This is a genomic window from Lysinibacillus phoenicis, assembly GCF_047238325.1.
In the GTDB taxonomy this organism is placed as follows: Bacteria; Bacillota; Bacilli; order Bacillales_A; family Planococcaceae; genus Lysinibacillus; species Lysinibacillus irui.
The window spans coordinates 1,035,454-1,092,852 of record NZ_JBDFMP010000002.1 but is presented as its reverse complement, the minus strand read 5'-3'; the positions used below and the strand labels follow the sequence as shown (position 1 = coordinate 1,092,852).

Sequence of the window (57,399 nt, the reverse complement as noted above, 5' to 3'; positions counted from 1 at the left end):
GGCGCATGGAGCAATTTCGTGGAGCGGCATAAATCCGAACTGGCGGATGGCACGTTTGATCGTAGAGCTTGAAAAACTGGAAAAAGAGGAGCAAGCGAGGTTAGGGCGTGATCCAATGTTGAATTGGCCGTCGATTACGCCAACGATTTTACGTGCGCCTGTAAAGGGGGATGCACAGATCAATGTTATTCCGGATCATTGTATGACGACACTTGATATTCGTACGGTTCCAGCGCAAGACCATAATGAACTGCTTGGCAAAATTGAAGCGATCATTAAACGTTTACAAGCGGATGATCCTGATTTTAAAGTCGAGCTAACGGTCCTTGATAATCGACCAGCAACAGCAACAGCAAAGGAAGATCCTGTTGTACAGGCTATTTATGAGGCAGTGGCAGAGGTGACAGAGAAGGAGCCAAAATACAATGGTGTTCCTGGAGCAACAGATGGTACGTTTCTTCATGTGCATGGAATTCCGATTGTGACAGTTGGCGCAGGAGATCGTGAAATTCCACATCAAATCAATGAATATGTAGATATTGAAGAATTGGCAGAAACAACTGCTATTTATCGTTTAGCAGCATTAAAATTTTTGGCTGGTGATGCACAATGACAGTGATCAAAATAGCGGTAATACCTGGAGATGGCATAGGGAAAGAAGTAATGCAGGAAGCGTTAAAAGTGTTAAATTGCTTGCAAGAACAAGATAGCTCCTTACAAATTGAAACAACGATCTTTCCTTGGAGCTCTGATTACTACGTGCAGCATGGCTGTATGATGCCTGATCATGCACTTGAAACACTTCAAGCGTATGATGCGATTTTATTTGGTGCAATTGGCGATGCCCGTGTGCCTGATGATGTAACGGTGTGGGAATTGATTATGCCGATTCGGAAACAGTTCCAGCAATATGTGAATTTCCGTCCTATTAAATCACTGCCTGGGATTACGTCCCCTTTGGCTCGTGGCAATGACATAGATTTTGTCATCTTCCGTGAAAATGCAGAGGGCGAGTATTCAGATAGTGGTGGGCGATTGTATCAACAGCAGCCACAGGAAATGACCATTCAAAATACGATTATGACGCGCATTGGCATTGAAAAAATTGTCCAAGCTGCCTGTGATTATGCGAAGCAACACGGGAAAACCAAATTAACAAGTGCCACAAAATCGAATGCGATTATTCATTCCATGAAATTTTGGGATGAGCATACAAGAAAAACGGTGGCAGAAAGCGCTCCAGCACTACAGCTCGAATCCATTTACATTGATGCATTAGTTGCTTATTTTGTCGAACGACCACAGGACTTTGAGGTGGTTGTAGCATCCAATTTATTCGGTGATATTTTATCTGATTTAGGCTCTGCGATTGTTGGAGGTCTTGGTTTATCTCCGTCGGCCAATCTGAATCCCGAGAAGGATTTTCCTTCCATGTTTGAGCCTGTACATGGTTCGGCACCTGATATTGCTGGAAAGGGCATTGCTAATCCAATCGCTCAAATTTGGTCGCTTGCCTTACTTCTTGGGCATCAAGGGAGAACGGATTTAGAGCAGCTTATAGTCAATGCTATTACAACGGTACTACAACAGGGTCTTGTGAAAACAGCAGATATTGGTGGACAAGCGACAACTGAACAAATGGGCGACGCTATTTGTCAGGAAATCATAAATAGGACGATAACAGCTGGAGGTGTTTAGGATGACAGTTGAGCAACAGGTCATTGTTGTAACAGGCGCAGGTGGCGGTATGGGAAAAGCCATTATTGAAGAACAGCTAAAGCAAGGCAATATTGTGGTAGCGCTCGATTTATCAGTAGAGCCTCTAAAAGAAATTGCACATGATTCTTTGCAATGCTTTGAAGTCAATGTTTTGCATGAGGAGCGTGTTCATGCAATCTGCCAGCAGGTTTTTGATAACTATGGTAGGATTGATGGCCTTGTCAATGCGCTTGGGGTTGCACAATCAGCCACACCAATTGAACAGGTAACGATGGATGAGTGGAATCGTTTAATGGATGTCAACGTGAAAAGCTTATTTATCACGACAAAAGCTATTGTCCCTTTTATGAAACAGCAGCAAAAGGGTTCCATTATTACGATTGCCTCTATTTCTGCAGTACGTCCGAGACCGGGCCTCCAGGCTTATATTGCGTCAAAGGGCGCAGCGGAAAGCTTTACGAGAGGGCTTGCTATTGAACTAGCATCAAGTCAAATTCGTGTTAATACGATTCATCCAGGACCAGCTGATACACAAATGCTTGGTCAATTTGCTGCACTGGGAGCAGATATAGAGCAAACAAAGCAAAGTGTATTTGTACAATCTGTCCCACTAGGTCGATTAGTGATGCCTTCTGATATTGCAGGAGCTGTTAGTTATTTACTATCAGATGCAGCAAGCATGGTTACAGGGACGACATTACATGTAGATGGTGGTCGTGGATTATAGGAGGGGTACAATGAAAAAAATTCCTATGTTAATCAATGGGGAGTGGGTTCATGGTGCGGCATTAGTGGATGTTCGAAATCCATCAACTGGAGAAGTGATTGCGCAAATTAGCAATGCTAGTAAAGCGCAGGTTGATGAAGCAGTACGTGCAGCTCGTGTAGCATTTGAAAGTGACGATTGGCGTCAATGGAAGGCGTATGAACGAGGGCAGTTATTGATTGAACTTGCCCATTATATTCGCATGCATGCAGAGGAATGGAGTTTACTAGAATGTCGCGATGTAGGAAAACCTTTATCACAGGCAAGAGCAGATATTGAAGCCGCCGCTCGCTATTTTGAATTTTACGGCGGGGCTGCAGATAAAGTGATGGGGGATACCATTCCGATTGAGGATGGACTATTAAATGCGGTAGTGCTAGAGCCAGTCGGCATTACGGTACATATTGTGCCATGGAATTATCCGATTCAAATTACAGCGAGAAGTGTTGCAGCGGCTATTGCTACAGGCAATGCCGTTATAGTGAAGAGTGCCGAGGATACACCGCTTACAACGCATGCGATCGCTGAATGGTTGGCCGATAAATTGCCTAAGGGGATTTTTCAGCATATTACCGGTCTGGGACGAGATGTTGGTCCGTATTTAACATCACATCCTGATATTAACCATATTACGTTTACGGGCTCAGTTCCTACTGGTATCGCAGTGATGAAGGCTGCTGCGGAAAATATTATTCCTGTGACATTAGAGCTTGGAGGGAAATCGCCTAATATTGTTTTTGCCGATGCGAATATAGAGCAAGCACTGGAAGGTGTTATGCGTGCCATTATTCAAAATGCAGGTCAAACTTGTTCTGCAGGGGCCCGTTTAATCATTGAAGAAACGGTCAAAGATTCATTCGTTTCGCAATTAGTGGAAAAATTCCAAGCGCTACAAGTAGGACCTGGTGAGGCAGATTTGGATATGGGCCCACTATTAAATGAACGGCAATTTACGAAAATTACTGGATTACTACAGCAAGCAAAGGCAGATGGCTATGTCATCACGGGTGGGGAGCCATTACTAATAGAAGGCTATGACAAAGGGTACTATATACAGCCAACTATACTGGATGGTGTCGATTCAAAGGATCCATTAGCACAGGAAGAAATTTTTGGTCCCGTGTTGACGGTTTTGACATTTTCAAGTGTGGAGGAAGCCATTGCCTTAGCCAATAGCACCGACTATGGCCTAGTGGCTGGCGTTTGGTCACAAAATATTGATACTGCTCATTTTGTGGCAAGCCGCGTGCAGGCTGGACAAGTATTTATCAATAATTACGGGGCAGCCGGTGGGATTCAAATGCCATTTGGAGGCTATAAAAAAAGTGGGATTGGTCGAGAAAAGGGCTTTGTTGCACTGCGAAACTATACGCAAATGAAAAATATCGCTATACGCTATGCACCACCTAATCAACGCTGAGATGGAGGGACGCATATGGAACAGCCAAAAGAAAAAGAAGTCCTTTTAGAGGTCAAGCAATTATCGATTAAATTCCATTTGAAAAATGGTAAAGAGGCGAAAGTTGTTGAAGATGTAAACTTTACTATTCATAAAAGCGAAACGGTTGCACTTGTAGGCGAATCAGGAAGTGGCAAAAGTATTACATCGTTAGCGATTATGCGTTTACTTCCTATACCGCCAGGTGAAATTACAGCAGGTTCCATCGCCTTAAACGGGAGGAATCTACTAGATTATAAAAATAAAGAAATGAGCCGTATTCGTGGCAATGAAATTAGTATGATTTTCCAAGAGCCAATGACCTCTTTAGATCCTGTCTTTACCATTGGAAATCAAATGATAGAAGGCATTCGCAGGCATCAAAAGGTATCCAAAAAAGAAGCGTGGAATCAAGCGTTACATTTATTAAAGGAAGTTGGGATTGCGAATGCAGAAAAGGTGATTGCAGAATACCCCCACCAATTATCAGGGGGGATGCGGCAACGTGTGATGATTGCCATCGCCATGTCCAATCATCCGCAGCTCTTGATTGCGGATGAGCCAACCACTGCACTGGATGTTACAGTGCAGGCACAAATTTTAAAGCTGATGATGAAAATGAAGGAAGAGCATCAATCAGCAATTTTATTTATTACCCATGATATGAGTGTTGTGGCTGAAACGGCTGACCGTGTCATGGTGATGTATGCAGGGCAAATTGTCGAGGAAGCCCCTGTGAGAGAGCTATTTTTAAATCCGCAGCATCCTTATACAACAGCTCTCTTAAAAACGATGCCTAGTCTTGAAACAGATGTGAAAAGGCTACCTTCGATTCCAGGTAGCGTGCCACCTGCATATGCATTACCGAATGGTTGTCGTTTTGCCCCTCGTTGTCCGCATGTAATGGCACATTGTCATCAGGAGCAACCAGCCATCCATCATATTCAGGAGGCACATAAAGTACGCTGTCATTTATTCACAGAGAAAGGAGAGCTGGCTCATGACGGAGAAAGAAGTTTTGCTGGAAATTAACCATTTAAAAGCCTACTTTCCTGTGAAGCGCAAGTCCATGAAGGAGGAAAAAAAGGTCATTAAAGCAGTGGATGATATTTCGATTGAGATTTATAGAGGAGAAACACTTGGGATTGTGGGCGAATCAGGCTCTGGAAAATCAACATTTGGGCGAACGATTTTAAAGCTTGTTGAACCAACTGGTGGAGAAGTTTTGTATAAGGGACAACCGATCCAGCATTTAAAGGGCAACAAGCTGCAAAGCTATCGCAATCAAATGCAAATGATTTTTCAGGATCCCTTCGCTTCCCTTAATCCTCGCAAGCGGATTAGCTCTATTATTGAAGAACCGATGAAGCTGCAATTAACGTTGACAAAGGAACAACGAAAAGAGCGTGTTAAGGAGCTATTGCAAAAGGTAGGTCTACCAGAGGATGCCATGCATAAGTTTCCGCATGAATTTTCTGGTGGTCAGCGCCAACGTATTGGTATTGCAAGGGCACTAGCCATCCATCCAGAGTTTATTATTGCGGATGAGCCTGTGTCGGCACTCGATGTATCGGTTCAGTCACAAGTACTAAACTTAATGATGGATTTACAGGATGAATTTCATTTAACCTATTTATTTATCTCCCATGATTTAAGCGTTGTGAAGCATATTAGTGACCGAGTGGCAGTGTTGTATTTAGGTAGAGTGGTGGAAATAGGCACAAAAAAAGAGCTTTATGCCAATCCATTGCATCCATACACTCAAGCATTGCTCTCTGCCATTCCTGTTGTTAATTTTGATGAGCCAAAACAGGAAATACTTTTACAAGGTGAATTACCAAGTCCAATGAATCCGCCTGTTGGCTGTGTCTTTCATACACGTTGTCCGTTTGTTATGGAAAAGTGTCATCAGGAAAGACCGATGCTTCAGCAAGAAAATGCCAATCAGCGAGTTGCCTGCTTTTTATATAATAAATAATCTGAATATTAAAACTATTTAAGGTTGAGGTGTTGGTGATGTTTGGCAATATAACTGATGTTCCTGGAATTAAGGTGGGACATAGGGAAAACAAGGAAGGAATTACTGGCTGCACGGCACTTTTAGTGGAGCACGGAGCAGTATGTGGGGTGGATGTCCGAGGCTCTGCACCAGGTACTCGTGAAACGGATGCATTAGACCCAATCAATGAGATTGACCGTGTACATGGTATTTGTTTATCTGGGGGGAGTGCTTTTGGTTTAGATGCGGCGACAGGAGTTATGCAGTTTCTAGAGGAGCAAGGGATTGGAGTAGATGCAGGTGTGGCAAAAATTCCTATTGTTCCAAGTGCTGTATTGTTCGATTTATTTATTGGAGATCCTCAAGCTCGACCAACTGCACTTATGGGCTATGAAGCAGCAAAAGCAGCACAAGTTGGATCATTTCCAAACGGCAATGTCGGCGCTGGCTATGGCGCAACGGTTGGAAAACTAGCAGGACCTGACTTTGCGATGAAGGGTGGACTTGGTAGTGCTTCCTATGCTGGTAAAGATGGTCTAGTAGCGGGTGCTATCGTAGCTGTCAATGCAGTGGGTGATATCAAGGATCCTGCTACAAGGGAAATTTTAGCAGGAGCAAGAGATGCTCAATCAGGACAGTGGCTAGACTGCTGTACCTATTTAGAGCAGCATGCTCAATCGGAGGCATTAGCTGGCACGAATACAACCATTGGCGTTGTGGCAGTGAATGCGAAGCTTACGAAAGCGGAGGCTAAAAAGATTGCCCAGCTTACACAAAATGCTTTAGCACGAACGATTTATCCTGTCCACACGATGCTCGATGGCGATACAATTTTTGTGCTCGGTACAGGAGATCAATGCTATGCGCTTGATTATTTAGGGCATTTAGCAACAAAGGTCATGGAGGAAGCCATTCTCGCTGGTATTAAAGCTGCAGAAAAATTAGCAGATGTTGAAAGCTATACGAGCATTCAAAATAGAAGCACTTAGGAAAAGGGGGAACGACCATGAAATTGAAAAACAGAGGGTTTATGCTAATAACTTTCATCATGGCATTGGTGATGAGTGCGTGTTCAAGTGATGGAGAGAAAAATGCTGCAAGCACAGGGACTTCAGATGGTCAAACGACTACAGATGTTCCACAGGAAATCGTTGTACGTGTCAATGATGATCCTGATTTTTTAGATCCACATAAAGCAACAGCGTCCATTTCCTATCAAATGATTTTGAATATTTTTGAGGGACTGATGGCACCCGAAACGGATGGCTCGCTAAAAGAAGGGCTGGCAGAGAGCTACGAAATTTCTGAGGATGGTTTAACGTATACGTTTAAAATTCGTCAAGGCGTGAAGTTTCATAATGGCGATGATGTAACGATGGAGGATATTCAATATTCCTTTGACCGTTTAATGGGGAAAAACGGAGGGGAAAAAATGTCCAATAACTTTGATAATGTAGCATCTACAGAGGCACCAGATGCCAATACATTTGTTATAAAGCTAAAAGAGCCAAATTCAAATTTCCTGTATTCATTAACAGCAAGACAGTCAGCCATTATTCCTAAAAGTAATGATGGGAAGCATAATGAAAATCCAATCGGCACAGGCCCATTTGCCTTTGTGAAATACGCACCTGGTACCAACTTAGAGCTCAAGAAAAATGAGCACTACTGGCAGGAAGGATTGCCTTACCTAAATAAAGTTACCTTTGCCTTTCAATCGGATGATCAGGCTGCGATTATGAGCTTGATGGCCAATGAAGTAGATTTAACGAGCGTACCTTGGCACCGGGTTAGCGAGGTGGAGGCTAGCTATAATTTATCACATCAAAATAATAACTCCTCCTTAATCGTTACGTTTAATGAAACAAAGGCACCATTTGATAATGTCAAGGTACGTCAAGCAATCAACTACGCGATTAGTAAAGCCGATATCATTGATTCTGTATTTGCAGGCTATGCTGTACCACTTGGCTCTAATATGAGTCCAGCAATGGGCGATTTCCAAAAGAAGGGCTTAGAAAGTATGTATGAACGAGACGTGGAAAAAGCGAAAGCATTATTAGCAGAAGCTGGTTATCCGGATGGCTTTAAAACAAAGATTACGGTATCTTCGCATAATGATATTTACTCAAATATTGCACAAATTGTCGTGGCGAATTTACAAGAAATCGGCATTGATGTCGAAATTGAAGTAGTGGAATGGGGCATTTGGCTAGATCGCGTTTACTTTGGTCGCGATTATGAAATGACAACGATTGATTTAACAGGTCGTGCATCTGCCTACGAAATTTTGAATGATTACATTTCTACCAATGATAGCGAAAACTTCTTCTTATTTAAAAATGAGGAATACGACAAAATTATGGCTGATGTGTTAAAGGAAACAGATCAGGCAAAACAAATAGACTATTATCATCGAGCACAGGAAATTTTAGCAGAGCAAGCCACAGCAGTTTATATTGCTGATTACCAAATCGTTTGGGGTTCTGACAAACAAGTGACGGGGCTTAAGAGCTATCCATTCTGGTTCCATGATATGTCAGAGGTTAAGTTTTCAAACTAGAAAGGGATGAATGCTGATGATGTATATCCTACGCCGAATCATCCTGTTAATAACAACCATCCTTCTAGTATCCATTATTACATTTGGTGTTTTTCAAATATTACCTGGTGATCCGGTTCGAACAATGTTGGGAACTGAGGCGGATTCCACACAAATTGAAAATTTACGATCTGAGCTTGGCTTGGATCGTCCTCTTTATGAACAATATGTGGATTGGATGAAGGGCTTATTGACAGGGCAATTAGGGGATTCCATTCGATTTTCCATGCCTGTAAAAGAGTTATTATTTGATCGGCTTCCTGTCACCATGTCTTTAGCAGGGCTCACGCTCATCATTGTCTTAATCATTTCCTTACCCTTAGGAATGTTTGCTGCAAGAAGACAAAATAAATTAAGTGATGTGTCATTATCGACCGTTACACAAATTGGTATGGCCGTACCATCCTTTTGGCTAGGGATGATGCTTATTCTTTACATTGGCCTACAGTTCAGCTTCTTTAAAATTAGTGGCTATATTCCTTGGACGCAAAGTGTAACAGGGGCGCTAAGTACACTAATCCTGCCAGCTTTAACGATAGCGATCCCACAAATTGCTGTTAATTTCCGTTATGTCCGAACAGCTATTTTGGAGCAGGTCCAGCTCGATTATGTCCGCACCATTCGCAGTAAGGGTATGTCTGAACAAAATGTGATGTATAAGCATGTATTGAAAAATTCAATGATACCGATTTTAACGGTTTTTGGTTTGATAATGGCAGAGGTTGTAGCGGGCACAATTATCGTGGAGCAAGTGTTTTCATTACCAGGAATCGGTCAGCTTCTTATTACGGCTATTAGTAATCGTGATTTCCCTCTTGTACAGGGAATTGTCATGTATATTACAGTAGCTGTCGTTATGATTAATTTTATCGTTGATGTTTTATATTCTGTGTTGGACCCTAGAATTCGATTACGTTAAGAGGTGGCTACAATGAAACAACTACAGCGCTATACTAAAAAAATCAATTTAGTCATTGGTCTCCTCGTGATTGTTGGCTTTCTACTCATCATGATTGTTAGCTTTTTTTATACACCCCATGATGTCAACGCGATGAATATACCAGAAAAATTGCGTGGGCCTGGTGGTGCATATATGTTTGGCACAGATGAGTTCGGGCGTGATATTTTTAGCCGCATTATGAAGGGGACACAAACAGCCTTTGCAGTGGGTCTATTAACCGTAGCAATTGGCACGGTGTTTGGCATCCTGATCGGAGGGATTGCAGGCTATGTTGGGGGCTGGATCGATGAAATTTTTATGCGGACGATGGATGCGTTAATGGCCTTTCCAGGCATTATATTAGCATTAATGCTTGTGGCAGTATTTGGTCCAGGTATTACGAATACCGCCATAGCACTTGGCATTATCGCAATACCTGCTATTGCGAGGATTGCACGAAGTGGCTTTGTGCAGCAACGGGATTCGGAATATGTGCTAGCAGCAAAATTAATTGGTGTTAAGCCTCATAGCATTATGTTCCGTCATATTTTGCCGAACATTTCGTCGCAAATTATTGTTGCAGCAACTGTGACATTTGCAACTGCGATGCTAGCTGAGGCAGCCCTAAGCTATTTAGGGCTTGGGGTACAGCCACCAAACCCTAGCTGGGGCAGAATGTTAAAAGATTCACAAGCTTATCTAATAGGTGCCCCTTGGTATACGTATGCCCCTGGAGGAGCCATTACAATTCTTGTTCTCGGTTTATATATGCTTAGTAACGCTTTACGAGATTTTATGGACCCACGTTCAAAATCGTAATAAATCAGGTGCTGTTTTTTGCAAGAGCGCATATGCCTTAACGGCCATTTCAATATTTAGGCGGTGCGGAGCTTGTAAAAAATCAGCACCTAATATACCTTCTAGCCGTTCGATTCGTTTATAAAGAGTTTGACGAACGATATACAGTTGTTCCGCCGTATCATTTTTAGCCCCATTACATGTTAAATATACTGCCAATGTTTGAAATAAATCATGGCTACTTTTCTGATCTAGCAGCAAAATCTCTTGTAAATAATCTTTCACATATTGCAGGAGGGTAGTTTGATCCTGCTGTAATAATAATCGATAAACACCTAAATCCTTATAATAGATAGAGCTTGTCAATTGATGATGCTGCATTTGGATGACCGATTTAGCCTCCTTATAGCCAAGATGAACACTCTCGATTGCTTGATAGACATGACTTATGCCACAGCTGAGGGTGAGCTGCTCAAAAAACTGTGCAGCTCGTCTAGCAGTAATCTGTGAAATTGCTTGATCGAAGGCATCCCGATTGTCTTTCATATAATCTGCGGCAATGTAAAAGGCTAAAATAATAATTTCATGCTGTCTTACCGATACGGTAGGGAAAAATCCTAGTTTTTTTAAAATAGAACGAACATACATGGCATTTTGCAATTGGATTTCCTGCCACTCTTCTTCAGGTACAACGTTAGCTACATCATGTAGATTGAACACGATGACTCGGTAAAATAAATTACGACTTTCGATAGGTAAATAGCTTTGATAGTACTGAATATCTACTGGCTGACCTTGAATTAAGGCAAGAATAAACTCATCCTCTCGGCTTTGCTGGCGCTCCTGAAGCATGCGGTTGCGCATTAAAATATGGGCAATCGACATCGTTGCGCGTTCAAGGTTTAATAGAGTGTAATCACTCGGCTTTGGCAGTCCAGAATGCATACATAAATAGCCCCATACTTGTCCAAGTCCATTGACAGGAATAATGACAAAATGATCCCCGTCAATCGATAAAAGGTGCAAGGGCTTTTGTAGTTCTAACTGCTGACAATGCTCCTCCATAACACGTAAGAATTTTTTAGCCTCGACAGGGTAGTAAAAGCTTTTAGTATCTTCCGAGACAAATAAAAAGGATGCCTCTGTATCTTGATAGAGGACTTGTAAAATTTTTAAAATACCATTCGGCATTAATGATAATTCCATAAAAGTTTTGGATAAGGTATCTAGCTGTGTAAGTGCCTGCTGGTGTTGATTAATTATGTACGTGTGTAAATCTTGCGTAATATCGATAAATCGTACAATTTCTTCAAAGATGATAATAGGGAAATGATGGGCATTCGCCATGGCAATCAATTCTGCGGGGACATGGTCAAAATAGTCTCCAATTTCAATACAAAGACCTGCAGCTTCATTGCGTATCAGATTTTGTAAGTAGGCAATTTGTGTTTCACGTTCTAATTGTAAACCGACACCAGTGGTTAAAATCAGTTCACCACCATTGATTAAAGTGTCAACATTTTTTATTTCTAAAATATGTGTCCATAGAACTTGACGATCAAGACCCTGCTGTCCTGCAATGAGCTTCGCTGATTCAAAATGCTTACGCTTGAGGACATCACGTACGAGTAGAGGATGTTTGGACATAATTTAGCACCTGCCCTTCGAATGTACAATGTCTATTTTATTATGTTAGATAAATCAGAAAATTTCAATATTAACTCGATTAATAGGGAAAATGGTGATAGATCAAAAGACATCAATGATACATGATTGGAGGTCATGATATGGAGCGAAACGATCAGTTCACACATACCTTACAACAAAAGGATCATGAAAACGTTTGGCATCACATGTCTATGCATAATGACAGGGCGCCCATAATCATTGAACAGGGAGAAGGCGCATGGATTACCGATAGTTTAGGCAATCGCTTTTTAGATGGCATGTCAGGCTTATGGGCCGTTAATGTGGGCTATGGACGTGAGCGTCTTGCCAAGGTTGCCTATGAGCAGTTGAAAAAGCTTTGCTATGCTCCTTTAACACAAAGTCATGAACCTGCCATCCGACTTGCTGAAAAAATTAATAGCTTATTAGAAGATGACTATATGATGTTTTATTCCAATAGCGGCTCTGATGCCAATGAGGTGGCCTTTAAAATAATACGCCAATACCATCAACAAAATGGGGAGGGGACCCGCTATAAAATCATCGCTCGCTATCGGGGCTATCATGGTAGCTCACTTGGGGCATTAGCTGCCACAGGGCAGGCATTACGAAAATATAAGTATGAGCCGTTAACACCTGGTTTCTTGCATGTTGCCCCACCAGATCATTATCGGCGTCCAAAAGGGCAATCGGTTGAGGCCTACAATATAGCGTGTGCCCGTGAAATGGAGGAAAAGATTATTTGGGAGCAAAAAGAAACGATTGCCGCTGTCATCATGGAGCCACTGATAACAGGTGGTGGTGTTCTTATCCCACACCCTACATATGTCAAGGAAGTAGAGCGCATTTGTAGAAAACATGGCGTATTACTTATTATCGATGAAGTAATATGTGGCTTCGGGCGAACAGGGAAGCTCTTTGGTCATCAACATTTCGATATTCGACCTGATGTCATTACTATGGCAAAAGGATTAACGAGTGCCTATCTACCGTTATCCATTACAGCAGTACGCAAAGATATTTACGAAAAATTTAAAGAGATGGATGGCTATAGCCATTTTCGACATATTAATACGTTCGGAGGTAATCCAGCAGCCTGTGCAGTAGCTTTAGAAAACATTAAAATTTTGGAGGAAGAGGGCCTTGTACAACGAGCAAGAGATTTGGGTATTCAATTCCTACATGATTTGCAAGACTTATTGGAGCTACCTTTTGTTGGAGATGTTCGTGGCCTAGGCTTACTTATTGGCATCGAACTAGTGGAAGATAAACAATCCCAAACACCGGCAAAGCCAGAACTAATCGCAAAAATTATAGCTGATTGTCAAGCAAATGGGTTAATTGTTGGGAAAAATGGCGATACAGTGGAGGGCTTCAATAATATCATTACGTTAAGTCCACCACTTTGCTGTACCGATGAAGATGTTGACTTTATGGTGGCGGTATTAAAAAGAGTATTTGCAGCTAATGCATAGCAGGAGGCGATTCCCGACGTGTGGAAGCACGGGGAATCGCCTTTAGTATTGTCGTTTATGACCTTTTTTCACTTCTTCCCAATCTATTTCTACATTATGCAAAACACGCGTCAAAAGACTGTGGATGCTGTCGATTTCCTCTGACGAGAACCCTTCGAGTGCACGCGCATTAGAGTATTCACCTTCCCGTTTTAAAAAGGGATAAATGTCCAAGCTTTTTGCAGTTGGAAAGAGTAATTTATTTTTCTTATTCCCCTGCTCAATACGTTTTTCAATAAAGCCCTTTGTCTCTAATTTTTTAATAGCCCGTGAAGCAGTAGTGCGATCCACCTTCAAAAGCTCCGCGACCTTTTCCTGAATGATGCCAGGGTTTTCACAAATTCGAATCACATATAAATATTGTCCCTTCGTTAAATCTAACTCCTTAAATTCAATATTACTAATTGAATCTAATGCTCGTGCAATCGCGCCTATTTCACGTAAGATTTCCTTCATTTTTTAATCCTCCTGAGATTTTTGTTGTATTTGCAATAAAAATCGTTCTATACTAATAGTATCATCTTCAACGTGAAATTGCATCTAAGGAAGATGGTGATGCAGAAGAAGCTAGGAGGAATAGTCATGAGTATAAAAAAGGTAACAACTGAAGCAGAATTACAAACAGCGTTTGATTTTCGACGTAACGTTTTTATCGAAGAGCAACAAGTCCCAGAGGAAGAAGAATATGATGAATTTGATGCGCTTGATGCACCATGTGATCATATTCTTGTCTATTACAACGAGCAACCTGTTGGAACAGGTAGACTTCGAGTAGTGGAGGGCTATGGCAAATTAGAGCGTATTTGCGTTTTGGAGGAATACCGCAAATATGGTCTTGGCAAAGAAATTATCGTTGGTTTAGAACAAATCGCACGAGATAAAGGCCTAACAAAAGCAAAGCTAAATGCCCAATCCTATGCAGAGGGCTTTTATGAAAAATTAGGCTATCAGCGTGAAGGTGAAGAATTCATGGATTGTGGCATCCCTCATATTCTAATGAAAAAATACTGGTAGTCATTTTTCAGTAATTTTCCAGACTTAGCGGGGACTAGGTAACCTTTTTTTGCTGTTTAGTTAAAAGGGGAGAAGGCATGGAATAAATGGATATTGCAGTAGTTGGATAGCCCAGACTGTAGACAAATTCAATGGATTTTGAGTTTGTCTACAGTCTTTTTTCTTTTCCAATGAAATAAAGTAAGCCGTTGATTTCTACTACGGGCGGACGCTTTCTGCGGGCGGGGTCGAGTACTTCCCTCTTCGCTCAGTCCAGGATCTCGACTTTCCAGCTATTCCCGCAGGAGTCGCCGCCCTTCGTTCCAATCAACTTATACATAAAGCACTCCTTATTTACCTATTGATAAAAAGTAAACTATTGAAATGATCAACCATGATGACGAAAAATCAAACCAATGAACGTGAACAATTAGAAATGTTAACAATTGATCAATTAGTTCTCACCAATCATTTAGTGCGAAAACTAGAGGCTGCTATTGATTTTTTCATTTATCTATCCTTTAGTAGAAAACTTCTACTCTGTTTATGGGCGTCCTAGTATTGATCCTGTTGTTCTCTTTAAGTTTTTGGTATTCGGTCCATGCGTCAAACCATCAAAAGCGTGGTATGCGATGGACAACCTTAAGAGGTCTTAAAATATTGTCCATGCAGGCGATGCTTACTTTCGCTGCTATGAATTTGAAAAAGCTGGCTACTTGGACATGGCAACAAGCTTAAGAGAGCAAATATGCTCGAAGAGTATGTGTGGTTTGGAAGTAAAAATGAAATAGGAAGAAAAATGACAAAAGCCATCGAGAGTGAGCTTCTCGATGGCTTTTGTCTACAGTCTGAGTTATCCAAAGTAGTTGGGTAGCCTTCCTCTAAATTTCTTTCACAACGGTATGTGCAAATCTATCATGTGGCAGACACTGTCCATGCTGTTGCTCAAATGCTTGACGATCTTTTAAATAAGCAAACGTACTAATCGTGTCTCGATAAGCCATTCGTTTAATAATTTGAGCGCAAGATAATGGACGACCATCTTCATTTTCAAGTGCTAGTCCCATTGCTTTGTAGCCAATAGTCTGTCCGTTTTTTCGGAGCTGTGCATATTCGAGTGCCCACAACACGACTGTTGGTGTAACTAGTGCATGAACAGCCTCATTTTTAACCTTTTTTCGTAGGAAATATTCAATACCGAACGTAGCAGCCGTTGAAATAGCTGTATCAATTAAAAAAGCTGCTGCTCGTTTTTTTGTCACCGATTCCATGAAAGACCTCCTTAGATTGACTTGTCTCTAATACATACGAAAAAGGGGATGTAAAGTTTCGAGTTAATCTACTTTTAATTCCAGTGGTAGTGCCGGATAAGACGGTATTGCCCCGTGCTTCGTAGTTGATAAGCCTGCATAGCGGTTTGCGAAAGATAGCAGGGACGTCGCCTCCAGTTCACAGTAAGCCACTAACCCCTCTACCTCTAGTTGATGTTGAAGGAATTGACTTAGAATAGCGCCAATAAAAGCATCACCTGCTCCCGTTGTATCAATGGCTTGCACCTTGTCAGCGGGAACTTTAACATGAAGATTTTTCGTATATAATGTGGCCCCGGCAGCACCATGTGTAATAATGATGACAGCTATATATCCATTGAATAATTGAAGGACCGCCCTCTGTTCATCCTCTATGGCGGTTAGAAATAAAAGCTCCTCCGCTGAAAGCTTCACCAGATGCGCTTGAGGTAAGAAGGCTAAAATGGTTTCACGACAAGCTGATTCATCCTGCCATAAAGGTAGGCGCACATTCGGGTCAAAGGAAACGAGGCTACCCACTTGATGTGCCTGTTCAAGAAAAGCAAGGTGGGCTTTCTTCATAGGACTTTCCACAAGATTCACAGAACAAAAATGCACAATATCCTTCGCAGTTAAAAGCTGTGAGGGGAGGTATTCTTGTTTGTATAATAAGTCCGCAGCATGTCGGCGATAAAATTGAAAGTCACGATCCCCTTGTTCATTTAATGATACAAAAGTAAGGCTTGTTTCTCCCTCCGTTGTTTGACGAATAAATTGAGTATCTACACCTGCTTGCTGTAATGTTTTTATCAGGAAATCACCAAAGGCATCCTGGCCCACCTGTGTTAGCAGAGCAGCCTGCAGGCCCAGTTTGGCACAAACCGCCGCTACATTTGCAGGAGCTCCACCGGCATGTTTCGTAAAGTGCTCGATATCGGTAAGAGAGCCTCGCTGCTGTGTTGGTGTAAAATCAATTAATAATTCTCCTATCGTGAAGAGTTTGCCCATTATGAGACCTCCTGTGGCAGTCGCTTTTTCTTTGGAACATAAATTGTATAAAAAATACCACCGAAAATTAATAAAATGCCCATCGTTTGCACAATGCTTGGCATAAAATCAAGCAGCAGCATATCAAGTAAAATCGCGACAACAGGGTCGACGAATACTAATACAGATACAAGAATGGTAGAAAGACTACGAATACTATCAAAAAATAAATAATAAACAAATCCAGTATGAATAAAGCCTGTGCCTAAAATATAAAACCAATTCGTTGAGGTTAAGCCATCAAAGAGTGCAAAATCAATGAAAGGCAGCAGCATGACGATTCCAACCGTTGTTTGAATATAAGTTAATGCATAGGAGCTTAGCTTGGTAATCGTTTTGCTTGTTAACATGGTGAGGGCATAAAAGACAGCTGAAAGTAAGGCCCACACAAAGCCCGATTGCATAAACTCCGAGAACGACACAAAATTCTGTAAGCCAATAATAAAAATACTACCAATAAAGCAAGTGATGGTTGCCACTAGCGCTTGAATAGTCATCTTTTCCTTTAAAAAAATCGCGCCTAATATTAAAACAAAAATAGGAGCTAAATTATAAATCGAAATTGCAATCGAAATTGACATTTCTTCAAAGGCTTTAAATAAAAATACCCAGTTTAAAACAATAAAGACACCGCAAATAATCGTTTGAAGAATTTCTTTTTTATCCCACACCTCTGATTTATGTCCACCTGTGATCAGCCACATACCTCCTAGAAAGAGGGTTGCGCAAATGCATCTAACAAAGACAAGCTCTGTAGCCGGAACACCAGTATGAACGGTAAAAAAGCCAATGGAGCCAAAAAGAGCCATCGATACAGTTAATTTAATGATTGCTGAAATGTTCATACGAAACCTTCTTTCTATTTTTTATCAATCTATAACTAGGGAAGAGAGTTATAGCTATTCTCGAATTTGACCGTTGCCATGAATAAAATATTTTGTTGATGTTAAGGCAGGTAAGCCCATTGGTCCACGAGCATGTAGCTTTTGCGTACTGATACCAATTTCTGCGCCATAGCCAAATTCAAAGCCGTCTGTGAAGCGGGTAGAGGCATTGTGATAAACCGCTGCTGCATCGACATTGTTTAAAAATGTTTCTGCGACCAATGAATCTTCCGTAATAATAGCTTCAGAATGATTCGTTCCAAATTGATGGATATGCTCAATCGCTTCATAGACGTTTTCGACTAACTTAACACTTATTTTTAAATCAAGGTACTCTGTCGCATAGTCATCTGTCGTAGCTGGAAGAGCGTCCTTAAATGACTGACACACTTGTTCATCACCGATGATTGTCACACCTGCTTCGTACAGAGACGATAAAAGCTGAACACCGTGTGCCTTAAACCAAGTAGGGTGGATCAGTAAGCTTTCTGCTGCATTACAGACAGAGGGCCGCTGTGTTTTAGCATTCAGACAAATGGTTTCTGCTTTTATGTAATCTGCCATTTGATCCACATAAATGTGACAGTTACCTGCACCTGTTTCAAGGACAGGGACAGACGCTTCATTAACAACTAAATCAATAAGCGCTTTGCCGCCACGAGGAATGAGTACATCTAAGTACTCTTTTAAATGAAATAGTTCTTTAGCTGTTTCCCGACGCGTATCCTCAATTAATTGCACCGCATCCGTTGGCATGGCTGTTTTGGCAAGTGCACGATGGATACTTGCGACAAGAGCCATATTTGAACTTTTAGCGGAGGAGCTCCCGCGCAATATGACAGCATTACCCGTTTTCAAAGAAAGTGTTGCTGCATCGACTGTGACATTTGGGCGAGCCTCATAAATCATGCCAATAACACCGAGTGGCACAATTCGCTTTTCAATGCGTAGCCCATTATCTTTCTCAATACGTTCCACAATGGTACCTACTGGATCGTTTAAGGAGACGAGCAAATGAATGGCATCTGCCATTGCCGCTATGCGCTCCTCATTAAGCATAATACGGTCCAATGTAGAAGCGGACATGCCTTTTTGCTCACCGAGTGCCAAATCCTTAGCATTTTCAGCTAGGATAATAGGCTGATCGATAAGAAGCTGTTCGGCAATTTTTGTCAAAGCCTCATTTTTTTCGCAGGTAGTTTTATTATTTAACGTGTAACTAGCGGCCTTTGCAAGACGACCTTTTTCTAGAATTTCACTTGTCATTTTTCATTCCTCCTTAATTCGTTTGAATTTTCAGCCATTTATCTCTGTGAATGACCTCGTTAGGACAATTCACCAATGTATCTGTCCGTTTTCCCATAGCAACAGCTAGCTCTAGAGATGAGTACAACACCTCACCACGTCCTAATAAACCATTTTCACTATAGACTTCGACCACGTCACCATTGATAAAATCTCCTTCTACACGGTACACCCCGGCAGGTAAAAGGCTTTTGCCATTGTCCATTAACGCTCGCTCAGCACCATTATCTATAAAAATTTTACCAGAAACTTCCGTAAGTGCAATCCACTGTTTATGATTCGTTAGCACTGCAAGCTCATCATGACCGACATAGGTTCCATCGCCATGACCAGCTAAAATATCCACAAGTTTTTGAACACCATGACCGGTTCCAATAAACACCCTAACACCTGCACGTAAAGCAGTTCGAGCTGCTAATAGCTTGGATGCCATGCCACCCGTGCCAACCTTTGATCCTGTACCCTCTGCAAAGCGAAGCAAATCATCTGTAATTGCTGTTAACTTATCAATGCGCTCAGCCTGTGGATTTTTAGCGGGATTAGCGTTATATAAGCCATTAATATCGGTTAAAATAATGAGTTGATCTGCATGGACCAGACCACTTACTAAAGCGGATAGCATATCATTATCACCAAAAGTTAATTCGCTAATAGATACGGTATCGTTTTCATTAATGATAGGTAACATTGAGCGTTCTAATAATTCCTCGAACGTCGCGTAAGCATTTTTATAGCATTCTTTTTTAGAAAAGTCTGTGCGAGTCAGTAAAATCTGTGCAGGCATAATATCATAGATACTAAATAAAGCACTGTACGTTTGAATAAGTAGACTTTGCCCTACCGCTGCCGCTGCCTGCTTACCTTTCACCGTCACAGGACGAGCTGGGTAGCCAAGTTGTTTAAAACCCGCAGCGACGGCACCCGATGAGACAAGTAAAACTTCATGTCCCTGTTTCTTTAATTCGGCGATTGCCTGTACGTGATCCATTAAGCGAACTTTATCGATTTCACCTTTTGCGTTCGTTAAAGAGCTACTGCCAATTTTAACAACAATTCTTTTTCTCTCCATCACACAACCTCCAGTTGAATACGTTCGTTCCTGCATATTACATCAAGATAAAAAAAGCCTTTTCATCCTAAAAATTAGGACGAAAAGACTTGCCTTCCGTGGTACCACCTACATTGAATATCATGCGACATTCCACTTTTCTCATAACGCTAGAGACTGCGCCTAGTTTGGCTAGGACGTTTCACGAAGTAGGTTCATCAGTCTTTCTTGTACAATGCCTTGCAGCCAATGGGCATTGCTCTCTTCACAAGAGTTACTAACTACTAGTCTTCATTCGTTTTGTCATCATACTGTTTTCAACTATTGACTAAAGGATGCACTACTTGCAAAGGTCTGTCAAGTTGAATTGACAAATTACTTGAAAGTTTTGAAAAGTTAAGAGGGTGAAGAGCAAAAGTGATAAAAAGGGAACCTAATCGATTATTTAAACCACCAAATAGCGATGAAAAGTGGCAGCATGGCCAAAACAATCACAAAGAAACTCCATACGATTTGTTTCCCGGAGGACATATTTTTTGGCTTGATGCTCATTTGTTCATAGAGCTGGTTAATGGCATACTGCTCCTTCGAATAAAGCATTGCTTGAAATTCTTCGTAATCTTGTATATAGCTAGATGGGGGACGTGGACTGAAACGCAAATTTCGTATGGAATCCGTTATGTCTTTTTCTCCCATCCAATAGGTAATAATGGGAGCTAGTCCTGAGTTTTGTGTAGCCTTAACCTCAATGTCATGTGATGTCATTTTATAATAAACCTGCCCGTGCTCATCCTCGTATTGCGTAACAATATCACTTACTGCCATACAATCACCTCTTATGAAAATTATCTGTAAAATCATGAGTTTCTACTATTATAATGTATTAGGAGAGAAAAGTATTGTCTGAACGAGCATAATTTGTGAAGCTAAAGTTCGTGAAAAAATTTAAATAAAGACATAAACTTATATCTAGTGAAAATAATGTCGTGTAGTATAATGTAAATAGTTTTTCAAAGAAGTTGAAGGAAGTGAAAGTAGTGGAAATTTCAACGTTATTCGCATTTTTAGGTGCAGCGATTATTTTAACGATAATGCCAGGGCCAGATAATTTGTTTGTGCTTGCGCAAAGTATTACACAAGATAAAAAAGCTGGTATTGCCACATCACTTGGATTATGTACGGGACTTCTTGTTCATATTAGTGCAGCGGTACTCGGTATCTCTGCGATTATTTATCAATCGACTATTATTTTCTCTATTGTAAAATTTGCAGGAGCAGCATATTTATTATATCTAGCTTGGCAATCATTTCGTGCAAAAGGAGATCCATTTTCTTGGCAGCAGCAAAATGTACAAGCCTATGTTAAGTTGTATAAAAAAGGGATTTTAATGAATATTTTAAATCCAAAAGTATCGCTATTTTTCCTAGCGCTCCTACCTCAGTTTGTTCATCCTTCACAAGGACATGTTGCGTTGCAAATGCTTATTTTGGGTATAGTATTTTTAGTTCAAGCATTGGTATTATTTATCTTATTTAGTTTGTTTGCAGGGAAGGTTAGAAATGTGATTATTGGTCAGCCTGTGATTGCAAAACGATTAAATATGATTCAAGGTATTCTCTTCACTTTTATTGGGATACAAATAGCTATTAGTAAACAATAGGGAGGAATGATCATGGCTATTTTACATATTACCTTTAGCTTAGCAACTCAGGGTTCCTTGAAGCTTGCCATACGCCAACATCGTTTGCAGCGTGATGAATCAGTTCTAAGTGTCCATGATGATTTCTCGATTGGACCTCTTCAGAGCTTTGAAGAACGCAAACATTGGTTAGATACGCATATGTTGGACGATGATGACCAACAATTATACAATGATATCTATGAAAATTGGAAGGGGAAAATCGAAACGTTACCAAGTGATGTGGATGTTTGGGTTTGGTATAGCCATAATGCCCATGAACAAATTGGACTGCGCTATGTGATGAGTGAGTTTAATCATAAAAGTAGTATGGTCTATGGAATTGATGCCACAGAGGGCATGCAACGTATTCAACCAAATATTACTATTCGTCAGACAGGTGAGCTTTCCTCAGACATGCTTATGAAGCTTCGCACTGTTGCAAAACGATTTTCTACTCAAGAATGTCAACAACTTGCCAAAGAATGGGAAGACATAAAAGGACAGCCAAGTACACTACGACTATGGAAAAATAAACTGGAGCATGTAGAGGAAGAGGCACTGGACGCATACATTATCGCCAGTGCAAAGAATCTGCAGTTACAGCACAAGGAAGAATGGCTGATGCCGACGCAAATTTTAGCTCAGACAGCTGGAACAGTTAATCATTATATAGGGAATGATTTTCTAATGTATCGCTTACGAACACTCGTCGAACAAGGATTATTTGAGATGCAAGGTGATACAACGGATATTTTTTCATATCAGGTAAAATTACGCTAATAAAAAGATCAGGGCAGCCAAAGCCCTGATCTTTTTATTTTTTTTCATAAAAATCGAAGACAAACTGTTTAAATTGGCGTGCTGATGGAGGCAAATAGCGATTGTCAATCCAAGCCATGCCAATAATACGTTCACATACCATATCCTCAACATGGATTTTAACGATCTTCTTCGGATTTAAATCCTCATCATCTGGTAGTAAGGAAACGCCGAGACCAGCCCCAACAAAACCTGCAATGGTAGATACTTCATCGCCTTCATAAGAAATTTTAGGCTTTATGCCAGCCGCGTTTAATAAGCGGTCAGCAGAACGGCGAAGAGCATAGCCCTTTTTCATGAGCACAAAATTTTCATGCTCCAGTTCCTTCATTTTAATGCTTTTGCGATGAGCTAGTGGATGGTCAATAGGCACCATAATAAAGAGCTCATCACGCCACAGCTCTTTCCAGCAAACGGGAGGCTCTGTATCTATGGCAGCCAATAAGCAAAGATCTAACTCACCAGCCAGCAATTGCTTTAATTGTGAATGGGAATAGTTTTGCGTGAAATGAAAACGGATATGGGGGTGTTTCTGACGAAAAGCGCGAATCAAATCTGGTACGATACTCGTTCCTAGCGTATGTAAAAAACCAAGTGATACGTCCCCAAGCTCTGGATTATTCAGCTCTTGTAATTCTAAAACAGCCTTTTCATATTCTTTACGCATGCGTTGTACGCGATATAAAAATAGTTCACCATATCGGTTTAGCATGATTGAGCGCCCTTGTCTGTCGAAAAGCGGTACACCTAATTCTTCTTCCAGCTTTGATATAGAACGACTAAGTGCTGGCTGTGAAATCGCTAATGCCTCGGCAGCTCGTGTCATATGCTCTAACTTTGCAACCGTTACAAAATATTCTAATTGTTGCCACTCCATTTGTTTCACCTCTTTTCTCGTTATTTTTAAGTTATCTGCATTATAACGGGAAACAGTCTGGAAGTATAGGGTTCAAAAAATTTTTAAAAGGACATTGCCTTTAAATAGAAGAATCGGAAAGTTAAATAGTAGAAAGTGTGATAGTACAGCCATTAACCTGACATCATTCATGCACAATACACATTGATTTGATAAAAACTATAAATTGTACATTATGAATAAAGGGTGATAAGATAGACACATAAAATACACAATTATAAATTTCCGTGAAGGGGATATCATAAAATGAAGTTAACAAAGCCACAACCTCTAACAATTGAGGGAGGCAAAAAAGCCGTACTATTACTGCATGGATTCACAGGTAGCACAAAAGATGTGAAAAAACTAGGAGAATTCTTATCTCAACGTGGTTATACCGTTCATGCACCAATCTATAGTGGGCATGGCGTAGAACCAGAAGCTTTATTAGAAACTAAACCAGAAGACTGGTGGAACGATGTCGTGGAAGGTTATAACTTCCTACAAAAGAAAGGCTATGAAGAAATCGCAGTTGTTGGGATTTCACTTGGTGGCGTCTTCTCACTAAAAGTTGCAGAGACATTCCCAGTGAAGGCATGTGTTGCGATGTGTGCACCAATAACACGTGATAACTCAAAAGGCTTATTTACACGTTTGTACCACTATGCTCGATTATATAAACACTTTGAAAATAAATCAAAAGATCAAATTATTTCAGAATTACATGAGTTACGTATTACCCCAAAAGATTCTTTAGATGGCGTAACACGTTTAACGACTGAAACACGTGAGGAATTATCCACTATTAAAGCACCAACACTAGTACTACAAGGTTCATTAGACGATGAGCTTTACCAAGAAAGTGCACCATTCATTTTAAATACCGTAGAAACAGATGATAAAGAAATCATTTGGTATGAAAATTCAGGTCATATTATTACGTTAGATAAAGAACGTGAAAAAGTTTATGAAGATGTCTATAAATTTTTAGATCATATTGAATGGTCAGTTGCAAATTAAGGAGAAGGGCTGTCAGCAGGCAGCTCTTTTTTTGTGGAATTAACTAATTAATGAAGCTTTCATCTAGATCATGAAAAAACTATTGTAATTATAATAAATGCTTGATAACATGATGGAATTGTAGTGAAAAATCATTCGATTAAAATAATTTGCTATAGTCTAAAACATCTAAGGAGTACATCAATTATGCAACAAAAAATACCTTTCTCAACCTATGCAGTCATTGGAACTATGTTATTTGGACTGTATTTCGGTGCAGGGAACCTTATTTTCCCAATTCAAATGGGGCAATTAGCAGGGACCAATTTTTGGTTTGGATTAATCGGGTTTTTAGTCACTGCCATCGGGCTGCCATTCCTCGGAATTTTAGCCATTGGTTTATCAGGAAGTAATGGCTTACGGGATTTAGCGAGCCGTGTCCATCCTGTTTTTGGTATCGTATTTTCTTTGGCGCTCTATTTAACCATTGGGCCATTTTTTGCGATACCACGTACAGCAACCGTACCATTTGTGGTAGGCTTTGAGCCATATATTGAAGCTCAGCATGCAACATTGCTATTAGCCGTATTTAGCTTTCTATTTTTTGCTGTTGTTTACTATTTTTCTTTAAATCCAGCGAAAATTATGGATTATATTGGGAAATATTTAACACCTGCTTTTTTAGTTGTCTTATTTATTTTGATTATTACAAGCATTGTGAAACCGATGGGGCACTTCCAGCAGCCAATCGGTGATTATATAGATAATGCCTTTATGACAGGCTTTAAAGAGGGCTATAATACAATGGATGCCTTAGCATCATTAGCCTTTGGGATTGTTGTCATCAATGCGATTAAAAGTGCAGGAATTACGGATCGAAAGCAGATAGCGAAGGCTACCTGGACTTCAGGAATATTTGCGATGGCTTTAATGATGCTAATTTACGGATTAATCACATTTATGGGCGCTTCCAGCATTGGAGCAGTAGGCACTTTTGAGAATGGTGGTTTAATTTTTGCCGCAGTAGCGGATCACTATTTCGGCTCATTTGGGGCCATTTTATTAGCTGTTATCATTGTTCTTGCATGTTTAAAAACGAGTATTGGTTTAATTACTTCATGTAGTGAATTTTTCCATCAAGTGTTTCCAAAAATCAGCTATAAATGGTTTGTATTTTTATTATGTGTTGTGTCTTTTACGATTGCAAACTTTGGCTTAAACAATATTATTCAATTTGCTATTCCCGTTTTAATGTTCCTGTATCCATTAGCGATTGTCTTAATTTTGCTGGCACTTAGCTCATCATTCTTTAAAAATAAGCAAACGGTATATGCTATTGCGATGATTTTTACATTTTTCATTAGTTTGATTGATGGTTATAAAGCATTAATTGAAAGTGTACCAGGCGCAAAGTTAGGTGTCTTGGATGCTGTAGAAAAGGCCTATTCAACGATTCTACCTTTTTATGATATTGGCTTAGGGTGGATACTACCAGCGATTATTGGTGCTATAATTGGAAGTCTGTTTCCATCAAGAAAAGTACTATAATGAATAAAAGCACGCACAGAAAATAATTTTTACTGTGCGTGCTTTTCGCTTGTTTAGTAAGCTGTCCAGCCACCATCTACTGCAATGACTTGTCCATTCACAAAGCTTGCCTCGTCTGATCCAAGGAAAATAGCTAATTGAGCAATTTCTTCTGGTTGACCAGCACGCGGATTAATCGATAGACCAAGTGCTTGGCGTGTTGCTCCAGTTTGGCTCATATTGGTCATTGAAGAGGCGATATTCGTCATGACTGCTCCAGGCGCAATACCATTGCAGCGAATATTTTTATCAGCATACATAAACGCTGTGTTTTTTGTTAATCCAACAACGGCATGTTTTGAAGCTGTATAGGCAGCACCTGCACGTGCCCCATATAAGCCACCCGCAGAAATATTATTGACAAAGACACCGTGTCCTTGCGCAAGGAAAATGTCTGTCGCCATACGCATCGAGCGCATCACAGCTGTTGTATTTACCGCAAATACTTTATCCCATCGTTCATCGGAAATTTCACCAACAGGCTCCATCCCATCCATGATCCCTGCATTGTTTACTAAAATATCTAATTGACCATAGTTTTGTTTCGTTTCATCAAATAAACGCTGTAAGTCTTCTGTTGATGCGACATTTGTTTGAATGGCAAATGCTGTACCTCCAGCCGCTTGAATACCATCCACAACCGCTTGGGCACCGTCTAAATTTAAGTCTGAAACAACAACCTTAGCTCCTTCTTTTGCATACCCTTCAGCGATGGCTTTCCCCATACCTGAAGCTGCACCTGTTACTATAGCTACTTTACCTTCTAATCTCATCTCAAAAACCTCCTCATTGTCTTCATTAGATATTGAACATCTGTTCATTAAAATCATATAATAAACTTGAAAGCGATTTCAATATGCAAAAAATCATGATGTGTTGAGTAATCAACACTTTTGTAAAAACTGTTTAGTAAGGAGCTGAAAAAATGAGCACAACGGATTTACGAATTATAAAAACAAAGCAAGCCTTGCATGAAGCCTTATTAACATTGCTCAGTCAAAAACCGTTGGAACAAATTTCTATCGCTGAAATATGTAGAGAGGCTAAGGTGAATAGAGGCACCTTCTATTTACATTACGAGCAAAAAGAAGGACTCTTTGAAGAATACTTTCAGGAGATCATGGAGGACTTATATCAATCCTATGAAGAACCATATCGGGCAGTAACCACCTTGGATACCGATCAACTCGATCCAAATACCATTCGAATCTTTCATCATATTGAACGCTTTAAAATGTTTTATCGCATTGTGTTTTCTAAAAATGTCCCGTTAACATACTATTACATGCTTTTTGACGGCATATATTCTCTGCTCAAGCGGGATATTACACATCATCATGAACATCAAATGGCCGATCATATTTCCATTGATTATTATAGCGCCTATCAAGCAAATGCAATCATCGGCCTAATCATCCAGTGGTACCGAGGCGATTTTACAGATAGTGTGACCATGTTAAATCAGCAGCTTGCGGCAATCTTAAGGAATGTGAGAAGTGGTGGGTAGACCGCGCCAAGTGATGGATAGAGAGGAAAAGCGGAGGATAGACCACGTAAAGTGATGGATAGAGAGAGAATAAGTGGATAGAAAAGAGAAAGTGGCGGATAAACCGCACAAAGTGATGGATAGAGAAGGAAAAGTGGAGGATAGAGAAGGAAAAGCGGAGGATAGACCACGCAAAGTGAAGGATAGAGAGGAAAGAAGCGGATAGGACAGAGAAAGTGGCGGATAAATCTTGCAAAGTGACGGATAGATCAAGGAAAGTGATGTATAGAACGGTAAAGTGATGGATAGAGAGAAAAGAAATTGATAGAAAAGAGAAAGCGGCGGATAAATCCTACAAAGTGACGGATAGACCATGCAAAGTGATGGATAGAGTGGGGAAAGTAATAGATAGAACGAGTAAAGTGACGGATAGAGAGAGAAGAAGTGGATAGAAAAAGGAAAGTGGCGGATAAATCTTACAAAGTGACGGATAGAGAAGGAAAGCGGTGGATAGACCATGCAAAGTGACGGATAGAGAAGCGAAAGTGGAGGATAGACCGCGCCGAGTGAAGGATAGAGAGAGAAGAAACGGATAGAAAAGAGAAAGCGGCGGATAAATCTTGCAAAGTGACGGATAGAGCAGGAAAAGTGACGGATAGACCGCGCCGAGTGAAGGATAGAGAGAGAAGAAACGGATAGAAAAGAGAAAGCGGTGGATAAATCTTGCAAAGTGACGGATAGAGCAGGAAAAGTGACGGTTAGAGCCAGAAAAGTAGTGGATAAACCGCAACAAGCGGCGGATAAACCTTGCTATAGTGCTGGATAGGCACCTCAAAGAGCAGTGTAGAACCCCGAAATCAATAGTCCCGCCATAATAAAACGCTGAACCACAGAGTATCTGGTTCAGCGTGTATTAATTTATTGAGCTGGTGGCGTGGGCTTTAAGGCGACTACTACTGTTGCAAGGGTCATTGTCACAAGGATGATGATGCCTAAGGAGCTGCTGTTTTGTAGTAAATTGTCGGCACTTCCGCCAAATATAATGGTGTAGTAGCCATCAGCTCCGTAAGTAGCGGGTAGCATGGCGGCGACATTGTTGTACCAGTCAGAGAGCATATTTTTGGGGACGAGTACGCCTGATGTTACGAGTTGGAGGGAGAGGGCACAAATATTAAAGACCATCCCAACGTTACCAAAGAGAATAACAAAAACTTGTGCTAGACAAAGGAAAGCTAAATACATGATAGATTGAAAGAAGTAGATAGAGAGAAAGCTTTCGTTGCTAGTAATATCAAAGACCTGCATTAAGGCAATTGTTAGCAATGGTAGGGTAAAGGCTACGGTCACATTGAGTAGCTGTCTTGCTAAAAATAATTGCCATTTGGATAGACTTTCTCGAACAATTTGGGCTGCTTGCTGGTGTTGCATAATCATCACCATAGCACCGACAAAGGATGAAATGATCACCATAAGTGGTACAAAGTTTGCCGCAAAGCCTTTCGCGTTATTGGTTTTAACAATGGTACTCTCGATTGCATGGTCTTTGACAGTCATAACGGTTGTCTTGACGGACGCGGTAATTTGCTGTGCAATATTTTGCTCAAAAGGAAGCTTTGCAAATTGTTGAGAAAAGACCTCGATTGCCTGATTTTGTTGCATTGGATAAAGGGCTTGATTCATTTCTTCAGTCATTTGCTTTGCTACACCCTCCATCATGTTTTTCGCCACGCTTGCATTGGCTTGATTAATAGCGTAAATAATTTCCGCTTCTTTTCCTGCTTCAAGTTGCTTCGTAAAATCTACTGGAATGTGCAGTATCATATTAATTTGTCGTTCGTTTAATGCTTGCTCAGCATGCTCCATTGACGAATAGTCCTCTATGGCAAAAGGACTAGACTCTTTGATATTCTGTGCTAGCTGTTGCCCCAAGGCGGTATCCTCTGAGACAATGCCGATGGTTAATTGCTCGGCTCTTTCATTGACACCATCATACGCTGTCATCCAAATAGTAAAGAAAATTAATTGAAAGGCAATGGTAGCGACAATGCCTATATAGGTTTCACGAACGCGCAATAATGTTTGTAAACCTTTCATTTTATATACCCCCTGAATTAAGTAAGTACTTACTTGCATTGATAGGAAAAATTTTTTCTAGGAAACGAGTCCCCTAGAAAAAATCGAAACACTTGTCTGTAAAAGTTCTTCGGTTGGTATGTCAGACACAATAGTGCCAAGTCGAGCACGTGACATAAAATGACCAAAATTTAGGGCAATGAGCGATAATGCAGCTGCTTCAAAATCCACTTCTCTTATTTTCCCTCGCTGATGCATTTCTTGAAAGTAGTGAATAAGCTCCTTCTTAATCAGAAGGGGAATATTCGCAATTTCCTCACTAATTTCAGGGAACTGAATGGACTCCTTAAAGCCAATCATTACAAAGTCTTTAATCGACATTAAAAACTGGAAATGCTTCAGTGAGAAGTTGAATAAATCTTTTTCTAATTCCCATGTGACATTTTGATTAATCTCCTGTTGTAAAAGTGGATAATAAGAAAATTGTTCAATAATGGCTTTTAATAAACCACGCTTGTTGCCGAAATGGCGGAAAAGAGTGACTTCGTTGACACCTGCTAATTCTGCAATGGTTTTGGTAGTTGCAGCTGTATAGCCCTTTTCACTAATCAATTGTAGTGCAGCTTCGATTATTCGTTCTGCCGTTCCCTTCGTTGTCAAAAACATACTTCCTTTCATGCAAGTAATCACTTACATACTAACATAGCATATGATGTTCTGCAACAAAATGGTTGGACTATAGGAAATAACAGGTAATATAAGCATTGACAATTATATCGACTGCTGATATATTTTTTATATCGACTGGCGATATATTGATGGGCGATATAGAGGGGGATTTGTATGACACAGGAGCATCCGCCATTAACAGAAGGCGTTTATTATATTTTATTAGCTTTATATGAGGTTAGACATGGTTATGGCATTATGCAATTAGTGGAAGAATTGAGCAATGGGCGTGTGCGTTTAGGGGCTGGAACTATTTATGGAGCGATTAAAACATTGCTGGAACGAGGCTGGATAGAGGCTCTTGATGAGGATGGTAGAAAGAAGGAGTATATCATTACTGAAACTGGGAAATCGGTTGTTGACTATGAAATTTTGAGATTAAGGGAACTTTTTGACAATGGTATCCGTATAACGAGAGGAGTTGAATAATATGCATAAATATCGATTGATGATTAATCCCTATGCAATTGAGAAATGGGTCAATGATATGGCTTGTAAGGGCTGGCATTTGAAAAAATTCACATGGATTCGTTTTACGTTTGAACGTGGAGAGTCAGGTAGCTATATTTATCGCCATGATGAATTAGAAAGAGTTGGCACTCACTATGAAGAGGAATATCTCGAATTTCTGAAATCCTCTGGCATTGAGCAAGTAGATCGCTCTGGCAATTTTGTATTTTTTAGAAAAGCGGCACAAGAGGGTCCATTTGAGCTGTATACAGATAAAAAAACGAAACTAGGCACTCTGTCAAAAAAGATGACTGTCTTGCTTTCTCTTATTCTACTTAATTTACTCATCGGCATAACTGGTTTGACTGGGGATTTTTCCGAACGCACAATGGATTGGGTTGGTTTCACGATGAATATGCTAAATCTAATTGTCGTTGTGTTATTCTCTTTTCCATTAATAAAGCTAATACGTTTACGCAATCGATTAAAGAGAGAACTAAATGTGTTTTCAGATTAATGGATTGATCATTATTTTCTGGGAAATCAGAAAATATTGAAAAGGAAACTTTATTGTAAGGGTGAGGCTAGATGAAAAAAAGAGTGTATCGTTTTTTTATTGATTACGAAAAGGAAGAACGATGGGTTAATGATATGGCAGATCGGGGGTGGAATTTAAAGAAAACAATGGTAGGCTACTTTGTGTTTGAAAAAGGAACGCCAGGTCAATATTTTTATCGAAATGAATTCGTTAATAGGAAATCAAAGGATTATTTTGAGTTTCTAAACATGATGAATATTGAATGTGTAAGCAAATTCGGTGGTTGGGCCTATTATCGAAAACTACAATCAGAGGGACCCTTTGAAATATTTACTGATGCAACCTCGAAAATTAACTATATCAAATCGATGAATCGCATTTTTATACTATTGTTGCTGTTTAATGTACTGGCGGGAATGTATAATCTTTCGATCGGAAGCGTAATCAACTCTAGTGTAGGTTGCCTGAATGTGATCGTCTCTATAATGGTACTTATATCCGTATCGAAAAATGAAAAACGTAAAAAGGGTTTGAAACAAGACTTACATATATTTGAAGGATAAGGAGGATTTACAACATGACTTTACAGTTACAGCATGTCACGAAGAAATACAAAGAGTTTACTGCTGTGGATGATTTGAATTTTACCATTGAAAAGGGTGAAATTTTTGGTCTTATTGGTCAAAATGGCGCAGGGAAGACGACAACATTCCGAATGATTTTAGATTTACAGGAAACGACGGCGGGGACGATTACATGGAACGGCAAGCCAGTTAATGCCATTAACCGCGATGTCCTTGGTTATTTACCTGAGGAGCGGGGTATTTTCCCAACGATGAAGGTAGAGGAGCAGCTTTACTTTTTTGGTGAGTTACGAGGCATGAAAAGAGCAGAGCTAAAAAAGGAAATTGATTTTTGGATTCAACGCTTTGAGCTTGGTGAAAAACGCAAAGATAAGGCAGAAACCTTGTCAAAGGGGAATCAACAAAAGGTTCAGCTTATTGCAAGTTTTATCCATAAACCTGAGTTTTTAATTTTAGATGAACCGTTCAGTGGTCTAGATCCAGTCAATAAGGATTTACTAAAGGATGCTATTTTATTATTAAAAGAGCAGGGTACGACCATTCTGTTCTCCAGTCACCAAATGGATAATGTGGAGGAGCTTTGCGATCATTTGTGCTTATTAAAACGAGGTGTGTCTTTATTTTCTGGTAGCTTACTAGATTTAAAGAAACAATATGGAAAAACAAAGCTTGCTGTTCGCACGGATTGGTCAACGACACAGTTATTGGCACTCGATGGAGTCAAGGATGTACGTGTTGAGAAGGAACAAACAGTCCTAACACTAGTAGACGAAAGCTTTGCCCAAAGTATTTTTGAGCAGTTGTCAGATGGGAAGTATATTGAAAAGTTCAGCTTAGATTATTTATCGTTAGATGAAATATTTAAAGATAAAGTAGGTGGCCATATTGTCGAAATTTAATTTGTTAATGAAGCAATTATACAAATCAAAAATTAAATCAAAATCATTTATTTTAATGACTTGCTTATATGTTGTTGTCATGTCTGTAGCTGTATTTTGGTCTGATATTAAGGAGCTATTTACAGGTGATGATGAAGCCCAGCAAATTGCCATTGTTAATGAGACATCCGCTGATTTAAGTGGAATCTTTGTTTCCAATGGAGATATGGCCTTTATTCAGGATGAAAAAGATGTATCAGCACTAGAAAAAAGGGTTAAAGATGGTAAGCTAGATGCCATTGTGACAATTAACGATCAAGGTGGCCAACTACATGCAGAAATCGCTACGTTTACACCACTAAAATTAAACGATCAGTCAGCATTATCTTCTTTATTGCAGTATGCTGGTCAGCATTTTGCCGTTCAGCAATTATCTTTATCACCAGAACAAGCGGCACAAATTATGGGTGCACAAACGGCTATTACTACCAAAAATTTAAATGAAGAATCAGCTGGTGGTAAAAGTGAAGAAGAGAAGCAATCTGGGTTAGTAGTTTCCTATGCAGTGGGTATATTAATCTATTTCTTTATTTCTACATTCCTTTCGATGATTACGACGGAAATTGCTTCTGAAAAAGGCTCACGAGCAATGGAAATGCTTTTAGTTAGTGTGAAGCCAGCCACACATTTTAAAGCAAAAATTGCAGGGGTATTATTACTTGCGTTAACGCAGATGGGGATTATTGCAGTAGTGTTTCTGATCTATTCGAAGTTTGTCAAAGACGGAATGGTTTGGGATGCGGCTGCTAGCATCATCAAAGAATTATCTGTTGGCTATGTTATCTATGCCATCGTATTTTTACTGTTAACGGTTATTCTGTATCTAATCATTGGCGCATTATTTGGTTCACTAGTATCGAAGGTAGAGGAAGCGGGTCAAGTGTTAATGCCTGCTATGATTATTACGATGATTGGCTTCTACGTTATGCTTACAGGAATGGGTAATCCAGATACGTTAATTATTAAAATTTTCTCCTATATTCCATTAACTTCTGGAATGATCATGCCGATGCGAATTGGTGCTACAGATATCGGCAGTATTGTACCGCTACTATCATTAGGGATTTTAATTGTAACGATAATTGTCGTGTATCTATTTAGTTTATCCTTCTATAAACGAAGTGTGCTGACATATAGCTCAGGTGGAGTAATTCAAAAAATTAAAACGGTTTTAAAGGTAACAACATAAGTTCAAAGCAGCTACGTGATAGATGTAGCTGCTTTTTTGGTTGTTTGATGCCATTGTTAGTAAACAATGTAAAGGAATTTACGGAATCAGTCGAATTTTGGATCGAAAGAAGCTATAATTTAAAAAAGAGCACGAAAATGAGTTTGTCATGAACCGGAAATGAAACTTTTTTAGATGGTAATCGTAAATAATTAGTAGAGATAAATTGCAGGGGGTAAAACGTATGTCTGAATTTAACAACGATCTTTTAAAATCCAAGGACCCATTCGCTTCAGAAAATCCTTTATTACAACCAAATCCACTTTTGCAACAAGAGCCTGAACAAAAGCCAGTGCTTGTGTCGGAGCAGGAGTTATCGCAAATTGCACAAAATCAGCTGATGCTAAAGAAAGATCCAGAGATTCATGCACTTGCACAAAAAATAGATGTTAAAGATCAAATTGCTATGCTTGAGCTTGGTAAAGAAACAGCCAATGGCATTTCTACTTTTTCAGATAAAATGTTAGCGACGATGAAATCCAGTAAGCTTGAGGAATCAAGTGTACTATTAAATAATCTTAATAAAATTATGGATAAATTTGATCCACAAGATTTTGCTGATGAGAAAAAGGGTGGCTTTATCTCAAAGCTCTTTAATAAAGGGAAAGAGCAATTGGAAAAGTTTTTATCTAAATATGACAGCATGAACAAAGAAGTGGATGTCATTTACCGCGAAATTCAAAAATACGAGGGAGAAATGAAGCGCAATACGATCGACCTTGAAAATTTGTATGAACAAAACTTAAATTACTTCCAATCATTAAGTAAATTTGTTGCAGCGATTGAGGTAAAAATTGAAGAGGTTCGTGCAGCATTGCCAGCACTTGAACAAAAAGCTCAAACGGGCGATCAATTAGCAGCGATGGAATACGAAACAATGCTACGTGCTGTGGAATTATTAGAGCAACGTCGCTATGATTTAGAAATGGCACAACAAGTTTCATTCCAATCTGCACCTCAAATTCGTTTAATGCAGCAAGGTAATAACCATTTAATTGCCAAAATTAACTCTGCCTTCGTGACGACAATTCCAATTTTTAAACAGGGCTTGATTCACGCAGTCACATTAAAACGACAAAAGCTAATTTCTGACTCCATGAGTGAGCTAGACCGTCGTACGAACGAAATGCTTGTTCGTAATGCTGAAAATATTAGTAAAAACAGTGTAAATATCGCGCGTCAAGCAGGTAGCCCAAGCATTAAAATCGAAACTATCGAAACAACATGGCAAACGATTATGTCTGGTATTCAAGAAACGAAGCAAATCCAAGCAGAAACGGCAAGAAATCGTGAAGAGGGTCGTAAACGTATTGAGCGTTTGCAATTAGAATATGAAAAACTGAAAAAAATGTAAAATCAAAAGCTTCTTGCTCAAGTTGTTGCAAGAAGCTTTTGATTTGGAAAAAAGAGCTCTTGGTAATTGTTCTTTGACAAAAACAGAAATACTGATTATCATAAAAATAAATGAGAATGATTATCAAGTGAAAAAGGAAGCGGATAGATGATACACAAAGCAATACGAATAGATAAATTTGTTCGTGGGGGAGTGAAGAAGTAATGGGGAATAAAATAAAGTCCTCTGCATTTTCGTATGAGCCTAATCAAGATGGAACACTAGCTCTCTACACGACTGAGAATTTAATGATTGTGCCGCAAAGCCGTTATCTGGAGCTGTTGCATATGGAAGAGCTGTACAATGCTATGCATACAGATTTGGATCATAAACAACATAGTTTAGAACGAGAAAGAAAAATGTTAAAAAAACAAAATGCACAGCTTACAGAAGAAATGCAAAAGGTCAAGCAGCAAAACATGGTCCTCCAAAAAAAGGTGACGGAATACAATTGCGTGGTAGAAGAGATGAAGGTGCTCCGTCAACAAAATACAGAGCTGCTAATAGAATTAAGTAAGTATACAGCGCTGTCAAGAGAATCACTGACAGGTCCTCTCAAGTCGATGATTCGAGATATGCGTGAGCAAGGGGTAGGGATTAAAGAAATCCATATTCGCATCAAGCGTCAAATCAATCCAGATATTAGCTATAGTACAGTGCGTAAATACATTTCTGAGCTCGAAGCGGAACAGCAAGGTGAACGGTGATAGCAAGTCACTAGAAATTTGGCATTTACAGTTGCTACTCAAAGTCCTATAATGAGTCTATTCTTTAACTAGTTTAATATAATGTGAGGTCGTCTATCGATTTCAAAAAGAGTAGGAGCGTTAGTGGTCATGTCAAATGAGAAAAAAGGGGTACTGGCTGCCTTTTTAGCCTATGCCTTTTGGGGAGCTTTCCCTCTATATTGGAAACTACTTGAACACGTACCGAGTATGGAGATTTTATTATCACGTGTTATTTGGTCTTTTGTCTTTACGGTACTAGCTGTTATCGTATTTCGAATGCGTAAGGATCTCCTTGCAGATTTAAAATATTTATGGTCCCATCAAAAGCTTTTCTGGCAGCTTGCAGGTGCATCCTTTGTCATTTCAATGAACTGGTATTTGTATATTTGGGCAGTAACCCATAATCATTTAATTGAAACAAGCTTAGGTTATTATATTAATCCACTGTTGTCGGTTATTTTTGGGGTAATATTCTTTAAAGAATCGCTAAGTCGTGCACAATGGATAGCGACGGGGATTGCTTTTATTGCTGTCATTATTTTAACAATCAATTACGGATCTGTGCCATGGGTAGCATTGCTGATCGCACTGTCCTTTGCTATTTACGGTGTACTAAAAAAGAAAATCAAATTGGATGCCACAAGGGGCTTAGCCATTGAAACATTGTTGATTTTACCCTTTGCATTAGGCTATTATGTTTATCTGTTTACAACACATCAAGCTTCATTTTTACATGTCGATGTAAAAACAGATATTTTAATGATTTTCAGTGGGTTAGTTACAGCAATACCGCTTATTTTATTTGCCAAGGGTGCACAAAATATACCTTTATATTTACTAGGCTTTATTCAATATGTATCGCCAACCATTGTCTTGGTTTTAGGCATTGTGCTATACAAAGAGCCATTCAGCCAGGTAGAGCTTTTAGCATTTAGTATTATTTGGGCGGCTTTACTGCTATTCTCTGGTTCTAAAATTATTGAAACAAGAAAAGCCCATCATAAATCACTAGACTTGTAGAATTTTCTACAGGTCTTTTTATTTTAGAATAAGGATATCAAGTAATTAATTTTAAAATATTAGTTTTAACTAGGAATGCTGTCAAAAATATATGTGGCTTCTTGAATGGCTAGGTGAAGACCATGTGTTTGGTTGAAAACGATCACTATCGCTATGACGAATAGAATCGCAAATATGAAAGATGCAGGATTTCTCAGCTCATGCTTTTGCCTTCTAAAGAATTGTAAACAAATAACGGCAGCGATAATGATAATAATGAGCGACATAATCAGGGTGATCAATGTTGAATGTATGTCGTTTACCGCTTCCCGCTTCCCTAAACTGTCCTAATATCCCCATATTGTTAGGGCTCTCCACAATGGTTTTTTGACTGTCTTTGTTGGTAATCTCCCACCTAAAGTGATCGTTTTCTTGCAATACCGTATAATGAAAGCCTATTGTGTTTCTTTCTCCAATTAATGATGAAGAGGCAAAGGCTGTAGGAATCCATAAACTGAAGATGAGCATAAAGCTAAAAATGGTATGAATGGTTTTTTTGCGCATTTGGTCACTCCTTCATAGTGATATTCGACAAAAATTAGAAGAATCCCTTTCCTATATGAACACCTTTACTTTTTTGACAACATGTAGTAAGATAATGTCAATAATTAGATAACAATGAAAACTAATGCGAGGTGCTTTTTGTGAGTGCGGTAGGTTCTAACTAGGTAAAATTGAATGAAATAAGGCTATGGACAGGGGATTTATGTCATGCACACACCCCTTTTTTAGTCATGGATTTATTTCAAAACCTATGTAGATACCTACAATACTTTATCAAGCGTGGCGTACTATCGATGAACCTTCATGTAACAAGAGGTTTTATTTGTGGTGCCGTAAAAGCTCGCCTTTTAAAGATTAAGCTGTGGGGATTCCTCACAGCTTTTTATTTTATTAACACATCATTGCTATCTAATATTGGGTAGGTATCTTCATGTATGATCAAACATTACAATGAGGAGCATGAAAAAATGAATTTTACTACTCTAGAAAAGTTACAATACCATGAATTAAAGGATATCGTTAAATCCTACTGTGTTAGCGGTTTAGGAAAACAGCTATTAGATAAATTAATGCCAAGCTCAAGCCTAGCAGTTGTGAAAACTCGTTTGAATGAAACGACAGAGGCACGCGCAATTTTAGATGCAGAAGGCCATGTACCTTTTTTAGGTGTCTCCAATATTGAGCATATCATGACCAAACTTGCGAAAGGGATGATATTAGATCCAAGTGAGCTAGTTAGTATGTCAGACTTTTTAAGAGGCTGTCGCAATATCAAAAAATTCATGTTGGATAAGGAATTTTTTGCACCAGTTCTTTCATCTTACGCCCATTCAATGGCAGAGTTTAAAAGTGTGGAGGAGGAAATTAATTTTGCGATAAAAGCCAATCGTGTGGATTCAGCTGCTAGTCGAGAATTAAAGCGTATTCGTCATCATATGGACACGACCGAAGAAAAAATTAAAGAACGCTTAACAAAATTTTTGAATAACAGTGCTAACAAACCCTATATTCAGGAATTCTTTATTAGCCAAAAGGATGATCGATATACGATTCCAATAAAGGCTTCCTACAAAAATCATGTACAGGGTACAGTAGTAGAGATTTCCTCAAAAGGTGCAACTGTTTTTATGGAGCCGAGTGTAGTTGCTAAATTGAATGTAGAATTGGCTACCTTAAAGGCAGAGGAAGCGGTGGAGGAGTATCAGATTTTAGCCACTTTATCAGGACTTTTAATGGAACATCTTCATGCCATTCAGATTAACATGGAGTTGATTAGTCAATATGATATGGTCTTTGCCAAAGCAAAATTCAGCAGACAAATTGGTGGTATGGAGCCACGTTTAAATGATTATGGTTATATTAACATAATAAATGGCAAGCATCCGTTATTACCAGCTAATGCCGTGCCCCTACAGTTTACCATCGGTCAAGATTATCGTAGCTTAATTATTACGGGGCCAAATGCTGGTGGGAAAACCGTTGTCTTGAAAACAATTGGCTTATTAACGTTAGCGACCATGTCAGGCTTTCATATCGTAGCAGAGAAGGGAACCGAGATGGCGCTATTCGATCATATCTTTGTGGATATTGGTGATAATCAAAGCTTAGAAAATGCTCTTAGTACGTTTTCTTCCCATATGAAAAACCTTTCCGATATTATGAGGGCGGCGAATAATCATACACTTTTACTGTTCGATGAAATTGGCAGTGGTACAGAGCCAAATGAAGGAGCAGCGTTAGCAATAGCTATTTTAGAAGAGTTTTATCAGATGGGCTGTATGACCGTTGCAACAACACATTATGGCGAAATTAAACGATTTTCAGAAATGCACCCTGATTTTATGAATGCAGCGATGCGCTTTAATAGTGAAACACTAGAGCCTTTGTATCAATTAATGATTGGCACATCAGGAGAAAGTAATGCCCTTTGGATTTCTAAAAAAATGAATGTCCGTGAAACAGTTTTACAAAGAGCAAAGGATTATATGAATAACAAGGATTATCAGCTAACACTTGTTCAAGACAGTAAAATTCGTAAGCCAAAGATAGAGAAAGCGAAAGCGACAACAGTATATGCCTATGCAAAAGGGGACCGCGTGAAATTACTGGATTATGATGATATAGGGCTCGTATACGAAGAAATGGATCCTTACAATAATGTCAGCGTCTTCTATAAGGGGCAAATACTAGAGGTAAATGTTAAGCGACTTGCCTTAGAACTACCTGCAACAGAATTATACCCCGAGGGATATGATTTAGAGACATTATTTGTTGATTATCAAGCACGTAAGCTTCAGCACGATATCGAGCGAGGGTCCAAAAAAGCATTACGTAAAATACAAAAGGATATTAGAAAAGATAAATTGAACTAAGAACTTAGTTGAGAGACTGGGGCATAAGTGAACTTTCCAATTAAAAAAATGAGAGTCAACGTTATGTCCCAGTTTTTTTTAGAATGGGGAGGACAAATAGGTTGAAAAAGGAATTTGGTATGTTGGTATTGTCTAGTTTTTTATTGCTTGTGGGTTGTAATGTTCATCAAGAAAGTTCTCAGAAGGATGAGAACTCTTCAACCGAACAATTGTCAATGCAGCCGAAACAAGAGGCGAAGGAAAGTATTATTTGGTTTTCAGAGAACAATGAAGTACAGCTCACACCAAAAACAAAAGTTTCAGATGGTTTCAGTGGTGTAACTGTTGCAGTAAATAATATGGAGAAAGAGTTTAATTGGCGTTTTACGACCATTACAGAGCCTCAAGTTTATTATACGGATATTACAGGGGACGGGAAAAAAGAAGCAGTAGTAATTATAAATACAGGAAGAGGGACTGGTTTAACGATTGATGAAGTACATGTGCTGAATAGTGAGAACCTCTCCGAAATAAACGTACAGCCTTTTGAAGAAATTATTTCGGATCACTTCGAATCGAAAATTACTAAAAAAGGAGAGAATCTAAATATTCAAGTAGTAGTGCAAGGTACTGAACAGCATGTGAATGTTGTCGCTCTAGATCCACACGTAGAGCAAGAGCATCTTAATTTTGGAGGGGTCGTTTATTATAAATTAGACAATCAAAAATTAACTGTAGTGCTAGGTGCTAGTGTTGGAGTATCTCCGCAATATGTAGGTGATGTCTATATTACATATCAATTTGATGAGGCTAAAAATGAATTCCTGGCACATCAAATGAAATTTGTTCCTCTAAACAGCTAAATAAAATAATTAAAAATGAGTTCGATATGGGGCAGTAGCACCTTGCATCGAACCCATAATGTTTTATTCTACAGAATTAATTTGTGCTTTAATCGAATGATAGACTTCCTCAATTTTTCGTTTGTAAGGTAAATCCACTAAATTTAATGAATCTGTGTAGGCCATTTTTGCAATGTCGTAGGCTGTTGTTAGCTCCCCAAAATGTGCATAGCACAGGGCTTTATAGGAAAAACACTCATGTAAGCTTAAAATATCATATGGGTGACTAATATAAATCGGTATGTTTTTATATTGTTCAAATGCAGCCTTCGCTTCGTCATAACGACCAAGTAAATAGAGGGATTTTCCTTTTTCAGCATAATAAAAATTAGGATCCAGCTTGTCTATATACTCATGCTGCCTAAGCTCATTAAAACGCTCTATTTCAATCAGAGCCTGCTCATAATTATGGATGTAACTATTATAATAATGTGCCTTCAATACAAAAATAAAGGCGTCCACCTCAACACGTTCCGCAAATGCCTGATATTGCGCTAGCTTCATAAACATATGATCTGTTTGTTCAAAATCATGATCGATCATAGCACAATAGGCACCAATCCTGTACATATTATCAATTTGATAGAACAGTTGGTTATTATGGGCATTAGTAATTGTCTCTTGAATTAATTTTTTCCCTTCCTCATGCTCACCAATTGCGAGCTGGAATATACTCGTATAATAAGTCATTAATAAGGCATCGCGTGAATCGAGCTGATAGTCTTCTTGTTCAATAATTTCCTTTGCCTGTAAGATACGAGCGTAAGCCGATGTATATTGACGCTTTGCTGCTAAAATTGAAATCTCTAGGACAAATGTTTTGAACCAATGGCTGCGTAAATTAATTTCCTTAAAAATAGTACGAGCTTGCTGAAGCGGGGATTCCCAAGTTGTTAATCCAGCTTCATACTGAGCGTATGCGTAAATATACAATAACCGTCCAGCTTCGTAGCTAAGTGGAAGATTCTCTACAGATGGCTTAATGAGATTAACAATTTCTTGATGATGGTCGGCATCACCCCGTTTTACTTCTGCAAATAAAATTTCAACCTGCTCTAAAAGCGGGCGAAGTGAGGATGACGTTACTTCTTCCAGTAATTCACTAGCTTTCACCCCTAAACGTTCAGCAATATAATCAAGGCTTTCCATGGAAGGCTTGGCCTTATCATTTTCTATTTGGCTTAACATGCCCTTTGTTAGACGCTCACCGGCTAGTGCCTCTAATGTTAATTTTTGTTCTTTCCTTAATTTACGAATGCGTGTGCCTAAAGAATCCACTGCCTCGCCTCCTTTTGTTTAATTATATTAAACTTTTTCTTGCGTGAAAAGGGGGAGCTATGGTATATTTTGTTTAACATGATTAAACTTTTTAATTTAGTTAAAAAACGGAGGGGTTTTGAGATGAATGAAGCGGAGAAATTAAAGAAGGCTACCTATCATTTATGGACATTTACAGCGAGTAAAATGATTGCCATGCTAGGGGCACATGTGATGGCATTTGGTTTTAGCTTATATATATTAGCCATGACAGGGTCGGCCATGAGCTTTGCAACGAATATGATTTGTTCTGTGTTACCTCGTGCTCTTGTGGCACCTATAGCAGGGTATGTCGCGGATAATTATTCGAAAAAACGAACAATTTTACTGGCGCAGGCAGGGACTATTGTAACCGTTGGGGGGTTACTGTTATATACAGAAACGGTAGGGATGTCAGTTTACGCTATTTACATTGCTACTGTGTTTAACACGATCTGCTCTGCCTTTTCCGGTGTTACATTTTCATCAGCTATTGCTACCCTTGTTAATTCAGAGCGCTTACAGCGTGCGATGTCATTTAATCAAATGTCCATGTCCGTGGCTGCCATTGGGGGGCCAGTCATTGGCGGGATGATGTACGGATTTTTTAATATCGACGTTTTTTTAATGGTCAATATGGTGGCGTACGCTATTGCCTTTTGTTTAGAGGCAACAATGGATTTTAACCTCTATAGTACAAGAGGAAAAGATGTGAAGAAGGAAAAGGTTTGGGAAAGTCTTAAAGGTGGGTTCCATTACATTAAGCAGCGTAAAGTCATTAAAACAATTATGTGGGTAGCATTATGGATTAATTTATTCTTTTCTGCCATATCTGTCGGAGGAACATTCATTATCATTGAATTACTGAAAGTAGAATCTACGCATTTCGGCTTTATTCAGGCTTCAGGAGCAGCGGGTATGCTGGGAGCTTCCGTATACTTTGCATCAAGATCAGAGGTTAAAGTGCCATTACGTTTCTCAAAAATAAGCTTATTGCTATTGTCAGGGAGTGTAGCTTTAGCCGTCATTCCATTAGTTACAGATTTCTCCTACTTAGCAGTCGTTATCTTTTATCTAATCATTTACTTTATTTTTGCTATATTCGAGATGGGCATTAATATGCCAATTGGGGTGTATATGCAAAAAATCATCTCAGAGGAATACCGTGGACGCGTTTTAGGCTTATTAGAGACCATGGCAATGTCCATGATGCCAATAGGTATGGTTATTTACGGTATATTATATGATACTGTACCAGCAACAATTATTTTACCTGTTACAAGCGTCATTATAATTTCAATTTCACTTGTAATGTTGCGACCATCCATCTTAAGAGAAGCACATCCAGAGTATTATGATCAAAAAGCTATAGCAGAAAGTATTCCTAATTCAACAACATAACCAAAAGGCATGCATAAACTTTGCATGCCTTTGTTAATTATTGGTCCTCAATAACAATATACGTTGCTTGAATGGGGCCATGTACCCCAACGATTAAAATCATTTCGATATCTGCTGAGTTACTTGGACCCGTTATAAAGTTGATGCATGAGGCAATTTTTTCACCACGACGGATTTTTTCACTAATCCAACGTGCTGCCTGTGTCATACGAGGAACAATCGTACTTTTCGGAATTAAAATAATCAATTTTTCTGGTAAAAAACTAACACTACGTCCCTTATCCTTGCTACTAAAAAGTACAGCAGTTCCCGATTCTGCCAAGGTCATTTCACTGATTGTAATACCAATATTCGCTTTTTCAGCTTGTCGGATGTTTTCCTCCTGGTGCTGTGCATTCCATTCATAATGCTGAATATTAGCTTGTGGCCATTGTTCGGTCATTAATTGTGATAGTCCATACTTTTGGAATCGTTTATCATGCCATGTAATGATGGACTGACCCCCATAATGGTCAACAACGGAATGTAAATCTTCAGGTAGCTTTGCGGTAGTGGAAATGACAATATCGGTATGAATATTAGCACACTGCTTTATTAATACCTCAACTAATTCGTCCTTTGTGGCATCTTTGAGAATGCGGTCTTGTGGCTGATATTGCCACGTTGGGCGTGAAAGTTCTATTTTTGGTGAACGTCCAAGCTGCTTTGCGATGTTGGCTAAGAAGGATTCTCGATTGTGAATGGTACCTGTCACTGGTGTTCGCCTCCTTTTGAACGGTTTTTCAACCAATCTCTAAAGCTATCTTTTGTGGGTGCAGGAAAATCCCTCGCTTCAGTCCATGCTTTTAATGGACCTGGTCCTTTCGAAATGGTGTTGTCTTTCGTAAACGGGGACATTGCTGGTGCCGCCATTTTGGTTGCCATCTTATATAAAGTAGGGGAGGAAGCACCTAAGCCAAATGCCTTCATTAATAGCTTTTCAGAAACAGGTGCTTTGCCTTCATTTTCAACGATGACTTGGCGATGGCGATGAATCAGCTGATGTAAAGGGATTTTGACAGGACATGCGTCTGTGCAAGCCCCACACAATGTAGAAGCATATGGCAATTCTTTATAATCATCATAGCCTCCTAAAAGTGGTGAAAGGACAACGCCAACAGGCCCGGAGTAGATGGAACCATACGTATGGCCACCAACATGACGGTACACAGGGCAAGCATTTACACAAGCAGCACAGCGGATACATTGTAAAATGGGCTGGAATTCACTACCTAAAATAGCCGAGCGTCCATTATCTACAATAACTAGGTGAAATTCCTCTGGTCCATCCGTATCACCCTCTTCTTTGATTCCGGTTAATGTCGTAATATAGCTAGTTAGCTTTTGACCCACCGCACTCCTTGTTAATAGGCTCACAAGAACCTCCATTTCTTCAAAGGTAGGGACAATTCTTTCCATTCCCATAACCGTAATTTGCGTTTTCGGTAAAGCCGTGACTAAATCAGCATTACCTTCATTTGTGACAAGCGTAATGGAGCCACTTTCTGCAATGGCAAAGTTACAGCCTGTTATCCCAATATCTGCCGTTAAATAGTCATTTCGTAATTTTTGTCGCACATAGAGAGCAAGCTCCTCTGGCTTTTCTGTTTGTGTGTAGCCTTGTTTTTCCTTAAAAATATCTCGAATCTGCTCTTTGTTTTTATGTAGGGCAGGCGCCACAATATGGGAGGGAGGCTCATGATCCGCGACCTGCAAAATGTATTCGCCAAGGTCTGTCTCAATCACTTCACAGCCAAGTTTCTCTAAAGCTGCATTTAGGTTAATTTCTTCTGTCACCATCGATTTCGACTTGACAATTTTCGAAGCATCCTTCTTTTTGGCAATGCCTTGAATGTAATCGGTTGCTTCTTGTGCCGTATGAGCAAAGAACACATGTCCGCCTCTTTTGGCAACATTGTCACTTAATTGATATAAGTAATAATCAAGGTTAGCTAAAACATGCTTGCGAATTTCCTCTCCATGCGAGCGCCATTCTTCCCAATGACCGAGCTCGTCAGCTTGTTGTAAGCGGCGAGTTTGAAAGCGTTCTTGCGCACTTGAGACAGCCCCACGCATAAAGTGATTGTTAAGTTCTTTTGTTACACGCTGATGGAATGGCTCATTACTTGTCTTCATTGCCATGATTTATTTCCCCCTTTTATCGGCAGTTTAAAACTTCAGCAATATGCATCACTTGAATTGGTTTCCCTTGGCGCTGAATGCGACCACCGATATTCATTAAACAGCCGGCATCGGCCCCAATTAAAATGTCAGCGCCTGTTTCTTCCACATTTTGTACTTTTTCATTGACCATTTCTCCAGAGATATTGCCCATTTTGACTGAGAAAGTGCCGCCAAATCCACAGCACCGATCTTTACCTGGGAGATCCGTGTAGTGTAGTCCTTTGACATGGCTTAATAATTTTAACGGAGCATCCGTTACACCGAGCAGACGAGTCATATGGCAGGATGTATGGTATGTAGCTTTGCCTTCGAAATGAGCACCAACATCTTCTATTTTTAAGACATGGACAATAAATTCAGTAAATTCATATGTTTTATCCGCTAAAGCCTGTGCTTTTAATGCCCATTGTGGATCGTCCTTCAATATTTCAGGATATTCTTTCAGCATATAAGCACAGGAACCAGAAGGGGAGACCACATATTCAGCTTCCTCAAAAGCAGTGATCATTTTTTTTATGGCACTTTTGGATTCTTTCACATAACCGCTATTGTACGCAGGCTGCCCACAACAAATTTGATTTTCAGGAAAGTCTATTTCACAGCCGAGTCGTTCCAACACTTCAACAACTGCCTTTCCGACATTTCCTTGAAACATATCTACTAGGCAAGTGGCAAATAGTGATACTCTCATTTTCATCGCTCCTTTTCTAAACAACTGGTCATCTGATGACTTTTGATGGTTATATCATACAACAATTTGTTAAAAGAATAAAAGTGTTTTTAGGGAATTTTCTGAAAAAATAAAACTACCTAGTGAAGAGGTAGGTAGTTTTACTCGGAGTTGGATTCCGTTAATTCGAAATACTGTAGGAGCACCTTTTCAACATTGCTTAAATGAGAAGTCATCGCATGTTTGGCCAACTCCTCATTTTGCTGTTTAATCGCGAGGAAAATTTGCATATGTTCATCATATAATTGTTCGCTCGTTGTTTTTTTGGAATACAACCAAATTCGGCGAGTTTCTTTCATTGTTTCAATCATAAGGCCAGAAATTTGATCTAGGATGGTAACGAGTAGGGGGTTTTGAGAGGCAGTAGAAATGGCCGCATGAAATTGATAATCTACTTTTTCACCAAGCTCGCCATCACCGTTGGCTTGCTTCATATCCTCTAAAATTTGTAGCATGGCTTGTATATCCTGGTCCGTACGATGGATAGCTGCACTTGCTGCTGCTCCTACCTCAATAATCTTGCGCACCTCTAATAAATGAGCAATATCCTGTCTATTCGTTAACATCGCAGTGGACAATGGAAAATCAAGTTGATTGGATGGCACACTTTTAACAAATGTCCCAGAGCCTTGTTTAATCTCAATCAATCCCATCGCTTTTAAAGCGGAGAGCGCCTCACGTACAGCAGATCGGCTAACTTGTAATTGTTCTGCGAGCTGTTCAACAGAGTCAAGACGATCACCTGGTTTTAGGACACCAGCTCTTATTTTTTCATGTAGAATTTCGGACACTTCTTCATAAATTTTTTTAGGTTTAATTTTTCTTAGTTCCAAGGAGCTACACCTCATTTTCTCGATCAAATGCTCATTTGTTATCATCATTATACATGAAAATAAGTCATTTACTCACGGATTCAAATAAACATCTTATGTAAAGAGAGATTTTGTCGAAATGTAAAGGGGGATAATAATAGTATCAACTTATAATAAGGTCATCAGATGATTCGATTTCCTGATATCCTTGTCTTTGTAAATGATTTCTTACAATAGCATTTGGTCAGTAGTGTCTATCGAATACAGAAGCCTATTTCAACAGTAACGCCAACTAATCGACAATGTCAAGACTGTGGGCATAAGGGGAGTGATTGCTGCTACGAAAGGGTAGAATATTGGCGCAATTTGTTGACAGAATAATAACGGGAGAGCATAATGCAAAAGTAGCGAAGTGGCACTTCTCAAAAATCTCATACTTTTGCCATGAAACGTTCACAAACTGGAAGGGCGCATTTTATTCTGTTTTTTGGTACGATGGATGCAGTAACTGTAAGGAGCGATTATAAAATATGGGATCTGATATTAACGTATTTTTAGCTTTTGGTGCAGGGTTTTTAAGTTTTATTTCACCATGTACTCTCCCACTGTATCCAGCATTTTTATCGTACATAACGGGTATGACATTAGATGAGCTAAAATCGGAAAAAGGTATGCTACAAAAACGTGCCATTTTCCACACATTATTCTTTTTACTAGGTTTTTCAATTATCTTTATTATTATTGGGCTAAGTGCTTCATTAGCGGCAGAATTTTTCCTAAATTATCAAACATTATTACGACAGGTTGGGGCTATTTTAATCGTAGTATTTGGTTTAATGATTGTAGGATTATTGCAAATAGACTTTTTAATGAAGGATCGTAAGTTTCAATTTAAAAATAGACCATCTGGCTATTTGGGGTCCGTCTTAATAGGGATTGCCTTTGCGGCAGGTTGGACACCCTGTACTGGACCCATCCTAGCGTCCATTATCATGTTAGCTGGTACAAACCCAGGTGCGGGCTTCAGCTATATGTTCGCGTATTATTTAGGATTTGCGATTCCATTCTTCGTGCTTTCGTTCTTCATTTCACGTATGACATGGATTCGTACTCATAGCCAAAAAATTGTGAAAATCGGCGGTTATGTAATGATTGCCGTTGGGATCTTATTATTCTTTGATGGATTAACGTATATTACACGCCTTTTACAGCCAATTTTCGGTGGATTTACAGGCTTTTAATTTGTTAAACTAAAGAAGCATACCGAACTTTAACGTAGAGGGAGATGAACATGTGCCGACAGTTTTAGTAGTGGATGATACGCTTTTTATGCGTGTTGCAATCAGTAATATGTTTACAGAATGGGGTTATGAGGTAGTCGGTAAGGCAGCAAATGGTAAAGAAGCTGTGGCGATGTATCGTGAGTTACAACCAGACTTAGTTACAATGGATGTAACGATGCCCGTTATGACAGGTATTGCAGCAGTAAAAAAAATTATTCCAGAATTTCCACATGCAAAAATTATTATGGTGACAGCTTTAGGCCAGCAAAAGTTAATCGTAGAAGCGATCGAAAGTGGGGCAAAGGATTTTATTACCAAGCCCTTTGAGCCAGAACGATTAAAGGCTGTAGCTGATCAATTACTTGGACAAAATTGCTAATTAGACATTAGAGGAGGATTTTTTATGTTGAGCAGTATCCCTTCTCACTATTATGTTATAGGGTCGACCATCATGGCCATTCTTATGGGAAGCTTTGTCATGGTCATTCGAATGAGAGCTTCCAAAAAGCCGACAAATGAGAAGAAAATTATTATTCCACCAATAGCGATGTCTTCGGGTGCACTGATGTTTCTATTCGAACAATTCCGCGTACCACCGATGCAAATTTTAGAGGCAGCTGCTGTCGGAATGGTGTTCTCGACGATTTTAATCGCTACTTCAAAATTTGAAGTCAAAGGTCGAGATATTTATTTAAAACGGTCAAAAGCATTCGTTTTCATCTTAATCGGCTTGTTAGTTTTCCGAGTTGTTGCGAAAATGATATTAAGTAGCTCCATCGATGTCGGTGAATTAGCAGGAATGTTCTGGATACTAGCCTTTGCCATGCTATTACCTTGGCGAATTGCTATGCTCATCCAGTTTAAAAGAGTCAAAAAAACAATTCCACAACTACACTAGTGCAGAAGCTAGTGTAGTTTTTTTATGCTCATAAGCGTGAAGAGGTGTTGGATCGCAAAGGGAAAGTGACGGATAGAAGTGAGAAAGTAGTGGATAGAACAGCAAAAGTAGCGGATAAAACCTGCAAAGGGAAGGATAGCGCCGAGAAGCGTTAATAGCAAGGCTAATGTGATGGATAGAACTCCAAATGTGGTGGATAGCAAAGGGAAAGTGACGGATAGAAGTGAGAAAGTAGTGGATAAAACAGCAAAAGTAGCGGATAAAACCCGCAAAGGGAAGGATAGCGCCAAGAGAAGGGGATAGAATCGTAAAAGTGGTGGATAGAACAGCAAAAGTAGCGGATAAAACCTGCAAAGAGAAGGATAGCGCCAAGAAGCGTGGATAGAATCGCAAAAGTAGCGGATAGGATCGCTAAAGTGATGGATAGAACAGCAAAAGTGATGGATAGAACAGCAAAAGTAGCGGATAAAACCCTCAGAAGGAAGGATACAACTCGATAGCCAGCAAGCATGCCATAACAAAAGGAAACGCTGCACAAAATGGATGTGCAGCGTTTTCATAATCATTCAAATAAGTGTTCGTATGGGGCGATGTCAATTTGCATTTGTTCTAATTTTTTGCGTAAAAATTTGTGATCGCGCTTGGGTGTTGCTTGGATATAGCCACGAATAATGAGGTCATTGTTAATGGCAGCTGCTTTTTCCTCTAAAGCGAGCTCACCGATTTTGCCTGCGATTTTTTCCTTTGCTACTTGTCTAAAGAGCTCAGGTACTGGACTTACTAGCTCATAGAGTAAGTCCTTTTCAGCTTGTCCCCATAAGTGAATTGTTTTATCTAAATAATATTCCTGCCAATCTAAGTCAGATTTTCCATCCTGCTTAGGTAAAGCTTTTAAAAATTTACGGAACATAAAGAATCCGCCAATAGCCATCAATGAAATGAGGACGACAACCCAAAATAAAATAAACCATAAAAACCAACCTTGTAACAAATCGTTCACCTCTTTGCCTTCTCTCACTCTATTATAAGAGCTTCCGAAAAAAAATTCATCCTATAATGTCCCTTTTTTAGCAATTCATCTTTATATAGTGTGCAAGAAGGGAGGTGACGTTAGATGGCAAACGTTAACTTTATTAGTGCAACTCTGCGTCTCAAGTATGAAGATGGCTATGATGAGCAAAATGAACCGAAATTCACAACAAAATCGTATCGTAATCTTAACAACACACATAGTGCGAATGATTTACTAGCTGTGGCGCATGCTATTGCAAGTCTTTCATCACAGACTTTGTCTAGCATTGCAAAGCAAGAAACAAGCGATATATCTTAAGGGGGGATTACAGCATGGCACAAGTATTAGAGTTACAATTTGCAACAGTGGATGGTAAAACGACAACATTAACGATTGATGCTCCAAAGCCCAATGTCTCAGTGGCTGAAATTCAGCAGGCAATGGAAACGATTGTGGCGAAAAATGTATTTGCCGGACAGGCAGGGGCTTTGTCTGCCATTAAGGGGGCACGCCTTGTAGATCGTCAAGTAACGGAATTTGATGTAGCAACAGAATAATTCATCGATGGCCTTTGCAATTGGAACTGCAAAGGCCATTTTTTACCGTAGGAGAGAGGAGAGAAGACCTAATGGAACAGTGGTTAAACATGATATCCGATATCGGTTTTCCGATTTTAGTGTCATTTTATTTGTTGCACCGCGTCGAAGTAAAGCTGGATGCGATTCATGCTGCACTCGTTTCGTTAAAATGAAATACATTTCACAAAGATGTACGAAAGCTGTCACTTAGTAGTTCTTGTCAACGCTTACAACCTACGTTAGGATGAGGATAGTGTAAGGTTAGGGAGAGTGTTGACCATGAAACGTAAATTACTAGGGCTAGTTCTACTGCTGACTTGTGCATCCGTGCTAGGAGCATGTGGAAATTCAAAATTTAAAGCAGATTATAGCCTAGAAATACCCGAATTTGAACATGTAAATCAACGTGGTGAAACGATTTCACTAGAAAGTTTGAAAGGCAAGCCTTGGATCGGCATGTATATATTTACGAACTGTGTGTCGATTTGTCCGCCCATGTCATTGAATATGGCACAAGTGCAAGAAAAGCTCCAGAAAAAAGGAGTAGAGGATTACCATATTGTTGCCTTTTCAGTAGATCCAGATGTGGATAAACCAGAGGTGTTAGCCGATTATCTTAGTAAATACAATGTACCAGATGAATCAAAATGGAACCTTCTAACAGGATATTCACAAAAATATATTGAACAATTTGCTGTGAAAAATACCAAAATTTTAGTGAAAAACGACCTTAACAGTGATCAAGTCATACATGGTAATCAATTTTTCTTAGTCGATAAAGATGGTGTTATCGTCAAAATGTATAATGGCTATGCTGAAAATATTGAAGATGTCCCAATTGATACGATAGCTTCTGATATCGAAACATATATTGATGAAAATTTATAAAAAGCAATAAACCGTCTCGGACTTAAGAGACGGTTTTTTTTGTTCTGGAAAAATAATCTTTTTCTAGTTGAGCATCGTTTATAGTGTAGAAGGAGGGACAAGCATGTCTGATAACGAAAAATTAGAGCAACTAATGGCTATACATACGGAGCAATTATTTCGAATTGCTTATTACTATACAAAGGATTTACAACTAGCCGAGGATATTGTGCAGGATGTTTTTATTAAATTCTACCATCAAAAACATTATGAAGAACGAGGAGAAATGAAGGCTTACTTAGCACGCATGACGATTAATAAATGTAAGGATTACTTAAAAAGCTGGGCATATCGAAAAATTACATTTCAGCATAAATTTTTTACCAAACAAAAGTCGGTCTTGCAGGATACACTTATTCTTCAGGATGAACAAGATTTATTAGATGAAGCAATTTTACGGTTACCCATTAAGCCACGAGAAGCGATTGTCTATTATTACTTAGAGGAAATGACAATTAAAGAAATTGCTGAATTACTTGAGATTCCTGAAGGTACGGTGAAATCACGTTTAAAAAAAGGGAAAGAGCTTTTAAAAGTAGATTTACAAAATATCGAATGGGAGGTACTTTTCCATGGATAAGCATACAATGCATATTTTGAAGGATGTCACAGCTCATAAAGAGGCGATCATTCAAAACGTTCGACAACAAATCCAACAGCAAACACATCCATCCAAGACAAAGTGGACATATCGTGCAGTCACAATGTTGATCACTTGTTCGCTCTTACTATTTATTGCGTGGCAAGCAACACAACCAATGAATCAATTGGCGACTGAGGTAACGGATGAAGGGGAAGTACCTACATTCACTGAATTATTTCAGACAGAGGTAGATGGAACTGCTACAACATACAGTCAGTATTTTCAAATTGCCGATTCACTCAATCACCGTGAAAATATCAAGTATTATGCTCCGCTTCAAGGTTTCGGGGCTATGCAAGAAGTAGCATCTACAATGGGGGATGCAGTCCATCTAATTGAGCCTAAAGATCTGCCGTTTCAAGCAAATATTCAGGAGGTCTATGCGGTAACTTCAGATATGAAAGATGGTAGCCTACAAACGCAATTTCAATTTAGCTTTAAAGAAAAATCTCTTGCAGGTGTAGATTTGCAGTATATTCATTTTACAATTACGAACGTAGAGCGTAACCCATTAGCTAACCGTAAACTTACAGAAAATATTGAGAACATTGAGGGGAGTAACCTCAAGAATGTAGGCTTTAATTTTTTGAACCCTTTGTATTATCGAGAGATGACTCCAGACCGAGGTTTTGCATATATATACTATGATTACGATGAGGCAGATAAGCGAGTCTTTCGAATGACTACAACCAGTGCTAATGAATTTTATACGTATGATAACGGATATGTTTATCATATTGGTTATCGAATAAATGGTGATCAAGAAGAAGTCCAAGAAAAAATGGTAGCCATCGTAAGAAAATTTATTTCTGGCAATTAGCTCATCCTATTGTAAAATGATAGAAAAGAAGGGATGGGGGTCAATGACAACGATTGCGCAAACCTATTTACAGGTTGTTCAAAAGAGATTCCAAAATGTGAAAGAGTTAGGGGATAAGGCTCTTGCCCAATTAGAAGAGGAACAGCTGCACTGGGCGTATAATGAAGAATCTAATAATATAGCTGTCATTGTGAAGCATGTTAGTGGCAATATGATTTCACGTTGGACGAATTTTTTAACGACAGATGGTGAGAAGGCTACAAGAAATCGGGATGATGAGTTTATGGATAGTCTTCATACAAAAGAATCTATTATCGCAGTTTGGGAAAAGGGCTGGCAAGTCTTTTTAGATACTTTGGCGAGTTTAAGCGAATCTGATTTGGAGAGGCATGTTACCATTAGAGGAGAGCAGCTAGCTGTGATCGATGCCATTGAGAGACAAATGGCTCATTATGCACAGCATGTTGGTCAAATTATTTATATTGCGAAACAAGTAAAGGGCTCTGAATGGCAAACATTAAGTATAGCAAAAGGGGAGTCTCAAGCTTTTACAGAGGCCATGCTAGAAAGAAACCAATCATAAATACACAAGATCGTAGCAATCATCTGTTGCTACGATCTTTTAATTTGCTACATAAAGCTTGTACATGGCTGTTTCAGAGTCAATGGCTTGCGCAAGGTCAAACGCCTCCTGCTGACTTTTTTGATTGGTGATGATTTCATAAAAATAACGAATAACAAACATAAGATTCGCATTGCCGTCAATATAATCATCAGGTGCTAAATAGGATTGACAGCCACTCGCTAAAAAGGCTGTTGCTAGCTGCTGCCAACCTAATGTACAGCCTGTTGCTAGAACTTTGACATTTTGTAGCCGGCAATAGGACTCAATATGCCTTGGTCCAAAGTATAGATCTTGAGGTTCATCGTTCTCATACACTTCTTCGCCTAACTCGGGTAAACAAAAGCGCCCTTCATTGCCGTGGAAATTTAAAATAAGATAGTCCATTCTGCCATAAAGGTCCTCTCCAGATAAGACATCAATCAAATCATTGGGTCTTCCAATCAAATGCAGTGTGACCCTGGCGCCAAATGATTCAAGTGCCGCTCTAATGGCCATGGATTCGAAATCACAATCTGGTCCAACTACTAAATTTACATATAACTCTGGTTTACTCAAAGTCTCTTCACCTCCATTATTAGTATAAATGAAAAGTTAATATTACAGGATACATTGTCAATTGCTGATGTTCAGCAGGCTATTTATTTACTAGAATAAGCGAAATTACTCCTATATTGTCATCATAATAATGGCGAATATAGGGGATTTTTATTTTTCGGGAAAGACTGAATAGTAGGAAAATCATAAAATTGTTTGAAAAAATTTTTTTCGTCCGATAAAAGTAAGGGGAGAAATGTTATGCAGATAAAGAAAGGGAAAGATGGTGGAAAAATAGAGTATTTTTTCACGTGTAAATTAAAAGGAGACTGATATATGAAGAAACTATTTAGCAGTTTTAAAGGCAAGCTTTATACGCTATTTGCGCTTGTATTACTTATCCCTGTGATATCTGTGGGGAGTTTATCCTACTTATCTGCAAAAGATTCCATTAAAGAAGAAATTTTATTTAGTGCCAATGAAAGTGTAGGCATTTTAAATAAGCTTATTGATAAAACCATTAGCGAAAAAATGGATGAAATTAACGTCTTTAGTAGTGAAGTAGATGCTCAACAGTATGAGCAAGCACAAGCATCGATTGTGTCAAAATTACAGCAATATACTAAGCTGAATCCAGATGTTTTGAGTGTTTATATTGGCATGAATAACGGTGATTTTACACAGGAGCCTCGATTAAATGATGCGGACTACAATCCATTAAATCGAGATTGGTATAAAGAGGCAACAGCTCTTAAAGGAGAAACCCTAATCACTAACCCTTATAAGGACGCAGGAACCGGCGATATGGTGGTGACAGTTGCCAAACAGATTAAGGATCACTCTGGTGTTGTGGCAATTGATATCAAGCTAACAGACCTGCAGAAAGTTGCCGATTCGATTCGGATTGGGAGAAATGGCTATTCCTCTATTTTTGGGGAAAATAACTTGGTCATTTCACATCCGACCCTAGAAGCAGGCGGAGAGCTAAAAGAAAGCTTCCTTGATAAAATGTACGAAAATTCATCGGGCACTTATGACTATGTCTTTGACGGTGATGATCGAATCCTGTTCTATACAACAAATGAATTAACAAATTGGAAAATTACCGGAACAATTTTTGCTGAAGAAATTGATGAGTCCGCTTCCTCCATTTTGTATCATACAATTCTTGTATTAGTGGCAGCTATTATTATTAGTTCCATCGTCTTTTATTTTGTAATGAAGGCCATTATTAAACCAATTAAAGCATTAAAGGACAGCGCCGTTACAATTAGTAAAGGTGATCTCACAGAGACGGTGACGGTTTCTTCAAATGATGAGATTGGTCAATTAGGGCAAGCCTTTAATGATATGCAAGAAAGCTTACGGACACTAATTCAAAAGATTGAACAAAACGCAGAGGAAGTCGCTTCGTCAGCAGAAGAGCTAACAGCCAATGCGAATCAGACAAGCATTGCGACTGAAAAAGTAGCGATTTCGATTCAGGATGTCGCAACAAGTGCTGATTCTCAAACGATTAGCGCCAATAAAAATGCAGAGTCACTGCATGAGCTTTCAACAGCTATTCTTCACATAGCGGAAATCTCCTCTGCTGTAACCGATCTTTCACAGCATGCAACATTACAAGCAGATGAGGGTGGACAAGCCGTTCAAAATACAAAGGATCAAATGCAGTCCATCCATTTATCCGTAGCGGATTCCAATGCGAAAATCCAAACTTTACATGAACGATCACAGCAAATTACATCTATTTTAGATGTCATTACAAGCATCGCAGATCAAACTAATTTACTGGCACTAAACGCAGCAATAGAGGCAGCACGAGCGGGTGAACATGGAAAAGGCTTTGCGGTTGTGGCAGATGAAGTGCGCAAGCTAGCCGAGCAGTCACAGGAATCGGCAAAGCAAATTTTTGAGCTGATTCGAGGAATTCAACAAGAAACAGAGCAATCTGTTACGATTATGGCGAAGGTGACGGAGGATGTGCAAAGTGGATTGCATATTTCAGATGAAGCTATTACAAAATTCCAAGTTATTATGGCAAGTATGAATAAAATTACGCCTAAAATGGAGGAAGTATCCTCAGCCTCAGAGCAAATGTCTGCAGGTGTTCAAGAGGTTGCAGCAGTTACGGAAGATCTGGCATTCTCAGCAAAAGGTAATGCAGCTGCGTCAGAGGATGTAGCGGCATCGACAGAGGAACAATTAGCTTCAATGGAAGAAATCAATGCCTCTGCTCAAGCACTAGCACATATGGCAGATGAATTAAAGCAACTCATTAGTCAGTTTAAATATTAAAGCAAAACGCCACTCCTGTTAAATTAGGAGTGGCGTTCGTTGTTTTATCGATCTTCTTCCCAACAATCTGTATTTTTTAACGTTGGAATCGATTTTGCATAAAAGACAGGGTTTTTACCAGCTTTACGTTGTAGGGTAAAGTCGTCTAATACAAGGAAGGCAATTTTTCCAAGAAGCATAATAATAGCAATATTGATGAGAGCCATGAGACCCATAAATAGGTCAGCTAAGTTCCACACAAGCTGTACCTGTGCTAACGAGCCAAACATTACCATAACTAACACTAAAATACGATAGCTAAACATCCAACCTTTATGGGCATTCATAAATTCAATATTGGATTCACCATAATAATAGTTACCGA

General features: G+C 39.3%; 62 protein-coding genes and 2 pseudogenes (2 of these 64 cut by a window edge). 43 read left to right on the top strand and 21 right to left on the bottom strand.

Going from position 1 to position 57,399, the window contains the following annotated elements:
- The 10 genes in view from ABC382_RS07010 to ABC382_RS06965 are tightly spaced (at most 38 nt apart) and all read left to right on the top strand, a layout consistent with a single transcriptional unit that may run on beyond the window.
- Positions 1–613, top strand: partial view of a M20 family metallopeptidase gene (locus ABC382_RS07010; RefSeq protein WP_274796576.1) — the final stretch only. It extends 620 nt beyond the left edge of the window; the window shows 613 of its 1,233 coding nt (coding positions 621–1,233); the start codon falls outside the window, past its left edge; the stop codon is at positions 611–613.
- Positions 610–1,698, top strand: coding sequence for a tartrate dehydrogenase (locus ABC382_RS07005; protein WP_313471237.1), 1,089 nt, complete (start codon positions 610–612; stop codon positions 1,696–1,698). Before ABC382_RS07010 ends, ABC382_RS07005 begins: the two co-directional genes overlap by 4 nt.
- Before the next feature lies 1 nt (position 1,699).
- Positions 1,700–2,446, top strand: coding sequence for an SDR family NAD(P)-dependent oxidoreductase (locus ABC382_RS07000; RefSeq protein ID WP_312507097.1), 747 nt, complete (start codon positions 1,700–1,702; stop codon positions 2,444–2,446).
- Between the two features lie 10 nt (positions 2,447–2,456).
- Positions 2,457–3,905, top strand: a complete 1,449-nt coding sequence (locus ABC382_RS06995) for an aldehyde dehydrogenase family protein (RefSeq protein ID WP_274796579.1) — start codon at positions 2,457–2,459, stop codon at positions 3,903–3,905.
- A 15-nt stretch (positions 3,906–3,920) separates the two neighbouring features.
- Positions 3,921–4,955 carry an ABC transporter ATP-binding protein gene (locus tag ABC382_RS06990; RefSeq protein WP_322610501.1) on the top strand — a complete coding sequence of 345 codons (1,035 nt, stop codon included), beginning with the start codon at positions 3,921–3,923 and terminating at the stop codon, positions 4,953–4,955.
- Positions 4,924–5,901 (top strand): ABC transporter ATP-binding protein, encoded by a 978-nt coding sequence (locus ABC382_RS06985; protein ID WP_412926687.1) that lies wholly within the window; start codon positions 4,924–4,926, stop codon positions 5,899–5,901. Before ABC382_RS06990 ends, ABC382_RS06985 begins: the two co-directional genes overlap by 32 nt.
- 38 nt (positions 5,902–5,939) lie before the next feature.
- The gene (locus ABC382_RS06980; protein ID WP_274796582.1) at positions 5,940–6,911 is read left to right on the top strand and encodes a P1 family peptidase; all 972 of its coding nucleotides are present in this window, start codon (positions 5,940–5,942) and stop codon (positions 6,909–6,911) included.
- Positions 6,912–6,928: 17 nt separating this feature from the next.
- On the top strand, positions 6,929–8,485 hold the full coding sequence (locus tag ABC382_RS06975) for an ABC transporter substrate-binding protein (RefSeq protein ID WP_274796583.1): 1,557 nt from the start codon (positions 6,929–6,931) through the stop codon (positions 8,483–8,485).
- A gap of 16 nt (positions 8,486–8,501) precedes the next feature.
- Positions 8,502–9,443, top strand: coding sequence for an ABC transporter permease (locus ABC382_RS06970; protein WP_312507094.1), 942 nt, complete (start codon positions 8,502–8,504; stop codon positions 9,441–9,443).
- Between the two features lie 12 nt (positions 9,444–9,455).
- On the top strand, positions 9,456–10,283 hold the full coding sequence (locus ABC382_RS06965; protein WP_274796585.1) for an ABC transporter permease: 828 nt from the start codon (positions 9,456–9,458) through the stop codon (positions 10,281–10,283).
- On the opposite strand, the gene ABC382_RS06960 is transcribed toward ABC382_RS06965, so the two are convergent.
- On the bottom strand, positions 10,272–11,909 hold the full coding sequence (locus tag ABC382_RS06960; RefSeq protein ID WP_274796586.1) for a PucR family transcriptional regulator: 1,638 nt from the start codon (positions 11,907–11,909) through the stop codon (positions 10,272–10,274). The two genes, ABC382_RS06965 and ABC382_RS06960, sit on opposite strands and share 12 nt — an antisense overlap.
- Before the next feature lie 140 nt (positions 11,910–12,049).
- On the opposite strand from ABC382_RS06960, the gene ABC382_RS06955 reads away from it, so the two are divergent.
- Positions 12,050–13,405, top strand: a complete 1,356-nt coding sequence (locus ABC382_RS06955; protein ID WP_322605716.1) for an aspartate aminotransferase family protein — start codon at positions 12,050–12,052, stop codon at positions 13,403–13,405.
- A 42-nt stretch (positions 13,406–13,447) separates the two neighbouring features.
- On the opposite strand, the gene ABC382_RS06950 is transcribed toward ABC382_RS06955, so the two are convergent.
- Positions 13,448–13,900, bottom strand: coding sequence for a MarR family winged helix-turn-helix transcriptional regulator (locus ABC382_RS06950; protein ID WP_274796588.1), 453 nt, complete (start codon positions 13,898–13,900; stop codon positions 13,448–13,450).
- 126 nt (positions 13,901–14,026) lie between these two features.
- Between ABC382_RS06950 and ABC382_RS06945 the strand changes: the two genes are divergently transcribed.
- From ABC382_RS06945 to ABC382_RS06935, 3 genes and pseudogenes are all read left to right on the top strand, one after another.
- Entirely contained in the window at positions 14,027–14,458 is a 432-nt protein-coding gene (locus tag ABC382_RS06945; RefSeq protein WP_274796589.1) for a GNAT family N-acetyltransferase, read from the top strand.
- A 373-nt stretch (positions 14,459–14,831) separates the two neighbouring features.
- Positions 14,832–15,062, top strand: a pseudogene (locus ABC382_RS06940) (transposase); the annotation flags it as partial.
- A pseudogene (locus ABC382_RS06935) lies at positions 15,056–15,175 on the top strand (transposase); the annotation flags it as partial. The pseudogenes ABC382_RS06940 and ABC382_RS06935, both read left to right, overlap by 7 nt.
- 143 nt (positions 15,176–15,318) lie before the next feature.
- On the opposite strand, the gene ABC382_RS06930 reads toward ABC382_RS06935, so the two are convergent.
- The 6 genes from ABC382_RS06930 to ABC382_RS06905 all read right to left on the bottom strand — a co-directional run bounded on the left by ABC382_RS06930 (position 15,319) and on the right by ABC382_RS06905 (position 20,835).
- Positions 15,319–15,708 carry an RDD family protein gene (locus tag ABC382_RS06930; RefSeq protein WP_322610502.1) on the bottom strand — a complete coding sequence of 130 codons (390 nt, stop codon included), beginning with the start codon at positions 15,706–15,708 and terminating at the stop codon, positions 15,319–15,321.
- Positions 15,709–15,771: 63 nt separating this feature from the next.
- The gene (locus ABC382_RS06925) at positions 15,772–16,734 is read right to left on the bottom strand and encodes a carbohydrate kinase family protein (RefSeq protein ID WP_322610503.1); all 963 of its coding nucleotides are present in this window, start codon (positions 16,732–16,734) and stop codon (positions 15,772–15,774) included.
- Positions 16,734–17,618: a DMT family transporter gene (locus ABC382_RS06920; protein WP_274796592.1), complete on the bottom strand. Its 885-nt coding sequence runs from the start codon at positions 17,616–17,618 to the stop codon at positions 16,734–16,736. Before ABC382_RS06920 ends, ABC382_RS06925 begins: the two co-directional genes overlap by 1 nt.
- 54 nt (positions 17,619–17,672) lie before the next feature.
- Positions 17,673–18,923 (bottom strand): glutamate-5-semialdehyde dehydrogenase, encoded by a 1,251-nt coding sequence (locus ABC382_RS06915; protein ID WP_412926686.1) that lies wholly within the window; start codon positions 18,921–18,923, stop codon positions 17,673–17,675.
- A gap of 13 nt (positions 18,924–18,936) precedes the next feature.
- Entirely contained in the window at positions 18,937–20,031 is a 1,095-nt protein-coding gene (proB, locus tag ABC382_RS06910; RefSeq protein ID WP_322610505.1) for a glutamate 5-kinase, read from the bottom strand.
- A 420-nt stretch (positions 20,032–20,451) separates the two neighbouring features.
- The gene (locus ABC382_RS06905) at positions 20,452–20,835 is read right to left on the bottom strand and encodes a sodium:proton antiporter (protein ID WP_274796595.1); all 384 of its coding nucleotides are present in this window, start codon (positions 20,833–20,835) and stop codon (positions 20,452–20,454) included.
- Between the two features lie 212 nt (positions 20,836–21,047).
- On the opposite strand from ABC382_RS06905, the gene ABC382_RS06900 reads away from it, so the two are divergent.
- The gene (locus tag ABC382_RS06900) at positions 21,048–21,671 is read left to right on the top strand and encodes a LysE family translocator (protein ID WP_322610506.1); all 624 of its coding nucleotides are present in this window, start codon (positions 21,048–21,050) and stop codon (positions 21,669–21,671) included.
- A gap of 12 nt (positions 21,672–21,683) precedes the next feature.
- The gene (locus tag ABC382_RS06895) at positions 21,684–22,472 is read left to right on the top strand and encodes a DUF1835 domain-containing protein (RefSeq protein ID WP_312507089.1); all 789 of its coding nucleotides are present in this window, start codon (positions 21,684–21,686) and stop codon (positions 22,470–22,472) included.
- A 34-nt stretch (positions 22,473–22,506) separates the two neighbouring features.
- On the opposite strand, the gene ABC382_RS06890 is transcribed toward ABC382_RS06895, so the two are convergent.
- The gene (locus tag ABC382_RS06890; RefSeq protein WP_274796598.1) at positions 22,507–23,388 is read right to left on the bottom strand and encodes a LysR family transcriptional regulator; all 882 of its coding nucleotides are present in this window, start codon (positions 23,386–23,388) and stop codon (positions 22,507–22,509) included.
- A 285-nt stretch (positions 23,389–23,673) separates the two neighbouring features.
- Between ABC382_RS06890 and ABC382_RS06885 the strand changes: the two genes are divergently transcribed.
- Positions 23,674–24,426 carry an alpha/beta hydrolase gene (locus ABC382_RS06885; protein ID WP_274796599.1) on the top strand — a complete coding sequence of 251 codons (753 nt, stop codon included), beginning with the start codon at positions 23,674–23,676 and terminating at the stop codon, positions 24,424–24,426.
- Positions 24,427–24,612: 186 nt separating this feature from the next.
- Complete coding sequence (gene brnQ, locus ABC382_RS06880; RefSeq protein ID WP_274796600.1) at positions 24,613–25,953, top strand: branched-chain amino acid transport system II carrier protein; 1,341 nt, start codon at positions 24,613–24,615, stop codon at positions 25,951–25,953.
- 53 nt (positions 25,954–26,006) lie between these two features.
- Here brnQ and ABC382_RS06875 read toward each other — a convergent pair whose 3' ends face one another.
- Positions 26,007–26,765: an SDR family oxidoreductase gene (locus ABC382_RS06875; RefSeq protein WP_312507088.1), complete on the bottom strand. Its 759-nt coding sequence runs from the start codon at positions 26,763–26,765 to the stop codon at positions 26,007–26,009.
- 152 nt (positions 26,766–26,917) lie between these two features.
- Between ABC382_RS06875 and ABC382_RS06870 the strand changes: the two genes are divergently transcribed.
- Both ABC382_RS06870 and ABC382_RS06865 read left to right on the top strand, forming a co-directional pair.
- The gene (locus tag ABC382_RS06870; protein ID WP_274796602.1) at positions 26,918–27,499 is read left to right on the top strand and encodes a TetR/AcrR family transcriptional regulator; all 582 of its coding nucleotides are present in this window, start codon (positions 26,918–26,920) and stop codon (positions 27,497–27,499) included.
- A gap of 73 nt (positions 27,500–27,572) precedes the next feature.
- Complete coding sequence (locus ABC382_RS06865; RefSeq protein WP_274796603.1) at positions 27,573–27,704, top strand: hypothetical protein; 132 nt, start codon at positions 27,573–27,575, stop codon at positions 27,702–27,704.
- 692 nt (positions 27,705–28,396) lie between these two features.
- Here the strand turns inward: ABC382_RS06865 and ABC382_RS06860 are convergent.
- On the bottom strand, positions 28,397–29,572 hold the full coding sequence (locus tag ABC382_RS06860) for a YhgE/Pip domain-containing protein (protein WP_322610507.1): 1,176 nt from the start codon (positions 29,570–29,572) through the stop codon (positions 28,397–28,399).
- A gap of 57 nt (positions 29,573–29,629) precedes the next feature.
- Positions 29,630–30,217, bottom strand: a complete 588-nt coding sequence (locus tag ABC382_RS06855; RefSeq protein ID WP_312507125.1) for a TetR/AcrR family transcriptional regulator — start codon at positions 30,215–30,217, stop codon at positions 29,630–29,632.
- 177 nt (positions 30,218–30,394) lie between these two features.
- On the opposite strand from ABC382_RS06855, the gene ABC382_RS06850 reads away from it, so the two are divergent.
- The 8 genes from ABC382_RS06850 (at position 30,395) to rarD (ending at position 37,159) form a co-directional block, all read left to right on the top strand.
- A complete protein-coding gene (locus ABC382_RS06850; protein ID WP_274796606.1) occupies positions 30,395–30,709 on the top strand; it encodes a PadR family transcriptional regulator in 315 nt (104 codons plus the stop codon).
- Between the two features lies 1 nt (position 30,710).
- The gene (locus ABC382_RS06845; protein WP_322610508.1) at positions 30,711–31,247 is read left to right on the top strand and encodes a DUF2812 domain-containing protein; all 537 of its coding nucleotides are present in this window, start codon (positions 30,711–30,713) and stop codon (positions 31,245–31,247) included.
- A 71-nt stretch (positions 31,248–31,318) separates the two neighbouring features.
- Complete coding sequence (locus ABC382_RS06840; protein WP_322610509.1) at positions 31,319–31,831, top strand: DUF2812 domain-containing protein; 513 nt, start codon at positions 31,319–31,321, stop codon at positions 31,829–31,831.
- A gap of 14 nt (positions 31,832–31,845) precedes the next feature.
- Positions 31,846–32,751, top strand: a complete 906-nt coding sequence (locus ABC382_RS06835; RefSeq protein ID WP_322610510.1) for an ABC transporter ATP-binding protein — start codon at positions 31,846–31,848, stop codon at positions 32,749–32,751.
- Positions 32,729–33,979 carry an ABC transporter permease gene (locus ABC382_RS06830; RefSeq protein ID WP_322610511.1) on the top strand — a complete coding sequence of 417 codons (1,251 nt, stop codon included), beginning with the start codon at positions 32,729–32,731 and terminating at the stop codon, positions 33,977–33,979. The genes ABC382_RS06835 and ABC382_RS06830 overlap by 23 nt, the downstream gene beginning before the upstream one ends.
- A 223-nt stretch (positions 33,980–34,202) precedes the next feature.
- Positions 34,203–35,372, top strand: a complete 1,170-nt coding sequence (locus ABC382_RS06825; RefSeq protein ID WP_274796611.1) for a toxic anion resistance protein — start codon at positions 34,203–34,205, stop codon at positions 35,370–35,372.
- Positions 35,373–35,575: 203 nt separating this feature from the next.
- Entirely contained in the window at positions 35,576–36,118 is a 543-nt protein-coding gene (locus ABC382_RS06820) for a hypothetical protein (protein WP_274796612.1), read from the top strand.
- Between the two features lie 129 nt (positions 36,119–36,247).
- The gene (rarD, locus tag ABC382_RS06815) at positions 36,248–37,159 is read left to right on the top strand and encodes an EamA family transporter RarD (RefSeq protein ID WP_274796613.1); all 912 of its coding nucleotides are present in this window, start codon (positions 36,248–36,250) and stop codon (positions 37,157–37,159) included.
- A gap of 213 nt (positions 37,160–37,372) precedes the next feature.
- On the opposite strand, the gene ABC382_RS06810 is transcribed toward rarD, so the two are convergent.
- A complete protein-coding gene (locus ABC382_RS06810) occupies positions 37,373–37,702 on the bottom strand; it encodes a hypothetical protein (protein ID WP_322610514.1) in 330 nt (109 codons plus the stop codon).
- Positions 37,703–38,169: 467 nt separating this feature from the next.
- Here ABC382_RS06810 and ABC382_RS06805 point away from each other — a divergent pair, with 467 nt between their 5' ends.
- Together ABC382_RS06805 and ABC382_RS06800 are read left to right on the top strand one after the other, a co-directional pair.
- Positions 38,170–40,074 carry an endonuclease MutS2 gene (locus ABC382_RS06805; protein WP_412926685.1) on the top strand — a complete coding sequence of 635 codons (1,905 nt, stop codon included), beginning with the start codon at positions 38,170–38,172 and terminating at the stop codon, positions 40,072–40,074.
- 101 nt (positions 40,075–40,175) lie between these two features.
- Positions 40,176–40,916, top strand: coding sequence for a hypothetical protein (locus ABC382_RS06800; RefSeq protein ID WP_322605725.1), 741 nt, complete (start codon positions 40,176–40,178; stop codon positions 40,914–40,916).
- Between the two features lie 63 nt (positions 40,917–40,979).
- Here the strand turns inward: ABC382_RS06800 and ABC382_RS06795 are convergent, their stop codons facing one another.
- Positions 40,980–42,233, bottom strand: a complete 1,254-nt coding sequence (locus tag ABC382_RS06795) for a helix-turn-helix domain-containing protein (RefSeq protein WP_322605726.1) — start codon at positions 42,231–42,233, stop codon at positions 40,980–40,982.
- 123 nt (positions 42,234–42,356) lie between these two features.
- Between ABC382_RS06795 and ABC382_RS06790 the strand changes: the two genes are divergently transcribed.
- The gene (locus tag ABC382_RS06790; protein ID WP_312507077.1) at positions 42,357–43,652 is read left to right on the top strand and encodes an MFS transporter; all 1,296 of its coding nucleotides are present in this window, start codon (positions 42,357–42,359) and stop codon (positions 43,650–43,652) included.
- 37 nt (positions 43,653–43,689) lie between these two features.
- Here the strand turns inward: ABC382_RS06790 and ABC382_RS06785 are convergent, their stop codons facing one another.
- The 4 genes from ABC382_RS06785 to ABC382_RS06770 form a co-directional block, all read right to left on the bottom strand.
- The gene (locus tag ABC382_RS06785) at positions 43,690–44,406 is read right to left on the bottom strand and encodes a LutC/YkgG family protein (protein WP_412926684.1); all 717 of its coding nucleotides are present in this window, start codon (positions 44,404–44,406) and stop codon (positions 43,690–43,692) included.
- The gene (locus tag ABC382_RS06780) at positions 44,403–45,833 is read right to left on the bottom strand and encodes a LutB/LldF family L-lactate oxidation iron-sulfur protein (protein ID WP_312507075.1); all 1,431 of its coding nucleotides are present in this window, start codon (positions 45,831–45,833) and stop codon (positions 44,403–44,405) included. Before ABC382_RS06780 ends, ABC382_RS06785 begins: the two co-directional genes overlap by 4 nt.
- A gap of 16 nt (positions 45,834–45,849) precedes the next feature.
- Entirely contained in the window at positions 45,850–46,566 is a 717-nt protein-coding gene (locus ABC382_RS06775; protein WP_274796626.1) for a (Fe-S)-binding protein, read from the bottom strand.
- Between the two features lie 140 nt (positions 46,567–46,706).
- Positions 46,707–47,438, bottom strand: a complete 732-nt coding sequence (locus ABC382_RS06770) for a FadR/GntR family transcriptional regulator (protein WP_322610519.1) — start codon at positions 47,436–47,438, stop codon at positions 46,707–46,709.
- A gap of 509 nt (positions 47,439–47,947) precedes the next feature.
- On the opposite strand from ABC382_RS06770, the gene ABC382_RS06765 reads away from it, so the two are divergent.
- The 4 genes from ABC382_RS06765 to ABC382_RS06750 all read left to right on the top strand — a co-directional run bounded on the left by ABC382_RS06765 (position 47,948) and on the right by ABC382_RS06750 (position 49,901).
- On the top strand, positions 47,948–48,658 hold the full coding sequence (locus tag ABC382_RS06765; protein ID WP_274796629.1) for a cytochrome c biogenesis CcdA family protein: 711 nt from the start codon (positions 47,948–47,950) through the stop codon (positions 48,656–48,658).
- Between the two features lie 52 nt (positions 48,659–48,710).
- Positions 48,711–49,079 carry a response regulator gene (locus ABC382_RS06760; RefSeq protein WP_274796630.1) on the top strand — a complete coding sequence of 123 codons (369 nt, stop codon included), beginning with the start codon at positions 48,711–48,713 and terminating at the stop codon, positions 49,077–49,079.
- A gap of 24 nt (positions 49,080–49,103) precedes the next feature.
- On the top strand, positions 49,104–49,598 hold the full coding sequence (locus tag ABC382_RS06755) for a CcdC family protein (RefSeq protein ID WP_274796631.1): 495 nt from the start codon (positions 49,104–49,106) through the stop codon (positions 49,596–49,598).
- 171 nt (positions 49,599–49,769) lie between these two features.
- Positions 49,770–49,901 carry a hypothetical protein gene (locus ABC382_RS06750; protein WP_412926683.1) on the top strand — a complete coding sequence of 44 codons (132 nt, stop codon included), beginning with the start codon at positions 49,770–49,772 and terminating at the stop codon, positions 49,899–49,901.
- 259 nt (positions 49,902–50,160) lie between these two features.
- Here the strand turns inward: ABC382_RS06750 and ABC382_RS06745 are convergent, their stop codons facing one another.
- Positions 50,161–50,589, bottom strand: coding sequence for a DUF2621 domain-containing protein (locus tag ABC382_RS06745; protein WP_274797296.1), 429 nt, complete (start codon positions 50,587–50,589; stop codon positions 50,161–50,163).
- Positions 50,590–50,712: 123 nt separating this feature from the next.
- Between ABC382_RS06745 and ABC382_RS06740 the strand changes: the two genes are divergently transcribed.
- The 7 genes from ABC382_RS06740 (at position 50,713) to ABC382_RS06710 (ending at position 54,161) form a co-directional block, all read left to right on the top strand.
- On the top strand, positions 50,713–50,928 hold the full coding sequence (locus ABC382_RS06740) for a DUF1659 domain-containing protein (RefSeq protein ID WP_312507014.1): 216 nt from the start codon (positions 50,713–50,715) through the stop codon (positions 50,926–50,928).
- A gap of 14 nt (positions 50,929–50,942) precedes the next feature.
- Positions 50,943–51,167 (top strand): DUF2922 domain-containing protein, encoded by a 225-nt coding sequence (locus ABC382_RS06735; RefSeq protein WP_412926682.1) that lies wholly within the window; start codon positions 50,943–50,945, stop codon positions 51,165–51,167.
- A gap of 71 nt (positions 51,168–51,238) precedes the next feature.
- On the top strand, positions 51,239–51,361 hold the full coding sequence (locus tag ABC382_RS06730; RefSeq protein WP_004229459.1) for a YvrJ family protein: 123 nt from the start codon (positions 51,239–51,241) through the stop codon (positions 51,359–51,361).
- Between the two features lie 106 nt (positions 51,362–51,467).
- A complete protein-coding gene (locus ABC382_RS06725) occupies positions 51,468–52,076 on the top strand; it encodes an SCO family protein (protein WP_412926681.1) in 609 nt (202 codons plus the stop codon).
- A 103-nt stretch (positions 52,077–52,179) separates the two neighbouring features.
- On the top strand, positions 52,180–52,695 hold the full coding sequence (locus ABC382_RS06720; RefSeq protein WP_312507015.1) for an RNA polymerase sigma factor: 516 nt from the start codon (positions 52,180–52,182) through the stop codon (positions 52,693–52,695).
- On the top strand, positions 52,688–53,578 hold the full coding sequence (locus ABC382_RS06715) for a hypothetical protein (RefSeq protein ID WP_341385936.1): 891 nt from the start codon (positions 52,688–52,690) through the stop codon (positions 53,576–53,578). Before ABC382_RS06720 ends, ABC382_RS06715 begins: the two co-directional genes overlap by 8 nt.
- Before the next feature lie 43 nt (positions 53,579–53,621).
- Positions 53,622–54,161, top strand: coding sequence for a DUF1572 family protein (locus tag ABC382_RS06710; protein WP_274796640.1), 540 nt, complete (start codon positions 53,622–53,624; stop codon positions 54,159–54,161).
- 39 nt (positions 54,162–54,200) lie between these two features.
- Here ABC382_RS06710 and ABC382_RS06705 read toward each other — a convergent pair whose 3' ends face one another.
- On the bottom strand, positions 54,201–54,758 hold the full coding sequence (locus ABC382_RS06705; protein ID WP_274796641.1) for a delta-aminolevulinic acid dehydratase: 558 nt from the start codon (positions 54,756–54,758) through the stop codon (positions 54,201–54,203).
- Positions 54,759–55,073: 315 nt separating this feature from the next.
- On the opposite strand from ABC382_RS06705, the gene ABC382_RS06700 reads away from it, so the two are divergent.
- On the top strand, positions 55,074–57,035 hold the full coding sequence (locus ABC382_RS06700) for a methyl-accepting chemotaxis protein (RefSeq protein ID WP_412926680.1): 1,962 nt from the start codon (positions 55,074–55,076) through the stop codon (positions 57,033–57,035).
- Between the two features lie 44 nt (positions 57,036–57,079).
- Here ABC382_RS06700 and ABC382_RS06695 read toward each other — a convergent pair whose 3' ends face one another.
- Positions 57,080–57,399 carry the final stretch of an alanine/glycine:cation symporter family protein gene (locus ABC382_RS06695; RefSeq protein WP_412926679.1) on the bottom strand. The gene runs 1,075 nt beyond the window's last position, so only the last 320 of its 1,395 coding nucleotides appear in the window; the start codon falls outside the window, past its right edge — the gene reads right to left on this strand; it ends in the stop codon at positions 57,080–57,082.

Bases quoted from the DNA above. Each gene is read 5' to 3' on its own strand.
- ABC382_RS06860 (WP_322610507.1), bottom strand. From the start codon at position 29,572: ATGAAAGGTTTACAAACATTATTGCGCGTTCGTGAAACCTATATAGGC.
- ABC382_RS06885 (WP_274796599.1), top strand. From the start codon at position 23,674: ATGAAGTTAACAAAGCCACAACCTCTAACAATTGAGGGAGGCAAAAAA.
- ABC382_RS06810 (WP_322610514.1), bottom strand. From the start codon at position 37,702: ATGCGCAAAAAAACCATTCATACCATTTTTAGCTTTATGCTCATCTTC.
- ABC382_RS06790 (WP_312507077.1), top strand. From the start codon at position 42,357: ATGAATGAAGCGGAGAAATTAAAGAAGGCTACCTATCATTTATGGACA.
- ABC382_RS06715 (WP_341385936.1), top strand. From the start codon at position 52,688: ATGGATAAGCATACAATGCATATTTTGAAGGATGTCACAGCTCATAAA.
- ABC382_RS06850 (WP_274796606.1), top strand. From the start codon at position 30,395: ATGACACAGGAGCATCCGCCATTAACAGAAGGCGTTTATTATATTTTA.
- ABC382_RS06750 (WP_412926683.1), top strand. From the start codon at position 49,770: ATGGATAGAACTCCAAATGTGGTGGATAGCAAAGGGAAAGTGACGGAT.
- ABC382_RS06985 (WP_412926687.1), top strand. From the start codon at position 4,924: ATGACGGAGAAAGAAGTTTTGCTGGAAATTAACCATTTAAAAGCCTAC.
- ABC382_RS06855 (WP_312507125.1), bottom strand. From the start codon at position 30,217: ATGTTTTTGACAACGAAGGGAACGGCAGAACGAATAATCGAAGCTGCA.
- ABC382_RS06955 (WP_322605716.1), top strand. From the start codon at position 12,050: ATGGAGCGAAACGATCAGTTCACACATACCTTACAACAAAAGGATCAT.
- ABC382_RS06835 (WP_322610510.1), top strand. From the start codon at position 31,846: ATGACTTTACAGTTACAGCATGTCACGAAGAAATACAAAGAGTTTACT.
- ABC382_RS06990 (WP_322610501.1), top strand. From the start codon at position 3,921: ATGGAACAGCCAAAAGAAAAAGAAGTCCTTTTAGAGGTCAAGCAATTA.
- ABC382_RS06725 (WP_412926681.1), top strand. From the start codon at position 51,468: ATGAAACGTAAATTACTAGGGCTAGTTCTACTGCTGACTTGTGCATCC.
- ABC382_RS06700 (WP_412926680.1), top strand. From the start codon at position 55,074: ATGAAGAAACTATTTAGCAGTTTTAAAGGCAAGCTTTATACGCTATTT.
- brnQ (WP_274796600.1), top strand. From the start codon at position 24,613: ATGCAACAAAAAATACCTTTCTCAACCTATGCAGTCATTGGAACTATG.
- ABC382_RS06995 (WP_274796579.1), top strand. From the start codon at position 2,457: ATGAAAAAAATTCCTATGTTAATCAATGGGGAGTGGGTTCATGGTGCG.
- ABC382_RS06950 (WP_274796588.1), bottom strand. From the start codon at position 13,900: ATGAAGGAAATCTTACGTGAAATAGGCGCGATTGCACGAGCATTAGAT.
- ABC382_RS06730 (WP_004229459.1), top strand. From the start codon at position 51,239: ATGGAACAGTGGTTAAACATGATATCCGATATCGGTTTTCCGATTTTA.
- ABC382_RS06870 (WP_274796602.1), top strand. From the start codon at position 26,918: ATGAGCACAACGGATTTACGAATTATAAAAACAAAGCAAGCCTTGCAT.
- ABC382_RS06890 (WP_274796598.1), bottom strand. From the start codon at position 23,388: ATGGAGTGGCAACAATTAGAATATTTTGTAACGGTTGCAAAGTTAGAG.
- ABC382_RS06920 (WP_274796592.1), bottom strand. From the start codon at position 17,618: ATGAACATTTCAGCAATCATTAAATTAACTGTATCGATGGCTCTTTTT.
- ABC382_RS06840 (WP_322610509.1), top strand. From the start codon at position 31,319: ATGAAAAAAAGAGTGTATCGTTTTTTTATTGATTACGAAAAGGAAGAA.
- ABC382_RS06780 (WP_312507075.1), bottom strand. From the start codon at position 45,833: ATGGCAATGAAGACAAGTAATGAGCCATTCCATCAGCGTGTAACAAAA.
- rarD (WP_274796613.1), top strand. From the start codon at position 36,248: ATGTCAAATGAGAAAAAAGGGGTACTGGCTGCCTTTTTAGCCTATGCC.
- ABC382_RS06970 (WP_312507094.1), top strand. From the start codon at position 8,502: ATGATGTATATCCTACGCCGAATCATCCTGTTAATAACAACCATCCTT.
- ABC382_RS06875 (WP_312507088.1), bottom strand. From the start codon at position 26,765: ATGAGATTAGAAGGTAAAGTAGCTATAGTAACAGGTGCAGCTTCAGGT.
- ABC382_RS06945 (WP_274796589.1), top strand. From the start codon at position 14,027: ATGAGTATAAAAAAGGTAACAACTGAAGCAGAATTACAAACAGCGTTT.
- ABC382_RS06775 (WP_274796626.1), bottom strand. From the start codon at position 46,566: ATGAGAGTATCACTATTTGCCACTTGCCTAGTAGATATGTTTCAAGGA.
- ABC382_RS06710 (WP_274796640.1), top strand. From the start codon at position 53,622: ATGACAACGATTGCGCAAACCTATTTACAGGTTGTTCAAAAGAGATTC.
- proB (WP_322610505.1), bottom strand. From the start codon at position 20,031: ATGGAGAGAAAAAGAATTGTTGTTAAAATTGGCAGTAGCTCTTTAACG.
- ABC382_RS06720 (WP_312507015.1), top strand. From the start codon at position 52,180: ATGTCTGATAACGAAAAATTAGAGCAACTAATGGCTATACATACGGAG.
- ABC382_RS06975 (WP_274796583.1), top strand. From the start codon at position 6,929: ATGAAATTGAAAAACAGAGGGTTTATGCTAATAACTTTCATCATGGCA.
- ABC382_RS06930 (WP_322610502.1), bottom strand. From the start codon at position 15,708: ATGGAATCGGTGACAAAAAAACGAGCAGCAGCTTTTTTAATTGATACA.
- ABC382_RS06820 (WP_274796612.1), top strand. From the start codon at position 35,576: ATGGGGAATAAAATAAAGTCCTCTGCATTTTCGTATGAGCCTAATCAA.
- ABC382_RS06735 (WP_412926682.1), top strand. From the start codon at position 50,943: ATGGCACAAGTATTAGAGTTACAATTTGCAACAGTGGATGGTAAAACG.
- ABC382_RS06755 (WP_274796631.1), top strand. From the start codon at position 49,104: ATGTTGAGCAGTATCCCTTCTCACTATTATGTTATAGGGTCGACCATC.
- ABC382_RS06895 (WP_312507089.1), top strand. From the start codon at position 21,684: ATGGCTATTTTACATATTACCTTTAGCTTAGCAACTCAGGGTTCCTTG.
- ABC382_RS06915 (WP_412926686.1), bottom strand. From the start codon at position 18,923: ATGACAAGTGAAATTCTAGAAAAAGGTCGTCTTGCAAAGGCCGCTAGT.
- ABC382_RS06980 (WP_274796582.1), top strand. From the start codon at position 5,940: ATGTTTGGCAATATAACTGATGTTCCTGGAATTAAGGTGGGACATAGG.
- ABC382_RS06845 (WP_322610508.1), top strand. From the start codon at position 30,711: ATGCATAAATATCGATTGATGATTAATCCCTATGCAATTGAGAAATGG.
- ABC382_RS06965 (WP_274796585.1), top strand. From the start codon at position 9,456: ATGAAACAACTACAGCGCTATACTAAAAAAATCAATTTAGTCATTGGT.
- ABC382_RS07000 (WP_312507097.1), top strand. From the start codon at position 1,700: ATGACAGTTGAGCAACAGGTCATTGTTGTAACAGGCGCAGGTGGCGGT.
- ABC382_RS06925 (WP_322610503.1), bottom strand. From the start codon at position 16,734: ATGGGCAAACTCTTCACGATAGGAGAATTATTAATTGATTTTACACCA.
- ABC382_RS06825 (WP_274796611.1), top strand. From the start codon at position 34,203: ATGTCTGAATTTAACAACGATCTTTTAAAATCCAAGGACCCATTCGCT.
- ABC382_RS06765 (WP_274796629.1), top strand. From the start codon at position 47,948: ATGGGATCTGATATTAACGTATTTTTAGCTTTTGGTGCAGGGTTTTTA.
- ABC382_RS06740 (WP_312507014.1), top strand. From the start codon at position 50,713: ATGGCAAACGTTAACTTTATTAGTGCAACTCTGCGTCTCAAGTATGAA.
- ABC382_RS06805 (WP_412926685.1), top strand. From the start codon at position 38,170: ATGAATTTTACTACTCTAGAAAAGTTACAATACCATGAATTAAAGGAT.
- ABC382_RS06960 (WP_274796586.1), bottom strand. From the start codon at position 11,909: ATGTCCAAACATCCTCTACTCGTACGTGATGTCCTCAAGCGTAAGCAT.
- ABC382_RS06905 (WP_274796595.1), bottom strand. From the start codon at position 20,835: ATGGCAGTAAGTGATATTGTTACGCAATACGAGGATGAGCACGGGCAG.
- ABC382_RS07005 (WP_313471237.1), top strand. From the start codon at position 610: ATGACAGTGATCAAAATAGCGGTAATACCTGGAGATGGCATAGGGAAA.